The organism is Peribacillus sp. NPDC055009, from assembly GCF_053608705.1.
This window is the reverse complement of the sequence record NZ_JBSGVZ010000016.1, coordinates 58,669-116,339: the sequence shown is the minus strand read 5'-3', so window position 1 is coordinate 116,339 and position 57,671 is coordinate 58,669. Positions and strand designations below refer to the sequence as shown.

General features: G+C 39.4%; 47 protein-coding genes, 1 tRNA gene, 2 pseudogenes and 1 riboswitch (2 of these 51 only partly in view). Of the genes and pseudogenes, 13 read left to right on the top strand and 37 right to left on the bottom strand.

Going from position 1 to position 57,671, the window contains the following annotated elements; all coding sequences use genetic code 11:
• Window positions 1–562, bottom strand: partial view of a glutaminase gene (locus ACWF5P_RS20710; RefSeq protein ID WP_434169725.1) — the 5' portion only. 428 nt of this gene lie to the left of the window's left edge; the window shows 562 of its 990 coding nt (coding positions 1–562); it begins with the start codon at window positions 560–562; its stop codon lies beyond the left edge, outside the window.
• A 426-nt stretch (window positions 563–988) separates the two neighbouring features.
• Here ACWF5P_RS20710 and ACWF5P_RS20705 point away from each other — a divergent pair, with 426 nt between their 5' ends.
• Both ACWF5P_RS20705 and ACWF5P_RS20700 read left to right on the top strand, forming a co-directional pair.
• Window positions 989–2,251, top strand: coding sequence for an ATP-binding protein (locus tag ACWF5P_RS20705; protein ID WP_434169726.1), 1,263 nt, complete (start codon window positions 989–991; stop codon window positions 2,249–2,251).
• Window positions 2,252–2,255: 4 nt separating this feature from the next.
• The gene (locus ACWF5P_RS20700) at window positions 2,256–3,203 is read left to right on the top strand and encodes a response regulator (protein WP_434167830.1); all 948 of its coding nucleotides are present in this window, start codon (window positions 2,256–2,258) and stop codon (window positions 3,201–3,203) included.
• A gap of 83 nt (window positions 3,204–3,286) precedes the next feature.
• Here ACWF5P_RS20700 and ACWF5P_RS20695 read toward each other — a convergent pair whose 3' ends face one another.
• From ACWF5P_RS20695 to queG, 8 genes are all read right to left on the bottom strand, one after another.
• On the bottom strand, window positions 3,287–4,294 hold the full coding sequence (locus ACWF5P_RS20695; RefSeq protein ID WP_434167831.1) for an iron chelate uptake ABC transporter family permease subunit: 1,008 nt from the start codon (window positions 4,292–4,294) through the stop codon (window positions 3,287–3,289).
• Entirely contained in the window at window positions 4,291–5,301 is a 1,011-nt protein-coding gene (locus ACWF5P_RS20690; protein ID WP_101223362.1) for a FecCD family ABC transporter permease, read from the bottom strand. Before ACWF5P_RS20690 ends, ACWF5P_RS20695 begins: the two co-directional genes overlap by 4 nt.
• A 66-nt stretch (window positions 5,302–5,367) precedes the next feature.
• Window positions 5,368–6,288, bottom strand: coding sequence for an iron-hydroxamate ABC transporter substrate-binding protein (locus ACWF5P_RS20685; protein ID WP_101223363.1), 921 nt, complete (start codon window positions 6,286–6,288; stop codon window positions 5,368–5,370).
• On the bottom strand, window positions 6,239–7,087 hold the full coding sequence (locus ACWF5P_RS20680) for an ABC transporter ATP-binding protein (RefSeq protein WP_101223364.1): 849 nt from the start codon (window positions 7,085–7,087) through the stop codon (window positions 6,239–6,241). Before ACWF5P_RS20680 ends, ACWF5P_RS20685 begins: the two co-directional genes overlap by 50 nt.
• A 290-nt stretch (window positions 7,088–7,377) precedes the next feature.
• A complete protein-coding gene (gene nfsA, locus ACWF5P_RS20675) occupies window positions 7,378–8,127 on the bottom strand; it encodes an oxygen-insensitive NADPH nitroreductase (RefSeq protein WP_101223365.1) in 750 nt (249 codons plus the stop codon).
• Window positions 8,128–8,206: 79 nt separating this feature from the next.
• On the bottom strand, window positions 8,207–8,695 hold the full coding sequence (trmL, locus tag ACWF5P_RS20670) for a tRNA (uridine(34)/cytosine(34)/5-carboxymethylaminomethyluridine(34)-2'-O)-methyltransferase TrmL (protein WP_101223366.1): 489 nt from the start codon (window positions 8,693–8,695) through the stop codon (window positions 8,207–8,209).
• Between the two features lie 67 nt (window positions 8,696–8,762).
• The gene (locus ACWF5P_RS20665) at window positions 8,763–9,620 is read right to left on the bottom strand and encodes an amidase domain-containing protein (protein ID WP_101223367.1); all 858 of its coding nucleotides are present in this window, start codon (window positions 9,618–9,620) and stop codon (window positions 8,763–8,765) included.
• Between the two features lie 198 nt (window positions 9,621–9,818).
• The gene (gene queG / locus ACWF5P_RS20660; RefSeq protein WP_230178059.1) at window positions 9,819–10,958 is read right to left on the bottom strand and encodes a tRNA epoxyqueuosine(34) reductase QueG; all 1,140 of its coding nucleotides are present in this window, start codon (window positions 10,956–10,958) and stop codon (window positions 9,819–9,821) included.
• A 106-nt stretch (window positions 10,959–11,064) separates the two neighbouring features.
• On the opposite strand from queG, the gene ACWF5P_RS20655 reads away from it, so the two are divergent.
• On the top strand, window positions 11,065–11,733 hold the full coding sequence (locus tag ACWF5P_RS20655) for a phenylalanine--tRNA ligase beta subunit-related protein (protein WP_434167832.1): 669 nt from the start codon (window positions 11,065–11,067) through the stop codon (window positions 11,731–11,733).
• Between the two features lie 569 nt (window positions 11,734–12,302).
• Here ACWF5P_RS20655 and ACWF5P_RS20650 read toward each other — a convergent pair.
• The 5 genes from ACWF5P_RS20650 to mgtE form a co-directional block, all read right to left on the bottom strand.
• Window positions 12,303–12,376 (bottom strand) — tRNA-Gly (locus ACWF5P_RS20650).
• 190 nt (window positions 12,377–12,566) lie between these two features.
• Window positions 12,567–12,980 carry a YbjN domain-containing protein gene (locus ACWF5P_RS20645; protein WP_063235961.1) on the bottom strand — a complete coding sequence of 138 codons (414 nt, stop codon included), beginning with the start codon at window positions 12,978–12,980 and terminating at the stop codon, window positions 12,567–12,569.
• 159 nt (window positions 12,981–13,139) lie between these two features.
• Window positions 13,140–15,092 carry an FUSC family protein gene (locus ACWF5P_RS20640; RefSeq protein WP_434167833.1) on the bottom strand — a complete coding sequence of 651 codons (1,953 nt, stop codon included), beginning with the start codon at window positions 15,090–15,092 and terminating at the stop codon, window positions 13,140–13,142.
• A gap of 240 nt (window positions 15,093–15,332) precedes the next feature.
• Window positions 15,333–16,361, bottom strand: a complete 1,029-nt coding sequence (locus ACWF5P_RS20635; RefSeq protein WP_434169727.1) for a zinc-binding dehydrogenase — start codon at window positions 16,359–16,361, stop codon at window positions 15,333–15,335.
• A gap of 378 nt (window positions 16,362–16,739) precedes the next feature.
• Window positions 16,740–18,098: a magnesium transporter gene (gene mgtE / locus ACWF5P_RS20630; RefSeq protein ID WP_434167834.1), complete on the bottom strand. Its 1,359-nt coding sequence runs from the start codon at window positions 18,096–18,098 to the stop codon at window positions 16,740–16,742.
• 275 nt (window positions 18,099–18,373) lie between these two features.
• Window positions 18,374–18,539, bottom strand: a riboswitch (M-box (ykoK) riboswitch).
• 429 nt (window positions 18,540–18,968) lie between these two features.
• Between mgtE and ACWF5P_RS20625 the strand changes: the two genes are divergently transcribed.
• Window positions 18,969–20,228 carry a serine aminopeptidase domain-containing protein gene (locus tag ACWF5P_RS20625; protein WP_434167835.1) on the top strand — a complete coding sequence of 420 codons (1,260 nt, stop codon included), beginning with the start codon at window positions 18,969–18,971 and terminating at the stop codon, window positions 20,226–20,228.
• Window positions 20,229–21,320: 1,092 nt separating this feature from the next.
• Complete coding sequence (locus ACWF5P_RS20620; protein ID WP_255256698.1) at window positions 21,321–21,449, top strand: hypothetical protein; 129 nt, start codon at window positions 21,321–21,323, stop codon at window positions 21,447–21,449.
• 306 nt (window positions 21,450–21,755) lie between these two features.
• Here the strand turns inward: ACWF5P_RS20620 and ACWF5P_RS20615 are convergent, their stop codons facing one another.
• The 4 genes from ACWF5P_RS20615 to ACWF5P_RS20600 form a co-directional block, all read right to left on the bottom strand.
• On the bottom strand, window positions 21,756–23,258 hold the full coding sequence (locus tag ACWF5P_RS20615) for a sodium:solute symporter family protein (RefSeq protein ID WP_434167836.1): 1,503 nt from the start codon (window positions 23,256–23,258) through the stop codon (window positions 21,756–21,758).
• On the bottom strand, window positions 23,255–23,455 hold the full coding sequence (locus tag ACWF5P_RS20610; RefSeq protein WP_053344651.1) for a DUF3311 domain-containing protein: 201 nt from the start codon (window positions 23,453–23,455) through the stop codon (window positions 23,255–23,257). The genes ACWF5P_RS20615 and ACWF5P_RS20610 overlap by 4 nt, the downstream gene beginning before the upstream one ends.
• A 12-nt stretch (window positions 23,456–23,467) precedes the next feature.
• A complete protein-coding gene (locus ACWF5P_RS20605) occupies window positions 23,468–24,655 on the bottom strand; it encodes a M20 family metallopeptidase (RefSeq protein WP_434167837.1) in 1,188 nt (395 codons plus the stop codon).
• A gap of 174 nt (window positions 24,656–24,829) precedes the next feature.
• The gene (locus ACWF5P_RS20600) at window positions 24,830–26,128 is read right to left on the bottom strand and encodes a hypothetical protein (protein ID WP_452445220.1); all 1,299 of its coding nucleotides are present in this window, start codon (window positions 26,126–26,128) and stop codon (window positions 24,830–24,832) included.
• 411 nt (window positions 26,129–26,539) lie between these two features.
• On the opposite strand from ACWF5P_RS20600, the pseudogene ACWF5P_RS20595 reads away from it, so the two are divergent.
• Window positions 26,540–27,149: pseudogene (locus tag ACWF5P_RS20595) on the top strand (IS110 family transposase); the annotation flags it as partial.
• Window positions 27,150–27,280: 131 nt separating this feature from the next.
• On the opposite strand, the gene ACWF5P_RS20590 reads toward ACWF5P_RS20595, so the two are convergent.
• The 5 genes from ACWF5P_RS20590 to ACWF5P_RS20570 form a co-directional block, all read right to left on the bottom strand.
• A complete protein-coding gene (locus ACWF5P_RS20590; protein WP_434167838.1) occupies window positions 27,281–28,900 on the bottom strand; it encodes an amidohydrolase family protein in 1,620 nt (539 codons plus the stop codon).
• 91 nt (window positions 28,901–28,991) lie between these two features.
• A complete protein-coding gene (locus tag ACWF5P_RS20585; RefSeq protein ID WP_434167839.1) occupies window positions 28,992–29,273 on the bottom strand; it encodes a cupin domain-containing protein in 282 nt (93 codons plus the stop codon).
• Window positions 29,274–29,318: 45 nt separating this feature from the next.
• On the bottom strand, window positions 29,319–30,737 hold the full coding sequence (locus ACWF5P_RS20580; RefSeq protein ID WP_434167840.1) for an MATE family efflux transporter: 1,419 nt from the start codon (window positions 30,735–30,737) through the stop codon (window positions 29,319–29,321).
• Window positions 30,738–30,782: 45 nt separating this feature from the next.
• Window positions 30,783–32,255 carry an aldehyde dehydrogenase family protein gene (locus ACWF5P_RS20575; RefSeq protein WP_434167841.1) on the bottom strand — a complete coding sequence of 491 codons (1,473 nt, stop codon included), beginning with the start codon at window positions 32,253–32,255 and terminating at the stop codon, window positions 30,783–30,785.
• 13 nt (window positions 32,256–32,268) lie between these two features.
• Window positions 32,269–33,555, bottom strand: a complete 1,287-nt coding sequence (locus ACWF5P_RS20570) for an NAD(P)/FAD-dependent oxidoreductase (protein ID WP_452445216.1) — start codon at window positions 33,553–33,555, stop codon at window positions 32,269–32,271.
• A 185-nt stretch (window positions 33,556–33,740) separates the two neighbouring features.
• On the opposite strand from ACWF5P_RS20570, the gene ACWF5P_RS20565 reads away from it, so the two are divergent.
• Window positions 33,741–34,973 (top strand): MerR family transcriptional regulator, encoded by a 1,233-nt coding sequence (locus ACWF5P_RS20565; protein ID WP_434167842.1) that lies wholly within the window; start codon window positions 33,741–33,743, stop codon window positions 34,971–34,973.
• Window positions 34,974–35,118: 145 nt separating this feature from the next.
• A pseudogene (locus ACWF5P_RS20560) lies at window positions 35,119–35,718 on the top strand (IS6 family transposase).
• 225 nt (window positions 35,719–35,943) lie between these two features.
• On the opposite strand, the gene ACWF5P_RS20555 reads toward ACWF5P_RS20560, so the two are convergent.
• Both ACWF5P_RS20555 and ACWF5P_RS20550 read right to left on the bottom strand, forming a co-directional pair.
• A complete protein-coding gene (locus ACWF5P_RS20555) occupies window positions 35,944–37,104 on the bottom strand; it encodes an MFS transporter (protein WP_434167843.1) in 1,161 nt (386 codons plus the stop codon).
• 358 nt (window positions 37,105–37,462) lie between these two features.
• A complete protein-coding gene (locus ACWF5P_RS20550) occupies window positions 37,463–38,767 on the bottom strand; it encodes a helix-turn-helix domain-containing protein (protein ID WP_377412996.1) in 1,305 nt (434 codons plus the stop codon).
• 481 nt (window positions 38,768–39,248) lie between these two features.
• Between ACWF5P_RS20550 and ACWF5P_RS20545 the strand changes: the two genes are divergently transcribed.
• The 3 genes from ACWF5P_RS20545 (at window position 39,249) to ACWF5P_RS20535 (ending at window position 43,601) form a co-directional block, all read left to right on the top strand.
• A complete protein-coding gene (locus ACWF5P_RS20545; RefSeq protein WP_434169729.1) occupies window positions 39,249–40,778 on the top strand; it encodes an AbgT family transporter in 1,530 nt (509 codons plus the stop codon).
• A gap of 120 nt (window positions 40,779–40,898) precedes the next feature.
• Window positions 40,899–42,158, top strand: coding sequence for an amidohydrolase (locus ACWF5P_RS20540; RefSeq protein ID WP_434167844.1), 1,260 nt, complete (start codon window positions 40,899–40,901; stop codon window positions 42,156–42,158).
• A 36-nt stretch (window positions 42,159–42,194) separates the two neighbouring features.
• The gene (locus tag ACWF5P_RS20535; RefSeq protein WP_377450457.1) at window positions 42,195–43,601 is read left to right on the top strand and encodes a M20 family metallopeptidase; all 1,407 of its coding nucleotides are present in this window, start codon (window positions 42,195–42,197) and stop codon (window positions 43,599–43,601) included.
• A gap of 460 nt (window positions 43,602–44,061) precedes the next feature.
• On the opposite strand, the gene ACWF5P_RS20530 is transcribed toward ACWF5P_RS20535, so the two are convergent.
• From ACWF5P_RS20530 to speB, 9 genes are all read right to left on the bottom strand, one after another.
• Window positions 44,062–44,583 (bottom strand): topology modulation protein, encoded by a 522-nt coding sequence (locus tag ACWF5P_RS20530; protein WP_434167845.1) that lies wholly within the window; start codon window positions 44,581–44,583, stop codon window positions 44,062–44,064.
• Between the two features lie 142 nt (window positions 44,584–44,725).
• A complete protein-coding gene (locus ACWF5P_RS20525) occupies window positions 44,726–45,784 on the bottom strand; it encodes an alkene reductase (protein ID WP_101223382.1) in 1,059 nt (352 codons plus the stop codon).
• Window positions 45,785–45,991: 207 nt separating this feature from the next.
• Window positions 45,992–47,419, bottom strand: a complete 1,428-nt coding sequence (locus ACWF5P_RS20520; RefSeq protein ID WP_101223383.1) for an MDR family MFS transporter — start codon at window positions 47,417–47,419, stop codon at window positions 45,992–45,994.
• A gap of 61 nt (window positions 47,420–47,480) precedes the next feature.
• The gene (locus ACWF5P_RS20515) at window positions 47,481–48,053 is read right to left on the bottom strand and encodes a TetR/AcrR family transcriptional regulator (RefSeq protein ID WP_137019904.1); all 573 of its coding nucleotides are present in this window, start codon (window positions 48,051–48,053) and stop codon (window positions 47,481–47,483) included.
• Window positions 48,054–48,306: 253 nt separating this feature from the next.
• Window positions 48,307–48,399 (bottom strand): putative holin-like toxin, encoded by a 93-nt coding sequence (locus tag ACWF5P_RS20510; RefSeq protein WP_220126990.1) that lies wholly within the window; start codon window positions 48,397–48,399, stop codon window positions 48,307–48,309.
• Window positions 48,400–48,554: 155 nt separating this feature from the next.
• A complete protein-coding gene (locus ACWF5P_RS20505) occupies window positions 48,555–49,544 on the bottom strand; it encodes a D-2-hydroxyacid dehydrogenase (protein WP_434167846.1) in 990 nt (329 codons plus the stop codon).
• A gap of 89 nt (window positions 49,545–49,633) precedes the next feature.
• A complete protein-coding gene (locus tag ACWF5P_RS20500) occupies window positions 49,634–50,413 on the bottom strand; it encodes a class II aldolase/adducin family protein (RefSeq protein WP_260359181.1) in 780 nt (259 codons plus the stop codon).
• A 24-nt stretch (window positions 50,414–50,437) separates the two neighbouring features.
• Window positions 50,438–51,877, bottom strand: coding sequence for a sodium:solute symporter (locus ACWF5P_RS20495; protein WP_434167847.1), 1,440 nt, complete (start codon window positions 51,875–51,877; stop codon window positions 50,438–50,440).
• A 99-nt stretch (window positions 51,878–51,976) separates the two neighbouring features.
• Window positions 51,977–52,975 carry an agmatinase gene (speB, locus tag ACWF5P_RS20490; RefSeq protein ID WP_101223388.1) on the bottom strand — a complete coding sequence of 333 codons (999 nt, stop codon included), beginning with the start codon at window positions 52,973–52,975 and terminating at the stop codon, window positions 51,977–51,979.
• Window positions 52,976–53,278: 303 nt separating this feature from the next.
• Between speB and ACWF5P_RS20485 the strand changes: the two genes are divergently transcribed.
• Window positions 53,279–54,682, top strand: coding sequence for a sigma-54 interaction domain-containing protein (locus ACWF5P_RS20485; protein WP_260359183.1), 1,404 nt, complete (start codon window positions 53,279–53,281; stop codon window positions 54,680–54,682).
• Between the two features lie 709 nt (window positions 54,683–55,391).
• Here ACWF5P_RS20485 and ACWF5P_RS20480 read toward each other — a convergent pair.
• From ACWF5P_RS20480 to ACWF5P_RS20470, 3 genes are all read right to left on the bottom strand, one after another.
• Window positions 55,392–55,712, bottom strand: a complete 321-nt coding sequence (locus ACWF5P_RS20480; protein WP_053533860.1) for an antibiotic biosynthesis monooxygenase family protein — start codon at window positions 55,710–55,712, stop codon at window positions 55,392–55,394.
• Window positions 55,713–55,889: 177 nt separating this feature from the next.
• The gene (locus ACWF5P_RS20475) at window positions 55,890–56,018 is read right to left on the bottom strand and encodes a hypothetical protein (protein ID WP_260359184.1); all 129 of its coding nucleotides are present in this window, start codon (window positions 56,016–56,018) and stop codon (window positions 55,890–55,892) included.
• Between the two features lie 286 nt (window positions 56,019–56,304).
• Window positions 56,305–56,484, bottom strand: a complete 180-nt coding sequence (locus ACWF5P_RS20470) for an IDEAL domain-containing protein (protein ID WP_137019900.1) — start codon at window positions 56,482–56,484, stop codon at window positions 56,305–56,307.
• 431 nt (window positions 56,485–56,915) lie between these two features.
• On the opposite strand from ACWF5P_RS20470, the gene ACWF5P_RS20465 reads away from it, so the two are divergent.
• Window positions 56,916–57,671, top strand: partial view of an MFS transporter gene (locus ACWF5P_RS20465; protein WP_434167849.1) — the 5' portion only. The gene runs 543 nt beyond the window's last position; the window shows 756 of its 1,299 coding nt (coding positions 1–756); it begins with the start codon at window positions 56,916–56,918; the stop codon falls past the right edge of the window.

The following is a 57,671-nucleotide window of genomic DNA, read 5'->3' as shown; positions in this document are numbered from 1 at the left end:
CTTTTAAATAGTGAGCCAAGGCTCTATTTCTATGAGAGGTTTGCCACTCAGATTGATACACTGCCTCATTGATGGCCGGGCGCTTTCCTAACAAATTTTCAAATAATGTATAGAGAAATTCTAATTTCTTTCGTGAAGTATCACCTGGAAGAAGCGAAGCTATGGTAATCGCCCCTGCATTTATCATCGGATTGAATGGCTTTCCCGGCTTATGCATTTCTAAACGAATAATTGAATTGAAAGCATCTCCAGTTGGTTCCACATCGACCCTCTCTAACACATAAGAAATGCCACAACCCAAGCACGCGGCTATAAAGCTAAGCACTTTTGAAATACTTTGCAGCGTGAATGGGACTTCCCAATCCCCTGACTTGATCATTGTTCCACCAGGCTCCAGTATGCAAATGCCTAATTGCGATAAGTGTGCATTCCTCAATGCAGGTATATAATTGGCGGTTTGCCCTTCAGTAGCATAGGGTCTGTAATGTGCCACCCATTCATCTAAGTCGGCTTGCTTTTGACTACTAACGTGAATGTCATACTCTTTTGACAATTCTTCAATCACATTTTTCCACCTCTTCAGTTGTTGTATCATTATTCAAAATGAGCGTTTTACCGAATGCCATCATGCTGCAATAGATTAGATGAAAACATAATGAATATTCTAATAATTGTTAAGCGCTTTCAAAAAATTCTATCTACCGTTAATTTTAAATTGGGAACTACATAATCATACGAAAACCTACAAAATCTAAAAAATAAAAATCACTAAAAAAACGGAATCATCTCACATGTTCCGTTACCATTTTTTGTGGATAGAAAAACAGATTGGTTTTGCGATAATTGGTTTTAAGCCGTTCCATTCAGGAACAAAGTAAGCGTTGTATTGAAGCTGATGAAACTGTATACTGATTTTTTAAACAAATTGGGAGGTGACGACTTGAATCTGAGTACGTTAATGAAAAAAGAGGTCAATATCCTTGCTTTGATGTTGTTAACAGTCCCATTAGCAGGCGAATTGAGTTTTTATCCTTTAAATGAAACGTTTCGGGTAAGTTTTGGTCCACCTGTACTTTTCTTCTTTTTACTATTATTACAGAAAACACCTGCCATTCTTTCGGGCTTCCTGACAGGAACAATGGTTGTGGTATTTCGTATTCTTATAGATTTTTTCATTCATGATAGTTTTTCCTGGGCTTCCGCTTTCCAAGTTCATTATCCAAGTTTTTTCTTTTATTTCACCTACTGCTTTCTTTTTTATTTAGTGAAAATCAATCGCTTTCAAAACCGATCTTTGATTATTGGATTTATTGGTCTCATTATCGAAATATTGTCCGACTCAGTAGAATTAATCTTTCAATATATTGTATTGGAAACAACAATTACGCTAGGTTCACTGAACGAGATGATCATGATCGCATTCGCCCACAGTTTTATCGTTTTAAGTTTTTTTAATATGATGAAGCTTTATGAAGCACAATCAAGGGAACGACAAATCAGAAAACAAAATGAACATATGCTGATGCTCATTTCCAACTTATACGAGGAAACGATTCATTTAAAAAAAACATTAAAAAATGCTGAGAATATTACAAAGAAATCGTATGATTTGTATCGAGATTTAAAAGCTCTGGAAAAACGGGAAAAGCAACCTCATGTTCTTACAGAGCCATATAGTCAAAAAGCATTGCGCATCGCGGGTGAAATGCATGAAGTCAAGAAAGATAATCAACGAATTTTTGCCGGTCTTTCCAAATTGATTTCCAATGAGAGTTTTAAGGATTATATGAATGCTGCTGAACTTTTTCATTTAATTATCCGAATTAATGAAAAATATGCCTTATCTCTAGGAAAGGATGTACAATTCGAATACTCATTGGATCAAAAAAATGATTCACATTATCATGTGTATACCGTGTTATCTCTTTTCAATAATTTAGTCGCAAATGCAGTTGAAGCAATTAAAGATAAGGGAATCGTCCGTTTAAGTTTGTGTGAAATCCATGACAATGTGGAATTTAAAGTTGCTGATACTGGACCTGGAATTCCTCAAAAATATCAGACTGTCATATTCAAACCTGGGTTCACTTCAAAATATGATCATTTCGGGACACCTTCAACGGGGATTGGTCTCTCATATGTTAAAGAGGTCGTAAAAGAACTGGGAGGCGATATCCTGTTTGAGAATAGTTTTAACGGCGCTGTTTTTTCAATAAAATTACCCATTCATAAGTTGATCCAGAAAGGATGATTCCATGCGTTTTTTTATAACAGATGATGATTGTGCCATACGTTCGAACTTAAGCCAAATTATAGAGAACGAAGATTTAGGAGAAGTGGTGGAGGAAGCCGAGGATGGGAGTCTATTAGAAGGCCATATTCTGAATTTAAAACAAATTGATATATTATTCATTGATTTATTAATGCCCATCCGGGATGGCATTGAGACGCTTCGTCATATAAAAAGTACATTTAACGGAAAAATAATAATGATTTCGCAGGTTGAATCAAAGGAGCTGATTGGTGAGGCATACTCACTTGGAATAGATTATTATATTACCAAACCAATCAATCGTATTGAGATATTAACAGTTATCCGAAAAGTTATGGAACGGATTCATTTAGAAAGATCGATCACAAATATCCAAGCTTCTTTGAATAGTGTATTGAATTTTGAACAGCCAAAAGTTGATAAATACAATAGTTTTAATGAAAAAAGTATAAGTGAGGTAGGTGAATTCCTACTATCGGAATTAGGGATCGTTGGAGAAAATGGCGCAAAAGATTTAATGGAAATGCTTCAATATTTATTTATGTATGAAAGGACTTTTACTTTTGGAAAGCATTTCCCTACCCTTAAAGATATCTTTGTAGAAATCACCAAAAAAAAGCTCGGTACATCAGCTTTGCAGGCTGATATCAATCGAGAAATAAAAGCTGCCGAACAGCGAATACGCAGAACGATTAACCATTCCTTAAATCATTTTGCCTCGCTCGGTTTAACGGATTTTTCAAATCCGAAGTTTGAAAATTATGCTTCCAAATTTTTTGATTTCACAGTCGTACGCCAAAAAATGAAAGAATTGCAAAATGATTCAACAATAGTTCTTACACCTACCCGGGTAAATACAAAAAAGTTTATTCAAGTATTTTATTTCGAAGCGAAACGATTGAATCCTGATGAAATAATTAGATATAGATAATCAATGATTAAAACAAAAAACTACGGAAGCACTTAATGGAACATAAAATCCCCTGAAGGATTTCAGGGGATTTTAGCAAGTTCTTATTTTTTCAACAATAAGTACATGAAATAAGGAGCACCAATCAATGCAACCATGATACCTGCAGGAATCCCCTCGGGTTCAATTATATTACGGCCTATCGTATCGGCAAGCAGCAATAGCCATCCACCGATTAAAATGGCGACCGGAATGAATAGTTGATTTCGAGGTCCTACCAAGGATTTCGCTATATGCGGGGACATAAGTCCAATGAATGCAATTCCGCCTGTAACAGAAACGGCAGCCGCTGCCAGTGCTACAGCCGTGATTAGCAGTACGATCCGCTCCTTTTCAATCGATACACCGACCCCAACTGCGACCGGTTCACTTAAACCAAGCAGATTCAAACGATTCGCTTTATATAAAGTGAATGGAATGAGGATGATTAACCATGGAATAATCGCCCAAACGAAAGGCCAATCCGTGCCCCATATATTTCCCGCCAACCATTTTGAGATGAAATCGACCTTTTCTCGTTCCGCTGATGAAATGAGGACAATCATCAGGCCTGAAAGCGCCATTGAAAAACCTACCCCGATCAACACTAACCGAACGGGTTCAAGGCCACTCTTTCTCTTGAATGAGAGAATATATATTAAACAGGCCGTCAGTAACGCTCCGATAAAACCGACAAGCGGAACCATATAAACAAAAGAACCAGCATCAAGCGGGAAAAACAGAAAGAAAGCTGCGATGGCAACACCTGCTCCTGAGTTGATCCCGATGATTCCGGGATCGGCTAAATCATTACGTGTGATCCCTTGCAGAATGGCTCCCGACAGTGCAAGGGCCATGCCTGCTAAAAGGGTGATGATGATTCGCGGTAACCTTACGGAAAATAAAATGAATTCCTCTTTAAACGTCCCTTGCCCGAAAAGCGTGGGAATCAGTCGTCCTAAAGAAAGATTGGAATATCCCGAACACGTCCCAATAATGATCGTAACGATGATGAGTGCAGTTAATGCACCTATTATCCATCGCTGTTTTTTGACTAATGATGACTGGATCATGAAAATGCTTTACCCCCTTTACGCACGATTAGGAGGAAGAAAGGTAAACCGATCATCGCAACAACCGCTACCACAGGTGTTTCATATGGAGAATTGATGGTACGGCCGATCGTATCGGCAAGCAGCATGAAAGTGGCTCCCAAAATCGCAGACATAGGAAGGATGAATCGATAATCCGTACCCACGATAGCCCGAACAATATGGGGGACCATTAAGCCGATGAACACCATATTTCCAACAAGTGCAACGGCAGCACCTGCCAGGAGAATGATGACTACGAAAAGAACCGCCTTTATTTGTGTTGTCTTTTGCCCTAAACCTACCGCCACTTCTTCACTTAAGCTAAGTATGGTGAGCTGCCTGGAAAAGATAAGGGAAATCAGGATGCCTATTAAAATGAACGGGACGATTACCCGAAGCTGCTCCCATGAAGTTCCGATATTCCCGCCAGCTGTCCACATCGATACATCTTTTGATACCTTGAAATAAATGCCTACCCCTTGCGAAACGGCAAATAGGAATGCAGAGACTGCAGCACCAGCCAATACAATCCGCAAAGGTGAAAATCCGCCCTTTTTGATCGCACCAATTCCGAAAACCATGGTTGCCCCGACAGCGGAACCTATAAAACACGCAATCATGATCCCTAAATTATTAGCATTTGGAATAAATGCCAAAGTAATGGCGAGACCTGCATTGGCTCCTGCCGTCAATCCAAGCAACCCCGGATCGGCAAGTGGATTCCTGGTCATTCCCTGCATGATGGCACCAGAAACGGCAAGTGCTGCACCAACAAAGATTGCGCCCACTTCACGAGGGAAACGGATTTCCCGGATGATTGAAAGCTTTTCACCGACAGCATTTGATGTCAGTGCTTGCCAGACATCTTTTACAGTAACATCCGCCGCCCCAAATGCCATTGAAATAATGAACATGCCTATGAATACAGCAATCCCTATGAGCAGTTTATATATAAATGGGATGAAACGTTGATTTTCTTTAGTCATCTGTCTCTCTCATCTCTTTTTTATAGAATAAAAGGAGAGGAATTGGAATCCCTCTCCCTCACTGTATTATTTTCCAAGAAAACTTTTGGAAAAGAAGTCTAATTGGTATTCTAATGTTATTGGATCATTGAAGTAGAATTTTTTTGCATCAGCTTCATATAGTTGATTGTTTTTAACGGCAGGTATGTTTTTAAACGTATCTGTTTGTTGGAATGAATTGTCCTGATCTTTGTTATTGCTCAAAATCACATAATCACCGGCATAGTCTTTCAGGACTTCTAATGATAAGGCAAAGTAACCATCTTTCAATGCCACTTCTTTTACCTTTTCAGGCATGCCCAATTTCATTTCTTGATAAAGGATTTCCGTTCCACGGCCCCAATTATCGCCGTATACATAGAACTGTTTGTCAAACTTTTCGAAAACGGAAACGGTAGCATCTTCTCCAATTTTAGCCTTAATTTCATCACCGGTTGTTTTTGCCCGTTTTTTGAAATCATCCACCCAAGCTTGAGCTTCTTTTTCTTTATTCAAAAGTTTACCAATTTCTACATGCTGTGTTAAATAGTCCACTTTTCCGTATGTATACGTTACAGTCGGAGCAATTTCCTTTAATTTATCGACATTTTTAATCGTTGATAAACCAATGATTAAATCCGGATCCAACTCAATGATTTTTTCCAGGTTTTCGTCCGTGACTTCCTCGACATTTTTTAACTCCTTAAAGTTCGGGTTCATTTTAGACCACGAATCGACACCTACAAGGTTAACATCCAAAGCCATTACGTTACCTGCGAAAGAAGATAGTACTAAAACACGCTGAGGATCTGCCGGAACTTCAACAGGACCATTTTCAGATTGATATGTGATGGTACCTGATTTTTCCTTTTTGGAAGCGGAGCTTTTTTCTTTTTCGGTTGACTCGTTACCACAAGCACTAATAATTAACACTAACAGCAGTATAAACGGGATCATTATCTTTTTCATTTGTTGTCAAATCTCCTTTTAATAAATTGTATGTGCTGCACATTGGTTTGTTTGTTCGTTGATCTCGTCCGATTACCGCATCAATATGGAATACTTCCTTAAGCACTTCATGAGTGATGACTTCTTCACAATCTCCTGCTTTGACTATTTCCCCGTCCTTTAAGGCAATGATATAGTCGGCAAAGCGAGCAGCTTGGTTTAAATCATGAAGAACCATGACAATTGTACGTCCCTGTTCTACATTCAGCTTTTGTAATAATTCTAGAACCTCCAGCTGATGCGCCATATCCAAATAGGTGGTCGGCTCGTCAAGGAAGATGATTTCCGTTTCCTGGGCAAGTGCCATCGCAATCCAAACACGCTGGCGCTGACCTCCTGATAGAGCATCCACCGGACGGAACTTGAAGTCTTTCGTACCGGTCACTTCAAGTGCCCAATCAATCACATCATAGTCTTTTTGGGTCAGGCGCCCAAAACCCTTTTGATAGGGAAAGCGCCCATATGATACGAGCTCCCCAACCGTCAAACCGCTTGCACTCTCGGGTGTCTGCGGAAGTATGGCCATTTTTCTTGCAAGGATCTTAGTGCTTTCTTTTGAAATATTCACCCCATCTAAAACAACCGTACCTGATTGATTAGAAATGATTCTGGTGATCGCTTTCAAAAGTGTCGATTTCCCACACCCATTTGAACCGATGATCGTCGTGATTTTTTTATCTGGAATTTCCACACTGAGATCTTTTACAATTAAACGTTCACCATAACCAATATTCAAATCCTCTGTATATAGGCGAACCATTTTTTAACCTCCATTTACTGAAAAATAGGTAAGTAAAAACTCAAATGAAAATGATTATCATTATCCACTACTTAATTACTATAATTCTATCTAAATATATTGTCAATGGTAATTTCATGGGCATATAAGAAGAAATTCTGACAGGATTTTTTGGGCCTGTCCATATTACCGACTGACAAATGAACACAGTAAAGATCCCGGAAATATTTCCGGGATCTTTACTGCTAGGTCCATACTCAGGACTTTGGAAGATGTCCCTTATGGGAAGGGCAATAAGCCATTACCATCAATCAATGTTTCTTAAATCCTTGCTTCTCAACATAATCTTTCATGTACAACCTGCTTTTCTTTCCAAGCATTCCAGCCATTTGCTCGGTCCAGGTGTCTTTTCGTTTACCTTCAGTCCGACGCTCGTAATAACTGGAAATCGTTTCATTATACTCTTCAAGTTGTCCGATGAACTCTTGCTTATCCTCCTGATATCCATTTTCATGATAAATATTGGACAGCGGCAAACGCGGCTTTTTATCCGAACGGTTTTTCGGATATCCGACCACTAGAGCGAATAATGGTATAACGCGATGCGGTATATTCAATATTGCTGAAACTTCTGGGAGATTATTGCGGATCCCGCCTATATAGCAAATGCCAAGATCCATCGATTCTGCTGCCAATGCCGCATTTTGAGCCGCAAGAGCAGCATCGATACAGGCAACCATGAATTTCTCCGTACTTTCAATTGATTCGGACAGGTCAGTGTTTTCCATTTCGGAAACCATATCATGACGATATAAATCGGCGCAAAAGACGAATAGATGTCCATTCTTCTCTACATATGATTGTGGTCCGGCAAGTTCAGCAAGCTTGGCTTTCTTTTCCGGATCGGTTACCCCTATGATTGAATACGCTTGAATATAACTTGAAGTCGATGCCGCTTGGGCACATTCCACAATCGTATTGATTTGCTCCTCAGACAATAACTTGTCCTCAAAAGAACGTATGGAACGGTGATCTAAAATCTTCTCAATAATGTTATTCAATGCTCCCACCCCTAAAGAATATGTAAAGTATCCATCATCGGGGCTGAAATAATCCCCCCGATGACAGTAATGATGAAACTCAACCTTTTGTTTTCAAATCCAATTCACGGTAATTTTGCTGTCTAAGTGCTTCATAAACCAAGATGGCAGCCGTGTTCGACAGATTAAGTGAACGTACTTTATCCGTCATTGGAATCCGCAGGCACCGATCCATATTTTCTTGGATCAGATCTTTCGGGAGCCCCGTCGTTTCACGGCCAAAAATGAAGAATATCTCACTGTCTTGATCACTGTAATCAAAGCTGGAATGCGGCTGCTCCCCGAATTTCGTCAAGTAATAAAATTCACCGCCGGCATTTTTTTCAAAAAACTCTTCTAACGAATCATAATAATGGATCTTTACATTCTCCCAGTAATCGAGCCCGGCCCGTTTGAGCTGTTTGTCATCCGTCGAGAAACCGAGCGGGCGAATGAGATGTAAAGACGTATCCGTCCCTGCACATGTTCTTGCGATATTTCCTGTATTTGCTGGAATCTGTGGTTGATATAAAACTACATGTATTGACACTTCATTTTCACCTCTAGTTTGAACTTCACCTTAATTATAGCATTAAACAAAAAAGACTAAAAACCAATCACCCTCCATCCAAAATCACAAAGAATTTATAAACGATGTTCGGTGTGTATCTCGTTGAATCCTCATATGTCCAATACCGGTGTCGGCTGTTCATCGTATGTGCATTCACTAGCGGCATCCCGTCCTGATCCTTCGCCGTTACGATCAAGTTATGATCAAACCGTCCGTCCCCTTCGAAATCTATACAAAGGATATCTCCCAAATTCAATTCCTTGGCCGACTCGACCTGCTTTGTCCTGATGGCATTCCCGGCTTTAAGCAGATGATATAAAGAATGGGCCGTCGTCCATGTATAACTCCAGCTTTTCCCTCTTATCCACCAGCCCTTACTTTTATTTGGGGCCCCCCACATCGGTATTCCTCCTGCATGTAAACATTGTGAAATGAAATTCGTACAATCATCAGTGAATTTATGATAAGCGGGATTGAATTCGTTCCACCAACGCTCGGCATATTGGACAGCCTTCATCCGATCATATTTATATGCGAGACGCTCTGCGCCTGGATCACATTTTGGCGGTGCCCCTTCGGTTTCAAAGCTCGGAATCAGCTCACTTTCATCCACTATATAACCATTTCGAAACCGGGCCTCCCTTTCCTCCATTTCTTCTTCTATATAAAATGAATCCTCCTGTTTCAATAAATATTGCAGGTGCACGTGATATGTCAGAACTGTATCATTGTCTTCCTTTCTCTTTGAATGTACCTTGCCTGCCGCATTCACCCGAACAATTTCCGCAGCACGGTTTCTCATCATTTCCTTCTTCAAATGTAACTTCCTTTCACCCCGTTCCAGATCATCGGAAGTATAAAACTCCACTCTTTCTTGTAAAAGGCGTTGCAACTGTTCCCTCAAGTTCATACCCTCCTTCTTACCATCTATGCTAATGTGTATGTATGAGGGCATGGACAAAAACACAATTTCATAAAATGTGGGAGTTTCAACTTTATTTATATAATGATACTTTTAAAAAGGTTTCCTTGAAGGTAACGGAATATTCTAAGCCAAAAAAAGCCGCCCCGTTAATATTTACCGGGCGGCTGCATTTAGATATCATTTTGTTTCCAAGGTAAACTGCAGTCCTTTCTCAATTTCCGCCAATACCTCTTCATCCGTTTCCTTCATTCTTGCATCTTCCAATGCGGAAACAGCCTGCTCCCGGCCAATTTTCCCAACTGCCCAGGCCGCCGTCCCCCTGATGACAGGCCGCGGATCATCCTTCATGACCTGTATCAATTGAGGCAATGCCGTTTCATCTTTGAAATGGGCCAATGCTAAAATGGCATTTCGTTGGATTGGTTTTTTACCGCGCCAAGAGCCAGATACATGGCCGTATGTCTCTTTGAAGTCCCGATTTGAAATCGAAAGCAGCGGTTTTAACAGCGGTTTCGCCAGCTCCGGGTCGGGTTCCATCTCTTCATGAAAATGAAAATCCATTCCTTTATTTTTCGGACAAACGGTCTGGCATGTATCACATCCATACAAACGATTGCCTATTTTCGTCCTGAACTCATCCGGAAGGAAACCTTTTGTCTGCGTCAAGAACGCAATGCAACGCTTGGAATTTAGCTGCCCGCCCTGAACGAGCGCTCCAGTCGGGCAAACATCGACACATTTATTGCATGTCCCGCATTGATCTTCCATCGGTTGATCCGGTTCAAATGGCAGGTTGGTTATCATGTCTCCCAAGTATACATAAGACCCGAATTCCGGTGTGATGATCATACTGTTTTTTGCACTCCAGCCAATACCCGCACGCTCAGCCACTGCCCTATCAGATAACTCGCCCGTATCAACCATGGACTTCATCATTGCTCCTGGCACCTTATCACTAATGAAATCCTCAAGTAACTGCAATTTATTACGAAGAACGGTATGATAATCCGTTCCCCAAGACGCCCGGCAAAAAATCCCCCGGCGCTCACTTTTTGTACTTTGCGGAGCATCCTTCAATTTAGAAGGATAAGCAAGCGCAATCGAAATGATGGATTGCGGTTTATCGAATATCAATTCAGGCCTTACCCTTTTATCAATATCGGCTTCTTCAAACCCTGACTGATAATCCAGCTCCTGTTGACGTATCAACCGACCTTTCAATTCGGTAAAGGCCGTGGCCGATGTAAAGCCGATTTTATCGATGCCGATTTCCTTACTATATATAATCACTTCTTGCTTGAATGTGTTCATATCCATATTAATCACCTACGTTCATTCAGTATTCCCATTGAAAGCTTGAATCTTTTTCAAACCATTGCTATCTATGATAAACTAATTGCAATCATTTTTGGAGGTGAAACCGTTGGAAATTACCGTATCAGCTAATCTTAGCAGTAAAATCCCTCAATTCAAAGTTGGGATCATTACATATGAAAACATCGAAGTAGGTCCCTCCCCGCAAATGGTGAAAGGAAGACTTCAATTATTTCAGGAAGCTCTTTTCTTCGATCTTGAAGAAAAGGAATTGACCGACTTTTCCGGCATTAAAGTGTGGCGGGAGATTTTCAAGGCTACTGGAACAAATCCGTCACGGTACCGCCCCTCCGTGGAAGCCCTTTACCGTCGAGTAAAAAAACAGAATTACTTGACACCCATTCATTCAGCCATCGATTTAAATAACTTCTTCTCGCTGTTATATGAAGTTCCGATTGGCATTTATGATGCGGAAAAATTATCAGGAGACATCTCGATTAAGATCGGAGAGGAGTCAGATGGTTATGAAGGTTTGAACGGCCGCTTGAATTCCATGGAGAATATGATTACATCTGCCGATCATGTGGGCGCATTCGGAAGTCCTTACGTTGATTCAGAACGCTCGAAAGTCACCGAAGAAACGAAAAAAGCTATCCAAATCATTTATTTACAACCCAATACTCCAATCACGGAAGCAGATCAGCTGACGAAATCCCTGATGGACATGTTCCTTGAAATCCATGGTGGTGAAGGGACTTACTCGATTGTAGAAGGATAATTAAAATTTGAACGAAATTAAACCCTTTCCACAATCGGAAGGGGTTTTTATGATTTTTCCAATTAATAAAACCAGTCCTCTAGTATCCTTTTATTCAACCGATCGATCCATACCCTGAAAAAAGCGATAAAATGATTCCTGGATTTTAAGAGCATAAAGGATCACCTAGCTTAAACTTGGTTCGGGATGAGTCTAGCCTACGGACTTTTCTTAAATTACATTCCAGTTGATTCCAGAAATCCGCTCCCTTTCCGCCGACTGTCTGCCAAGCCTCATCAAAGCAAGCGCCTGTCGAGTCCATTAACAGTGTCTAAACAGACCTCAACTACATAACTTGCAAGTTTGGACAAAAAAAAGCACACACTTAGTCAAACTGATTCTACTTACGTAGTTAATCACATTGACTAAGTTAGTGCTGAATCGAAATCCCCACTCTCCAGGATGGAGGATAATATAAAAATAAATGAACAATAAAAAAATCCCACTGTAAACAGTAGAATTCTTGTAATAATATTTAAACGCAAAGCTTCGTTCTCCAGGTAACGAAACCCTACGTTATGAGTATGTATTGGAGCGGGTGAAGGGAATCGAACCCTCATCATCAGCTTGGAAGGCTGAGGTTTTACCACTAAACTACACCCGCATATTCTTGTAGAAGTTTGTCGAATTACCAATCAACAAAATTAATTATATAGTTTAATGTGAAAAAATGCAATAGTTCTTTTTAAAAAAATTAATAATTAACGTATTGTAACGTTAATATATTCATTCACTCTAGTAAAAATGTTAAAAAGTCCTCTGAATCAGAGAACTTTTTCATCCTATATGATGATCTAAGACCAAATGACTTCCATTAACCGCGGATAAACCTGCTGTGCCGTTTCAAGCAGCATGATTAACTTCCTGAACGCCAGATCCGGTACGATGTCCCCCTCAATGGAGTATGAATACCGTATGGAAATGGTCCCATTTTCCTCATACAGCTTAGAATACCTAAAATTAGCATTATATTCATTCAACAGTGTATGTACATCCTGTTTCTTTTCAGGATTCTTCAACTCGGCGACATTAAAGCAAAATAAGTCCGCCACATTTTCATCTTGATTGAAAGCAAATACTAAAAGGACCTTCCAGCCGTCCTTTAACTTTTGCTCAGCCCTAAAAAAGGTGGTGCCATCTTCATTCAACTCATTCATATAGATTTTCTCACTAGTTAAAAAATCACGAAATTTAGCAACGTTTGACATGGTTCATCACCTTTCTCTTTGTAATTACATTTTATAATGAAAACTGGCATTTTTACAGACTTTTCTATAAACCTTCCAATCTCATCCTATTAATAGGGGCGAAGAATCACTCATTTAAAGAAAGGGATTCAAATATGATCTCCCGGATCAATAGATTGATTAGCCAGTTGCTTCTCCGGAAAACTGAAGCGCATCTTGTAGGTCCAAAATTTCCTGACGGATTTTTGAATATCCTTCTATTTCTGGCACTTCTTTATTCGTATGTGATCGACTTTTATCGGCCGCTATCGCCATGTTTTCGAAAACATACAGCAACTGAGCAAGCTCCCGCTCTGAAAGGATTGGCCGTTCAGAGGATTTTAAGCTGGCATTTAGATAATATCCCAACTGTTCTATCGAAAATATAACGGGCCAAAGAGATTCCAATCTAGCCTTGTTTTTGAATATCTCACCAAGGGATGCATTGTACACGGTTAATAGATTCACCATATTTGTTTGCATTTTGTTCCTTTCACTGCTTTCATCAATTGCAAGGTCATTATCTTTTTCAGAGAACGCCATCAATAATAGCTGCCCTTGGCTACGAATCGTTTTGGCTATTAAATGATTGAGAAGACTGGATGCCGAACGACTTCCGAGTAACAGCGACCCAATAAGCCCTATCAAGCTTCCAACGACAATATCGGTTATCCTTACAGTCGCAAAAAAACCGAAATCATAGCTTTGAGATGAATATTCCGCCATGATCAATGCTGAAGGGGTAAAAAACATCGCCGCCAATCCATAATTCCGAACGATGAAAAGCTCTGTAATGAATGTCAAAGATAAAATGATCAGAACGATGATGAATTCGTTATGAACGGCTGCTAGAATTAAACTTGCTATCAGGAGTCCGATTACCGTCCCGAAAGTCCTTTGGACCGCCCGATGGAATGTGGAGATGATGGTCGGACCCGACATAACGGCCGCACAGGATAAGGGAATCCAGTACGAACGGTTAAAATCGGCGGAATAGGCGATGATCGCCGCAATGGTAAGGATTGTTCCATATCGAACGGAAGAGAGGAAAACAATGGAATTCTTATCGAACGCCCCAAGAAAAATGGTCTTTAAAGAAGGCTTGGTGATGGTTGCTGCTTGATCGATTTTCTGTACAGGTTCATTCATGATGGCATCTGCATTGTAAATCATCATGAATAACGCTTCCACCTCATCAGTCATTTGGTCAGGTTGAAGGATCTTTTTTTTATTCTTTTTTCCAGATGCAATGGAACCGGCCAAGGCACGAACGGAATGACCTAATTCTGGCGGCATCACGATCTTTTTGTTCAAGGTAATCTCCAGAGCCTCCAAGAATATGGCATTGGCATGTTCATTCAATAGATATAATCGCTTCAACTCATCTGGACTTCGCCTGTTTGAAACCCCCGCTAACAGTGTATCTTCAGCGTGTTTCATCGCCAATACGGTTCTTTGTCTTGCTTTATTGAATGTCTCGGTGCCCATGGAATCAAAGAATGCCCCCAATTCTCTGTACACCTTTTCTACCGCAAGCGATTCTGGTCCATGAGGGTTGAAAAACCAGCCTAACATACAGATTATCCATGATAGTGCCCCACCCATTAAAACGAGGCCACCACGCAATGGGGCAAGGCTTTGGTCAACGGGCATACCTGTCGCAAGCGCAAAGCTCAAGACGAAGAATACCGCCGAAGGACCGGTTATCTTTAATGCACCAAATACAAAAAAAACACTGGCCCCGATGATACCCATCATTATGGCTGTTCCTAATTGGTATGGAGCCAAAAGCGTCCCTAAAACAACAGATAAAGCAAGACCCACCATCACAAAGAAAATCTTTTTAGCTCTTTGGCGATACGGTTGGTTAAAAACGTATAAATAAGTGAAACCTCCTATCCCTGCAAGTAAACCGTACGATAAATTTCCGAATAATAAGCCAATGAAAACAGGTAGTGCAGCAGCTATACCTGCACTTAGTGCTTTTATCCAAGGAAATGGATTCTTTTTTATTTCAAAAGCCTGTTTAAATGTCGTATGTATCGTATCCAATTTCAGAGATTCCGAAGAGGACCTTTGCTTATTTTCACTCATTTTCAATTTATCCTTTCATTAAAGATTCCAACTCTATAGTGAAGGCTATGTCTGATGAAGTGACTTCTCATAATTAATATCCTTCATATGGATCAAAAGATACTACTTAAGGTAATGAAGGATCATATAACTTGAAAGAAAACGGCCTTTCCCCGATTTAAATCGAAAAAAGGCCGCTTTTGTCATAAGCTGCTTAAAAATCCCAACAAAGGACCTTCCTCAGCTTTATTTCCAGAAAACTTATAGTTGAGCGAATTCAGGCTCCGCAACTTTTACAAGCTGTTTACCGAGGTTCGTTCCTTTAAACAAACCTAAAAATGCATCAGGCGTGTTTTCGAACCCTTCAATAATCGTTTCTTCATACTTCAGCTTTCCTTCTTGAAGCCACTTACCTAAATCCGTAGCACCCTCTTGGAATCTAGAGGCATAATTTCCAACTGTGAAACCTTTCATTAGTGCACTCGTTTTGATCATCGCCGATTGCAGACGCGGTCCTAGATCTTTTCCTTCTGCGTTATACGAGGAAATCGCTCCGCATAATGGTATTCGGGCATTCGCATTCAAAAGTGTGAAAACAGCATCGGACACCTCGCCGCCCACATTATCGAAATAAACATCGACTCCATCGGGAACAGCATTAGCTAAATCTGCCGCAAAACTATCACTTTTATAATTTACGGCTCCATCAAATCCCAGCTCTTTCGTTAAATACTCAAGTTTTTCATCTGAACCAGCGATGCCAACAACCTTCGCACCTTTAATCTTAGCAATTTGTCCGACTACTGAACCAACTGCTCCAGCCGCTCCTGAAACGACTACCGTTTCACCTTCTTGAGGTTTACCAATATCAAGCAAACCAAAGTAAGCAGTTAAACCGGTCATTCCAAGAATCCCTAAATGAGTTGTGACCGGAGCCACCTTGGGATCAATCACGCGGATTTCCTTTTCGGTGACAACTGTGTATTCTGCCCAGTCGATATTCCCAACAACGACATCCCCTTGTTTGAAGGAATTCGATTTGGACTCAACAACTTCAGCAACAACGCCGCCAGTGATGACCTTATTCAATTCAAATGGAGCAATATATGATTTGGTATCTTGCATTCTGCCACGCATATATGGATCGACAGATAAATATAGTGTACGTACTAAAATCTCATTATCCTTTGGTGTGGGAACTTCACTCTCAACAAAGTTGAAATCCCCTTTCGATGGCATACCTTTTGGACGGTTTGCCAGGGTGATTATTTGTTGTTTAGTTTGTGTCATCATTGTTCCTCCTTGGTTTGAATACGTAATTTCGAAAAGAAGCGTATCACTGATGAAGTTCATAGGTCAAAGAATATGATTGGTTTTTGCTTCCATAACACTCTTATGTAGTCTTTCCTATAAACCCCAAACTTGCTACAGCCTATTATGTCCCATGTTTTTCATTTCAATATACGGTTCACTCCCAGAAAAATTTAACGGCCTTTCCCCGATTGGATACCGAGAAAAGGCCGCAGCTTAAAACTCCATTTTTATTGTCTGCTTGGCAGATGATAAACCTCCGCACTATCCCGATTTAAAACATCAGCCTGGACAATTTGTACTGCAATCATTGAGACTATGTTCGCCCATGAAAAAACTACTAGCTTAATGGATAGTCTACATCAATTTTGAAATAAACATCGTGGCAATTCCAAAGTAAATAAGTAACGAGAGGATATCATTTAGTGTTGTAATTAGCGGACCAGAAGCAACTGCAGGATCGATGTTGAATTTATATAATATCAAAGGAATAATGGTCCCAGCTAAAGTCCCGATAATTAGGGTCATCACTAACGAACTTCCAACCACTAATCCCAGAACGGGATTTCCCTGCCAAACATAAGCTATGATGGAAATCAATATTCCACAGGTAACGCCTATTATCAATCCAACTTTCAATTCCCGTATAATAAGTCTGGTCACGACTCCTTTATCCGTATCACTAGTGATTAGGCCCCTTACAACAACAGCTAAAGATTGTGTACCTGTATTTCCAGTCATCCCTGCGATCATCGGCATAAAGAAGGCAAGTGCAACAACTTTGGACAATGTTTCTTCAAAACCGCTTATAATGGTTCCAGACACCAATCCGATAAATAAAAGTAGAATAAGCCAGGGAAGCCGACGATATGCGGCCACGTGCGCCTTCGTATCAAAGTCTATAGCTTTACCGGATGCCGATAATTTTTCAATATCTTCATTCGCTTCCTTAATGACAACATCAATAATATCATCGACGGTTACAATTCCTAATAACTCATTATTTTTTTCAACTACTGGAATTGCTAAAAAATCATATCGCTCAATAACACGAGCTACCTCTTCTTGGTCTTCATAAGCAGTAACCGAGATAACCCGGCTATACATAATATCTTGAATTTTTTCAGATTCATCATTTATTATTAAATCCCGATATGAGACAACACCTACTAATTTTTTATCATTATCTATTACATAAAGATAATTGATCGTTTCCGAAAACTCCGCAAAGATTTTCAGTTTTTCAACTGATTCACGAACTGTATAATGTTGGGGGATCCAGACAAAACGGTTTGTCATTATTCGCCCGGCTGTTTCAGGGGGATAATTCATGATATTTTGAACGATTTTTGATTCTTCTTGTTTCATGCCTGAAAGAAGTTCTTCAATTTTTTCAGGGGATAGGTCCTCTAACAATGAAGCTAGATCATCATTATCCATTAGATCCATTACATGACCGGATTTCTCTATTCCTAATTTACTAAGGATTTTTAATTGATGCACTTTCTCAACTTCTTGAATCAGTTCAGCGATTTGTTCTGAATCAAGTAACAACAAGAAACGTGTATGGTGTTTTTCTGGTAGCCCCTCAAAAATTCGCGCAATGTCATAAGGTTGGAGTTCTTCTAATATTGCTAGAAATTCTTTCTTTTTTCCTTCTTTTAAAACTTTTATGATTTGTAAAGTCATTTGATCTTCCGTCAGGACTTTTATCATTTCGTCACTCACTCCTTTTTAGGGGAGCCAAAAAATATTTCCCTTAAATATTAAGAGTAAAAAAAATATTTATTCCCCTTCCAAAATCTTGTTTTCATTCACGTGTATGTCGTCGTGAATAGTTATCCAAATTCCTCACCCCCACGAAAAAAATAAAAAAACCTCCATTACAAATGAAGGTGTTAAATACGGTATATACGGTATATATGCGTACATTGTCTGGATGACAAATACAAACAGCCTTATAAGACTGAATGACAAATACAAGCATAAATCCAGTTCCTCCATTCGTAGAGCTTTAGCACTGTGTGGCATAGGACAAAGCCAGCTACATTAAAAACCACCTTATGTCGATGGTTTCTGTTGACCCATTGGCGTCTTTCGACATTTTTGGGCAGTAGCGTATCTCCTACACAGGAGCCTCACCTAACGAGGATATTTAATTTACACATCCACTCTAAAAGAGTTTCTTTTAGATGTCAATGTTTGATTCAAATAATTCTAATTTCGACCAAATATCCCGACCTTTAAAAAGGGAACGTGAAAACAGCACCGACTTAGGCGCTCTCGATTAAGACGGTCTGTTCTCTTAATTAAAAAATCCCTCCGCAATTGCCACCTTATTTAAAAAGGTACAACGGAAAAATAAACGCAGCCACAAGGGAAAATATTGGAATTTGATATTAAAACTTACTTATAATGAAGACGGATATGAATGACTGAAACAAAAAAACGTTACATGAAATAGCTTTTATTTCTAATTACTTTAGAAAGGAAATTGCTTGAATGAAAAGACTTTTGACGATTATATGTATTATTGTGAGTGCTTTTGTATTAATGGTAGGTTGCAGAACCAAGGAGGCGGTACAGGTGGAAGAGAATTCAAAGGAAGTGAGCTCATTGAAAGCTATTGAAGGCAGATGGGAGGGAGATATTAAGATTCCAAATCAACCACTTCCAATCATTGTTCATTTTACGAAGAAAGGTGGAACCATAAGTATTCCTGTACAAGGGTTGAACGAATTCCCCTTAACAAGTGTAAAGTTAAGTAAATCAGACTTGTTTTTTGATATGAAGATCCAAAATCAGCAAATAACGTTTGATGGTAAAGTAGATCAGAAAAGGATTTCAGGAACATTTGTTCAAAAAGGGCAAAAGTTCCCCTTTGAATTGGTCAAGAACTCCGATCAGGCAGTTGAAGAAAAAGAATCAGGTGAAATCGTGCAGGCCGACTTAAAGAACGGAACCATTAAAGGCCTTTTAGAAACACCAAAAAATGAAGGGCCTTTCCCTGTGATGATTTTAATTGCGGGTTCTGGTCCGACCGATAAAGATGGTAACACCATTGGAAATCCGGGAAAAAATAATAGTTTGAAAATGTTAGCCGAGGGTCTTGCAGAAAAAGGTATCGCAAGCATTAGATATGATAAGCGCGGAATTGGTGAAAATATACAATTGGCAAGAAGAGAAGCGGACCTGAGATTTGAACAGTATATTGATGATGCAGCTGCCTGGATTCAATTTGCCAAAAAGGATGGCCGTTTTTCCAAAGTCGGCATCATCGGCCATAGCGAAGGCTCTTTAATAGGAATGGAAGCAGCTAAGAAAACAGAAACAGACATATTCATTTCATTGGCAGGTCCAGGCGAACCTATTGACCAGGTACTCATCAAACAGCTTGAAGAGCAACTGACACCGAAGTTATTAACGGAATCGAAAGATATACTGGCAAAGCTTAAACAAGGAAAACAAGTCGAGACTGTCAGTGCAGATTTGCAGAATGTATTCCGCCCTTCTGTTCAACCTTACATGATTTCTTGGATTCAATATAACCCGATAGAATCAGTAAAGGAACTGAATATCCCTGTTCTGATCGTAAACGGCAATAGAGACATTCAAGTGCCGGCAACTAACGCAAAAGCGTTACATACGGAAAAAAGCGATTCTGAATTACTTATACTCGAAAAGATGAATCATGTATTGAAAGAAGCCCCTGCAGATCGAGCGGGAAATTTAGCAACCTATACAAATCCTGAACTACCACTATCCACTGGTTTAATTAATGGAATCATAGAATTTTTAAACAATAATGACTTTACCAGTAATGACGGTCATAAAAATAACAAATGAGAATTGTGTCTCCCCCGGGTTTAGCAAAGATCCAATTAAATGATCCACGTGCCTCCGTTATTAGGGTGAATAATGAATTGAACAATAAATAATTCTATATTGCTAAAAACAAAAGGCAGAATAATTCTGCCTTTTATTTTTTATATTTTCTCCGAGATATTCTGTCCCACTTTTAATTTATAAGCTAATAATCTTTTAGAAAAATAGCAACCAAAAAGCTCCCTCATGTCGAATTAATGGTACAAGTGCTAGTAACTGTGGAGCAAATATTCGACTGACCCTTCATTAAGTACATACCAAAATCAGTTTTTGTCATTCCAAAAATACTCGTAATATATTCCAACGAGGTAATTATTGAAAATATTGTCCACTTAAATTAGCCTTCCATCATTTACATGAGGACTCACCAGTTGTTAATGGTAGATCCTTTTTCAACAAAATCCTACATCCATAAAAACAATGGCAGGTAATCTAACAAAGAGGAAGATTTTGTATAAATTCATTAGTATAATTGATGAAATTACAATAAGAAAGGAAAGATCACTATGAAGATGCTTATACATGCTTTAAAAAAGAATACCACATGTATACTTGAAATCATTTATCTGTATATACTTTTCTTTTTTTCAGAGCTACAAACTACTACTGCTAGCTTATTAAAAATAAAGTAAGAACTATGTAATTTAACCCTCTTGAATGAACTTATGTTAAAAAGATCCTCTAGTTCCCAAACATTCCATAATATTCATTTTATTTCATCTTCATAATTAGAACTTTCAACAGTCATAACAGCCAGTTTGCACACTTTGTCTGTGTAAAATCCCTCAAGGGCGAAATGCAGATCTAGGTCCGACAAGCGTTTTAGGACTTTAACTCAGTCCTCAGTAACTCAATCTAACCAACCTGACTCGATATGCAGCTGAGCCCCTTTTTTCAACAGGTAATGATTATTTTACCTATCCTCCCTACTGAGCTACCTTACTAGCCGTGAATGAAAAATATCACTTGATAAAGATGTTCCTTTCAAGTGAAAAACATAAGTTCACCAAAAAGGGACAAACTGTATTTGAAAAAAGAAAGGAGATGTGAGACATGACAAAAAAATTTAATAAAGGCAGCCGTAATCAAAATTCACCGCAATTACACGGACAAGCTCCTGTTAGTGGGGACAACAGCAAAGGAAATAAAAGAAATAAAGATCAGAGCTCTAAAACAGAGTAACTACTAAATGAAACAAACCGGCCATATCCAGACCGGTTTGTTTCATTTGCAGATAATCTTCTTAGTTATTTGGCAGAAAGAGATCCAAAAGGACAATTCTCAAAGTTACGCCTTCCCCCTTTAATGCAAAAATGGGGACTCGCTGAATTATTCTGTTTCCACAGGACACCTTTGATTCCAAAAATTCCAATTCATTATTAGCGTTATCCGAACTGTAAATGCAGTCCTACAAAACGCACCCAGAAAAGTTTAATTGGAGGGCATTCGCTTTTCATATACATAGTGAGTTAGCTATTTGATTTCTTTTTACATTAGGATCTTGTCTACTGTTGATGTCTCCAAATCATCAGTATCTTGATGAGTATAAGTAAAGTTTTTTGTCATCAGACTGACCACCACTAAAACAACAATGTTAACAAATAGGGCGATAATACCCACATTCAGATCTTTAATTGCTTGAGGAAGATAAGGAAATAGTTGACTGATTTTTATGTTCCCTAGTTCCATAATGGAGACTAGTACTCCTCCTGTTATTATCCCTGCAAATGCTCCATGCTTGGTTACAAAATTCTTTCTCATCAAACTTGCGAAAAAGGCAGGAGCAAGTTGTGTAATAAAATTATAGGCGATTAAAGCGAGACTAAAGAGGGTGTTTCCACCTTTAAAGGTCAAGTAAATCCCTACTAGAGAAATAAGCGGAACCAAATATTTTACCAGTTTTGCAATTTGATTTTCCGTTGCAGATGGAGTGAATACGTTGTATACATTTTTCGCAAGCAATGTTGATATAGACATCAACAGCATGGAACTTGGGACTAGAGCGGCTAACACGCCAGTACCACCGATTAAGCCTACAAACCATGGATCAAATTCTTGTTTAGAAAGCTGCAGCAAGATAAGGTCGGCGTCGCCGCCTTTTAATCCAGGCATCTGTAAGATCGCTGCAAACCCGACAAAAAAGGCAAACAATAAAATCAATTGGTACATTGGCATTAGGATTGCATTTTTTCGCAGTGCTTTCTCGCTAGAGGCAGCATAAATAGGAGAAAACCCGTGCGGCCACATATAAAATCCAATAGAGCTTAATACAACGGTCGATATATACCATGAAACGCTCATTCCCTGATTTGGAAGTATGGTATAGTTCGGCTTTGCCTGTTCAACGGCCTCATACATAGGTTGAAGACCGCCATAATAATGAAGTGGGAAATAAACTCCTAAAAATACAACAACGCCAAGAATCAGAATATCCTTCAAAATAGCTGTCCTGGCAGAACCGTGAATACCGGAAACCATTACAAAAATGGTAACACCAATTGCTCCAACCCAAATGGCAGCTGTAGAAGAAATGACCCCATAGGATGTTGCAGAAACGATATATCCTAAACCCTTCAATTGCAGGACTAAGTAGCAAGTACAAGCTATAACACCTATTACAGCAACAAGCACACCAAGATATGGACTTTGATATTTTTTCACAAAAAAATCAGATTGGGAAACTAATTGGTGTTTCTTTGCATACCTCCAGATTGCCGGAAATGTCCAATAGGAGATGACTGTAGCCAGACAGCCATATGTCACGATACTAAAGATGGAGCCACCTTCCCCATAAGCCGAACCACTTGCACCCAAAAAGGTAAAGGTAGTATACATTTCACCTGCGGATAAGAGGAAAATCAATAGGGCTCCCATTCCGCGACCTCCAACTGACCATTGTTCTAAGTTCATTTCTTTCCCTTTTTTAGCCTGGATACCAATCAAAACGGAAATGACGAAAAAAAACAGGATGAAAAAAACGGCAATGTTCATCTTGAATCTCCCTTCTGATTAGCAGGATCGAGTAGATAAATAATCCCCATTATACCTGTGGTCAGCACAGACCAAAGTACAATCCAAAAATGAAAAAATGGCATACCCAGAACATAGGGAGTTACTTTATTTGTAAACAAAGCGCCCACAATAAAGCCAAGAAACGGGATAATTCCGAGCCAATATATTTTTTTCAAACTCTTAACCCCCTAGTAAGTTAGATTTAACATTTTTAAAGTCCCATGAACAAATAACTTCACCCCATTTTGTAGAGCCTGTTCATCCACTGTAAATTTGGGATGATGGTGAGGATATATAATCCCTTTTTCTTCATTACGAGCTCCTATTCCAATATAAGATCCCGGAACTACTTTTTGAAAAGCAGAGAAGTCTTCACTTCCCATAATTGGCTTTGAAATTTCTCGACTTTCTTCACCAAATATTTCACAGACCGTTTCGTCCATCAATCGGGTAACTTCTTCATCATTAATGGTAGGAGCATAACCAAACTGATAATCGAATTCATAAGTAGCTCCATGCGCTTCAGTAATCCCATTTACTATCCGTTCGATAAAATTCGGGATTTCTTCCCGCAGTTCCGGATTGAAGCTGCGAACTGATCCACCAATGCTTACCTTACTTGGAATAACATTAATCGCACTTCCCGCATGGAACTGAGTCACTGAAATCACCAGGGCTTCCTGGGCATCTCGATACCTCGAAACAATGTGCTGGAGATTTGATACAACCTGAGTTCCAATTGCTATGGGATCGACGGTAAGTTCAGGCTGTGATGCGTGCCCCCCTTTACCCACCACAGTAATGTTAAAAGTATCAGCTCCAGCCATCACTGGACCGTAACCCAAACTAATTTTCCCTAAAGGAAGAGTCGACAAGAGATGGGATCCAATGATCATATCCGCCCCATCCAGCACACCGGCTCTCACCATTTCTTGAGCTCCACCGGGCGGCAGTTCCTCAGCATGTTGAAATAAAAAGCGCACCTCCCCTTTAATTTGATCCTTTAACTGTGTAAGAATTTTTGCTGTGCCAAGCAGCATCGCCGTATGCCCATCATGTCCGCAAGCATGCATAACTCCTGAATTCTGTGACACAAAGTCAAAATCATTCTCTTCTACAATTGGAAGCGCATCCATATCTGCCCGCAGTGCAATAACCTTCCCAGGCTGCTGACCAATCAAACGAGCCATAATACTCGTTTTTGTCGGACGTGAAATTTCCAATTCACCAAAAGTTTGCAGCGTTTCATAAACAAATTGTGCTGTTTTTTCCTCCTGAAAAGAAAGCTCCGGATACTTATGTAAATATCTTCTCCAAGCAATCACTTCATCTTTAACAGCCTCGATCAAATCATGAATCATTATAGTTTGAGACATCCACTACAACTCCTTTTTCATTAAATTTACATAACATTTCTTAATTTAGGATAGTTTAAGGAAAAAATTCCTTAAATAGAGTATAATCTCACACGGTCTTTATTACAATATTTTTTGAAAATTCCAAACTATTTTTCCGCACTAAAAAAGCACCCAAATTTTGGGTGCCTGTAATTATAATAATTGATAAATTTTACTCGGTCTTCCACGGGTGGCGTTAGCCTCTTCACCAACGCATTGTGCCAACTCAACTTCGCACATATCCGCAACAATACGCCGTACATTGCGCTCTGTCATTTCAAGATGTGTCGCTAAGTCCTTTGTAGTAAAATCACTCCAGCCCATTCTTTGAACGAGAGCCGAGATTTTCTTATACGTTTTAACACTGATATTTCCGTTTTTCAACTTTTCTATAAGGGGTTTATTGTGGGTACGGGTATCATATTGCAGTTCTTTCTTTTTGCCTGGTGATTCGATAATTTTGCCATCATCTTGAATAATCACAATTTCTCGCTTCTTCATCTCTTTTGAATGTTGAATAGCACGAAAAGCATTGATTTCCGCCGAATAGGCAGTCTCACCGAAGCCAATTCCAACGGCAACGGTTGTATCTGCTTCAAACGCCAATTTTTGGATAGTATCTTCGAGGGTAATGATTTCTCGTTCAATTGCGCCGCGAGAACTAAAAATCATGTACCTCCCATTCCCTTTATCTGAAAAGGAACCATTTATTTTTTCTCCAAGTTGAATCAACATTTCTTTTAGCCGAAGTTCCAAGTACTGTAAATGATACGGAGTTTTCATTTCCTCTGCCACTTTGTTAAAATATTCGACTTCAATGATTTCAACTCCGATCTGTGTACCCTTAAAGTAGGATGTCTTTACTTTTTCAGAAAGTATTCGAAGCGTTTGCCGGATTTCCATCTTACTCATCGACATACGGTAGGCTGGAATGCCATATTCCCTTAAAGCTTCACACACGGACGGAAAACAAGAAAAAGCACCTTCTGTCTTTCCCGTATTCCATAAATTCAAGTGAAAATGTACCAATTCATCCGTATCAACCTCTGTCTCAAACACTTTCGTATAAATCTTTTTGGTTTTTATATTCAACTGTGACAAAGCTTCTTCGCTAATATTATTTGAGGACATAGTATCGATACTAAGATGCTCAATGATTTTCCCTTGTTCGTAGATCATCTCTAAAAAGGATTTATAAAAACCTGATTCCGTAGCAGGAACATGAACCATTATTTTATCTGTACTTAGTGTTTTTTTGGCAATTTCATAGGGAAGTGGACCTGAAAAGAGCCATGCATGTACGTGAGGATTATGTTCTTTTACAATATTCTCCACTTCTTCGATCTTTACATAGGGCAATGAGATGAATTCCAACACGTGTTTATATTCTTCTGCTAAGACTAAAATTTGTTCTATAGAAGTTTTTAGACCGACTAGTCCGATTTTATACATCCAGTAATCGACTTCCTTTATCATCTTTAATATATTCATGGTTCTTTGTAGAATATCCTGGTTTAACGTAAGTCATATTATCGTAAATTTTAATTCTTTTGCTGTCTAACTTTTGCTCAATTTGTATTGAGTCCTGTTGATTAGTTTTGTATGTTACTCTTGATCCTAACAGCAGCAAAAAGAAAAGAATGATAGAAATGAAATATAAAGCTGTATACACATCAACGTCAACTTTTCCCTTCAGTACCATTTTATCATGCGGCATGAAGGAAAAACACGTTGTATACGTTATTCAAATGATACATAACCACTTTTCCATCTCATTCGATTTTTAGCACAAATAATCCATTTTTATTATAAAACGATACTGATTGAAAATTATTTGGTGAAACACTTATTTTTTGGAAAACTCGTGCTGTAAACTATCGGGGGGATTGTGTTCGGGAAACCTTTGTCTTTTGAAAGAGGGTTTTTTTAGATTACTAAACTGGTTCAAGGAACTAAAACACATGAAAAACCTTGACACAACGATAGTCGGAATGGAACCCTCCGGTCATTATTGGGTGAACCTTTCAAAGTGGCTATTCAAACAAAAGATTGATGTAGTCACGGTCAATCCTCACCATGTCAAAAGAAACAAAGAAATTCGTGATAATACGAAATCCAAAAGTGATAAAAAAAGATGCCCTTGTCATCGCTGATGTAGTGAAGAATGGCTACTATGCCTTCGTTCGTTCCATTTCATAATCATTAGAAAAAACTTCGTGTCCTTATGGTCTAACCGAGATGTGATCGTTAAGCGTCTTGTAAGCTCCATCAACCAAATTAATCGCTGGGTGGATGTTGTTTTCCCGAGCTCCGTCAAGTGTTTAAAGACGTATCATGTAAAGTGGCAATCACAATCCTACCACACTTTCCTACCCCAGCTGAATTATGTTCCTTACAGCCTCAAGATATCGTAACCGGGTGGAAATTATGTATGAAGCGACATTCCAGGCATAAAAGAGCCCGTTCCCTGCTTGCATGCAGGATTGCATCTCGCTGAGGCAAGCTCTGGCACCAGAACCTTCCTTTTAACTAATTTTGGGTACCTATTTCGATAAAAAACCACGTAACATTACAAAGATTACGTGGTTTGCAAACTATGATATATTAAATTTTCACTGATTGTTCTTCTTGATAGATAATTTCACCATCAATAATAGTTGTTTCTACTTTTAAATCTTTAATTTGGTTTGGGCTGACACTTAAAATGCTGTCATTTAATATAACTAAATCCGCCAACTTTCCGACCTCTATGCTTCCTTTTATCTCTTCTTCAAAACTCGCATAAGCGCCATTCCAGGTGTATAGTTTAATAGCTTCCATTACGTTTATAGATTGATTAGCACCAAACTCCATTCCAGACTGGCTTTTTCTATTGACAGCAACATGAATTCCTAATAAAGGATTATAGTCAGTAACTGGCGCGTCCGATCCACCTGCTGCCATGATGCCACGATCAATAAAATCACGAACAGCATACATGTAATTAACACGATCACCATAGTGTTGGACATATATCTCTCCGAATTCATATGGAAATGGAGGATTTGGAATAGGAACCATCTCGAGTTTTTTCATTCTCTCTTGTAAATCTGGTGAAGAAATTCCCGCGTGCTCAATCCGATGACGATGGTTTTTTCTAGGTGATTCCTCCAAAGCCTTTTCCACACAATTCAAATAGATTTCAATGGCTTTATCACCTTGTGCATGTACAGTGATTTGATAGCCTTTTTTATGTGCTTCACCTAAAACCCGATAGATTTCTTCCTCACTATAATAAAGAATGCCATAATTGTTAGAGTCACTGGAGTACGACTCACGAGTTGCAATTGTAGGCCCGGTGCTACTTCCATCTGTAAACAATTTAACTGGTCCAACTTTGAATCTCTCATCTCCGGTACCAGTTACCACACCAGCTTCGACCATTTTATTAACAAATTCATGGGAGTTATTCACCTGACATATCATTGCATATATTCGGACACGAATATCCTTACTCTTCACAGCTTGTTGCAGTAAACGGTAACTCTCAGGACCATTTCCACCTGCCTCATGTATACTTGTTATGCCCGCTGCAACGAAATGATCTGATGCAATTTTCACAGCCTTCATCAGTTCACTTTCTGTATAACTTGCAAACTCGTTCATACTCATATTTACTGCTTCAATTAATTTTCCTGTAAGCCTTCCTGCCTTATTCTTTTCAATAACTCCCCCATTAGGATCCGGGGTGTTCTCGTTAATTTGCGCAATTTCTAATGCTTTGCTGTTCACCACGCTTATATGGCTGCAGGTACGTGATACAATAATGGGGTGTTCATCTGAAATTTCATCTAGCTCAGCGATTGTTGGATAACGCTTTTCTTTCACAGCGGTTTCATTAAAGCCCCAAGCACGTATCCATTCACCTTTAGGAGTTACTAAGGCTTTCTTTTTCAGGTCATCTAACAAAGCCTCGATAGAATCGATATGTTCAGCTTTACAACTTACCGCCAACTGATTCACCCCATAAAAAATGAGGTGAATATGAGAATCAATGAATCCAGGAAGAAGCGTTTTTCCTTTCAAGTCAATTACATCCGTTTTTTCTCCTATATAACTCTTAACCTCCTGATTTGAACCAACAACTGCGATACGATTATCTTTTATTGCTACAGCTTCGACTACTGTATTCTTTTGGTCTACTGTAATAACTTCTCCATTTATCAATACAACATCAGCCTTCATAAACACATCCCTTTCGAAATTACTCTTTTAGAGTGATCAATTCAGTATTTAGCATTCATCTGCTTAAAATTTGCCCACTTCTCATTTCACATTATTTCAGATTGATCTCATGGTTCATTTTATAATTCTTTTTCAAAGATACTGTACACTCCCATTCACAGACAAGGTCCTTAGCCAAGGAAACGACCCAGCCCTTTGTAATATGATACTTTTCTCCATCAACAGTAATAAACACTTCACCGTCTGTCACATAGAAAACTTCCTGTTCTTCTAGATGCCACGTTCCTTTATTCGGTTCTCCTACCCATGGTTCCCACGTGTCAACACCTAGTCCTTGTGCTTCTTCTGCTGTAAGTTTTTTCGCAAAAAACATGATTATCCTCTCTCTTTCTTATAGGTAATTTTGAAGGAATAGGTTTTATAAACGTACTGTCTTAACATTTGTATCTTTTAAACGTTTGAACTCTTTTTTCATAAAGTATATGGCAATGAGAAGGCCTGGAATTTCTGCAGCAGGACCTGCGTACCATATACCTTCTACACCCCAGAATTTCGGGAAAATAAATAAAAACGGGAACATGAACAACAGCATTTTGCTTACACTAATAAACGTTGCGGACCAGTTTCTCTCTTGTGCTTCGAAATAACCGGAGATAAGCAAGCTGACTGCATTAAGCGTAAACAAAGAATTGAATACAACTGTCGTCCAAATGCCCAGTTTCTGCAATTCAGGATTACCAACGGAAAAAAATGACACAATTGGATCTGCAAAAATGATTAGTATGGCTGTCACAATCCCAAAGAAGGCAACCGTAAAAATGAGTCCCATCTTAATTGCTTGTTTAACACGATCAAGGTTGCCCGCACCGTAATTATAACTAATGATCGGTTGAAGTCCTGTCATCCCACCGAGCGCTGCTAAGGCGAGCATATTTGTAATGTAACCGTTTTGAATCGTGAAAGCGGCAACGTGCAGCCCACCACCGTAGCTTTGCAGCATGTTGTTGAAGAAAATAATGGCAATAAACATCATGAACAGACTCGAGAAAGATGCAAAGCCCGTCCAAGTCACTTCACCGATCGTCTTGAGATTAATCATCATATCTTTCATTTTTGGCTTAAGTTTTGTTTTACCAAACCAGAAATAAAAGATCAGGAAAACAGGGATCGATTGAGAAATCGTATTGGCCCATGAGGAACCCATCATCCCCATGTCATACTTCGTTACCATTATCCATTCTGTAATCCCACCAACAACTGCTGCGACTAACCAACTGTTCATTGATAAAACAGGTTTTTCATCGATATTTGTTAAAACACTTAATACAACGGCCAATATCGTTAATGGTAATGAAATCCATAGCAGTCGGCTATATTGCACCGCATATGGAAGCGCTTCATCACTTGCTCCGAATAAGGTCATAATTTGCTTTTCAAAGACCACTCCAATTACAGCTAGCAAAATGGAGAAGAAAAGAGTAAACCATAAGGTTTGTCCCATAATACCTCTAGCTTCTTCGATTTTCCCTTTTCCAAGTCGAAGTGAAATGACCGCTCCGGCTCCCACACCCAAAAGAACTCCAAGCATACGGGTAATAACCATGACCGTAAATCCAATTCCAATCCCTTCGACTTCCACCTCCTGAAAGCCACTGACGAAATAGCCATCGACAACCGCTGCAACCCCTAGAATCGCGTTAGCCATAATTCCTGCCAAAGCAAATCGTAAATATAGTAACGGAATACTTTTAGTTCCCAGCAATGAATCATACGCTGGCTTATTCATTACTTCTACTTGCTCTATCTTCGATGACGGACGGTTGTCTGCTATTTTCATGAGCATGTCCCCCTATAAATAATAGATGTAGTAAGTTAAGCTCAATTAATTCGCATACCAACCTACAGGCTTGGCATGCTGGTGGATATTGATTTGCTTCGTTTCCATAAAGTGTTCCAGCCCAACAGCACCTAACACTCTTCCGATTCCACTTTGCTTATATCCTCCCCAAGGACCTTCAACATAAGCGAGATGATAACTATTAATCCAAGTAATTCCCGCACGCAATTTACTAATGACACATTTTGCTCGATCCATATCTTCAGTAAATACACCACCAGCTAATCCATAAATGGAATCATTCGCTTTTTGGATGGCATCTTCCTCATCTTTAAATTTCTGTACAACAAGGACTGGACCAAAAATCTCTTCCTTTACAATACACATATTCGCATTTACATCAGCAAAGATCGTTGGCGCAATAAAAAATCCTCGATCAAGCCCATTTTCTGTTAAGCGCTTACCACCACAAACTAATTTTGCACCTTCTTCGATTCCGCTCTTGATGTAATGTAAAACTTCATTCATATGAGGCTCGTTTGTGAGGGCTCCCATTTCAATGTTTTCGCTTTCCCCGTTGCCAACTACAATTTTGCTTGCACGCTCGGCTAATCTTTCAACAAACTTATCGTAAATGGTCTCTTGTACAAGCAAACGAGATGCAGCTGAACAAACTTGCCCAGCATTGTGGAAAATACCAAACATCGCATTCTCGACTGCAGCTTCAAAATCCACATCGTCAAACACAATAAGTGGAGATTTACCACCCAGTTCAAGTGTGATTTTTTTCATATTGCCCGCAGCTGCGCGCATAATGCTTTGGCCTGTTTTTGTTCCACCGGTAAAGGCAATCTTGTCAACATCATGGCTCTCGGCAAGCTCATTCCCAACTGTTGATCCAGGTCCCAATAGCAAGTTTGCCACTCCGGCAGGAAGTCCAACCTCTTCGATAATTTCAAATAATTTGAAAACGCTTACAGGAGTGACCTCAGCAGGCTTAAGTACAATTGTATTTCCTGCGGCGAGTGCAGGAGCAATTTGCCAAACAGCTAACATAAGTGGGAAGTTCCAAGGTACAATAAGTCCACAAACACCAATCGGTTCATGAATAATAATTGTTTCTGAAGAATCAGCACGAGTGTAAGATTCCTTTTTCATGCCTTTGATCAAGTCAGCATAATAGCGGAAGCATTGAATCGATACCGGAATATCCACATAGGTGGTTGCACGAATAACCTTACCGTTATTTGCAGTTTCCAAACGTGCAATTTCAGCTGCCTTCTCTTCAAGACGGTCTGCTATCTTATAGAGATAATCAGCTCTTTCATCAGCTGATAAATCCGACCAGATCCCGCTGACAAACGCTTTACGGGCCGCCTTGATTGCTATCTTCGCATCGTCTGCTGATCCATCAGCAGACGTTGCGATCACCTCTCCGGTTGCAGGATTGATAATGTTTCGTCTATCAGCGGATAATGCTTCTACCCATTTCCCGTCAATGAACATGTTTATTTTCATAAACAACTCTCCTTTAAGCAATAATATCTACCAGTTTAAAACCAATATGTGCTAGATTTACCAGCATGGTTTTCTGATTATAGAATGGGAATGATTTGAGGCGTTCCTTTTCAAATCGATATCCACCTGCACTTCCCGTAACGATCCATTGTGCCAATAACTTGCCAAACAATGTCGAGAGAGAAGCGCCGTGGCCCGTATAACCCGTTGCGAAATATGCGCCTTCTTTGGATTTGCCGATAACAGGGAACGTATCAATTGTAACCCCGATAAATCCACCCCAACTGAAATCAATCTTGCTTCCTGCTAGTTTTGGCATTATTTTAACCATGGCATCGTAAACACTTTGATAAACGGCATCGCCTAAGTTTGGACGAATATCGCCACCGCCGAATACGATCCGATTATCTGGTGTACGTCGGAAATAGTAAAGGAAATTGCTTGTATCAAAAACCATGCGATCTTTAGGAATGACGGTATTCACCAGTGATTCTGGAAGCTGTTCAGTAGCAATAATACGTGCCGAAATTGGCAGTACGCCTTTGTTCAGTTCATTCATGATTTTTCCGGAGTAACCATCTGTAGCGACAATAATGTCTTTCGCAATAACAGCTCCTTTTTCTGTTACAACTTTCACTCTGTTTTGACCGTACTCAATAGATAGTGCTTTCGAATGCTCAAAGATTTTTGCACCGATCGATCTAGCTGCTTCTCCCAAACCAATTGCATAATTCAGTGGCTGGAACGAGTAACTCGAATTGTCGACTAAGCAGCCATAATAAAGTGGGGAATCGATCTCTTGATGCAACTGACTTCGATCAAGCACGCTTGAATCGTACCCAAAATTTTTGTTTAAGAATTCGCTTTCATGTTTCAATTCTTCAAAATGCTTGGCTTTGTAAGCCGCCACAATGTGACCTGTCTTTCTAAAGTCACAGTTGATTTGATGCTCGCCAATGATTTTTTTAACCAGTTCAACGCTAAACAAGGAGAGATCGTTAAGCTGTCTTGCCTCGTCGGCACCATACTTTTTGGCAAGCTCCTTCATCGTGGGCTTATAGCCTGGCAATACCATCCCGCCGTTACGACCGCTGGCACCATATCCGATCGTTTCTTGCTCAAGGACAATGACACTATTCCCTAATTTTTGCAAATGATACGCAGAAGAAAGACCTGTGAAACCTGCTCCAATAATGACAACATCCGCCTCTTCATTTCCTTCAAGAAACTTTCCTTTTTCATAGCTGTTTGCAGTCACTGCCCACAGTGATAGAGTATCCATTCGATCCATCTTATCCATGCTTGTTATTCTCCTTATGTGACATGTATGCTATAATACAGTCAAATTTTATTCACAATATTCACACTTATTGAGTCCATCATATGACTTGGAGCTTCCTCCAAGTCAATAGCCATTTAAGAGTTTTTTGAATTCATTTTCGTAAAAAAGTGGAGTAACTCCACTTTCTTCAATGGGGGGCATCTATGAAAATTGGTACATTTGCAAAGCTTTTTCATGTTACCACCGATACCGTTCGTTATTACATTGAACTTGGATTATTAATACCAGACAAAAAAAACACCCAGTATCAAATGAACCAATTGTGTCTCGACGACATGGCTTTTATTACTGAGCTGAAAAAATTTCATTTTTCACTGCTAGAAATTCAACAAATTTTATCGTATCAGCGTGTCACAAACTTCTCGGACCATGAGGATATCGACTACTACAACAACTTTCTCATTGATAAAAAGAACCAGCTGACCAAGAAAAAAGAAGACATATCAAAAGCTATCCAATTGATTGAAAAAGCGGTTCAAACCAACTCGCCTTCATCCAAAGAAGAGAATTTTACAGGGGTCCCACTTTCCTTTGTAAATTTGCTCTATTGTCCGAAGTGCCACATTCCACTTGAAATGAAAGATGTGACGATTAAAAAAGTCTACATTCAAACTGGGAGTTTAACTTGTACCTGTGGATACGAGGCAGCTATCGAGGAAGGTATTATCATTACCGGGAACTTGTACGAGACGTCTCCTTATCCATCTTATTTTTACGATAAAGAAACGATTAAAGAGATCAATCCCAATATGATTAACTTATTTGAAAAAAGTAATTTTTGGTTTCAAAAAGTTCTACAAAATATAGATTTGAAAAACAAGTTAATCGTGGAAACAAACGTTGACGCTTTTGTGTCACTACCCAAATATATCGATGTTCTTGAAACGAGCGCATCCTATGTATTCAGTGGCTATTCGCTTGCGATGCTCAAGAAGGTTAGAAAAAGAATTGAGCGTATGAATCCGAAGCCAAATGTCCTTTATATTTTGAATTCTGATTTAAATCTGCCATTGAAACCGCTTAGCATCGATGTTTTTGTGGATAGTTTTACAGCAAATGATTTTTCACTGCTCAATCCGCAGTTCCCAATTCATGTTCTAAAAAACTATTTACATAGCAGTTCAACAATTGTCGGCGGGTACTCCTATTATGATAGCTCGGCCAAATCCTTGAAAAATATTTCAGCCTTATATCCAAATTCCCACGTGCATATTTTATATCCAAAATACATAGAAGAAAATATATCAGTCAACGGATTTCAAATTACGCAAATTGAAAATATCGGTTACTGTACAGATCCAGGGCCTTTTTTTGATTATCATGTAATAGACGAAAAATTCCATATGCTAATGTATTTGGCTAGTATGAAAAAATAGCACACAAAGAGGCTGGCCGAAAAGTAGGCTAGTTGACGGATGAGACAGCTCCCTTGTAGCAAAAAAAGGTCTGGTGCGAAAACCTCGAGATAATTACAAGTAATCTCTAAATTTTGGACATACTGATACTATTACTCTAATAAAGGTGCTTCAGAATGAAAAGCGAAATTTATTCAAGTGGAAACATTATCATCATGATATTTTTTTGCAAACAGTAAGATGGAAACTTTAGCTTTCGTGATTAGGTAGAAATGATGAAAGAACGGGACTTATCAGTTGCTCATACAACGATTATGCGTTGGGTTCATCAGTATGGTCTTGAATTAAACAAACGAATCCGTCGTCATCTCAAGCAAACCAATGACTCTTGGAGAGTCGATGAAACATAAATCAAAGTGTACCGGTACGATTCGAATGGAAATACCATCGATTTTCACCTAAGCAAAACAAGAAACCAAGACTGCAAAGCAATTCTTTGCAGTCTTTTCATATTTTCTGATTCTAGTGTCGTGACTGTCGATAAAAATCTAGCTTATCCTATTGTAGTTGAAGAATTGAGAAAAAAAAGATGCCATTAGGCATCCAAATAAGGCAAGTGAAATATCTCATTAAAAAGCAGGTTCGTTCGATGTTAGGATTGAAACCCTTTCGCACAGCTACATCCATTATTTCTGGAATACAAGCTATACATATGACAAAAAATGCGAATTATTCACTGGACAAGCCTGTCCAAAATCATGTGTAGTTCATCCATCTATTTGGAATTGTTCCTCTAGGAAACTTTTCGCCGCTTTATATCTTTCCTAAGTATTTGTACCGGAACCCATAGGATTATATAAACAAAATTGGATATACTTCGCCTCTGGTTGCACGGACGCTGGTATTACCCGGGTGCCGCCAGCAAAAAGGAAAGAAACACGCTAAGACAATTTTAATGGAAATAAGCTTTTTCTCCTATGCTAAAGGGAAATCAGCTTTTTTTGAACTCTTGATGACCATAACTCATGACAGAAAGAGCAGCTGTACCTAAGGATATCAAGACGAGCACACCACCAACTGTAGGGTTGAACTCGACAGAGGTTTGCTCAATGACAATTCCACCAATAAATGAACCAAAAGCAATACCGACATGGACCGCCGAATTATTTAAGGTTTGCTGGATATCCGAGGTTTCTGGTGACAACTCAATCAGATAACTTTGCATCGCTGGTGTGATCGCCCAACTTAGCATACTCCATATTACCATCAAGATTAGGAAAAGCGGTAAAGAGAAGGTTGTATAAGGGATTGATAACATAGAAACCGCAAAAAAGATAATGACAGAAATTATAGTACGCTTTGAGCCGAAACGGTCAGCCAGAAAGCCTCCAATTCCCCCGCCAACTACAGCTGCAATTCCAAAAATTAAATAGACAATACTAACCCATGTTCCATCAAGGCCTAGTTTCATTTTTAAAAATGGAGTTAGGTATCCATATAGTGTTAAATGACCTGTCAACATGACAAAGGAAGTTGCCTGGGCAAATAGAATTTTTCGATTTTTCAATGTACGTAATTGTCTTCTAATTGGAATAGAGGGTTTTGGTGCCATCCTTTCCAGAAAGAAAAACACCCCCGCCATCGAAACTAAAGTTAGGATGGAGATCATGATAAAGGGGGCCCGCCAGCCAAAAGCATTTCCAAGCATCAATCCAATTGGTACCCCTAGTACAAGAGAGGCACTGACTCCCATAAAAACAATTCCGATCGCCCTTGCACGGTATTGTTCAGTTACAATATTTGGCACCATCGTTAAACATAAAGCAATAAGCAATGAACCACTAGAAGCTGCAATGATACGCCCAAAAAGTAAAATACTATAATAGGGGCTTAAAATCGCAATGACATTTCCTAATAAAAAAATAACCAAAGTAATTAAAGTTAGCCGTTTTCGTTCCACTCTTTGTGTTACTGATAACAATATGGGCGCTGCTAACGCGAATGCAAGGGAAAAAACAGTCATAAGGAAACCCGCTTGCCCAAGACTCACATCTAAATCATTCGCGACAATATCTAGTAAACCGCCAATGATTAATTCAACCATCCCGACAACAAACGAGACAATCGCCAATAAATACACGCGTTTATCCAAATTTAACTCCTCTCTAAAAAGCAAGATAAATACCCGATAAAAAATAGCCCGCCATGTTTAGCTAGGTCTTTTCTCATTCACTCCCATACTCCTTCTAATTTTTCTCTAAAGAGTTGGCAGAACGACAAAAAAATAATTCGTGGACAGGAATCGATAATGAATCCCGCTTAGAATTTTCAATTACCTCCGGATTGGTACCCATCTTTTTTATGTACATAAATGAATTTTTCAATACTCCTTAGATTATGTTTTCTGTTATAAATATAATAGCACGATTGCTTACAAGGTCTTAACCAGTTCATTTCAACCGATTCTAGTCATTACCATATTTTTTTTGCGTACCAAGAACGTCGAGGTGTTACTTCTTTAACATATAAATTTTACGAGGTCTTCCCCGAGGTGATTGAAGTTCTTCTCCTTTGTACTCCACTAAACCACTTTCACTCAAACTACTCATAATTCTCTGGGCATTTCGAACGGTCATGGATAAATGAGAAGCTAAGTCTGAGGAAGTGAAGCCGTCCCAGCCCATACGATCAACCAATGCTTCTATCTTTTTATACGTTTTTACACTAATGTTTGCCTGATTCAATTTATCTAGCAGTTCTTTATCATTAGAACGGAAGGTATAGGCCAATTGTTCTTCTTGACCTACGGATTCAATCATTACACCATCTTCTTGGATAACGACAATTCCGGAACTGTCTTGCTTCTTCGAATGACGGATCGCCTTGCGGGCATTGATTTCTGCCGATGCAGCCGTTTCACCAAAACCAATACCAACTGCAACCGGGACATCCATTTCAAGGGCCAGTTGTTGAACAGTACTTTGCAAGCTGCCAATTTCCCGTTCAATTGCCTTTCGTGAACTAAATATTTGATAGCGGCCGTTTCCATTTTCAATGAGGGAGCCATCTAATTTTTCGCAAAATGTAAGTAATGTTTGTTTAATCTTAAGCTCCACATGCTGCAGATGATAACGAATATTAACCTCGTCCACAAATTGATCAAACTGATCAATTTCAATGATCTCTACACCTATCTGACTATCTTTAAAATAGGTGCTTTTTGCTTTTTCAATCAAAATCTTGACCGCTTGCCGAATTTCCATCTTTGTCATATTTATTTTGTAGACAGCAACATTTTCTTTCTTCAATGCCTCATATACAGATTGTAAAACGGTTAGGACAGCATGTATCTCCCCTTCCCTCCACAACTGAAGATGAAATTGAACAATTTCTTGATAATCATATTGTTCATCAAATGTTTTTACATAAATATGTTCGGTGGAAATCCCTAGCTCTTGCAGCGACTCATGCAAAAAAAAGTCTTCCAATCGAATCATATCGATGGATAACTTATCGAAAAAATGTTTTTGATCTGCAGACATTTGTAATAAACATCTATATAAACTAGATCCTACAGGAGGACAATATGTAAAATTGGCCTCTGAATCCAACATTCCTTTTGCTATTCTATAAGGAACTGGTCCAGAGAAAAACCAACCATTTACTGTACTTTGGTGATTTTTTATAATGTCCGTTACCTCACGTGCATCTTCATATGGAAAATCAATAAAATCTATTTCATGTTCAAATTCATTAGTAACATCCCGAATTTTCTTTATAGATGAAAGTGGACCTACAACACCAATTTTATACAAGTTTATTTCACCCCTACATCATACTATTAGTTTTATTATATCAAAATAACCAACCCTAACAGGGAATAAAAAATGAGCTCAAAATATAAAAGCATGTAAAGCACCGTTTGATATAAATAAACGGTGCTACTTAATATGGTTTCTTATCTATCGTGAGTACAAGAGTGACAGGACTTATTGATTTAAAGGTTTCGAATCCCAATGTTTATTTAACAATAATTACCAGAAAATATTTTCCCTTTTTTCTGAAAATTTTATTGAAATAGATTATTCTTAATTATATAATACATTTAACGAAAATAGCGTTAAATATTCGTTAAATAAAAATCAATATTGGAAGGAATTAATGAAGTTCACAAAGGATGAAAGACGGTAATTTGAGTTTATGTTTAGAGAAAAAGTTTATAAATGGAATGGTGCAAAACGCACAAACTACAAATGGAAGAAGGTTTAGGAGGAGAATGTAATGGAACAAAAAGTAATGAAAGATACAACTAATCTTCAAAATCATAAAACGGGTGGTTTTTTCAATCGAGTAGAGCGAATAGGAAACAAGATCCCCCACCCCTTTATCTTATTTATTTATATGATTGCCTTTTTATTTGTTGTAACCTCTCTCTTATCAGTCTTCCATGTTTCGGCATCGGACCCCATAAGTGGAGAGAAAGTGGAAGTTCAAAACCTCTTAAGCCGTGAAGGCATCCAATGGATTTTGCCGAATATGATTAAAAACTTTTCCGGCTTTTTACCACTGGGATCTATTTTAGCTCTTATGCTAGGAGTAGGATTAGCGGAAAAAGTTGGATTGTTAGAGGTTTTGATTCGGAAAATGTCGTTAAAAGTCTCAGGGAAATACGCTAGTTATTTAGTTGTATTTGTTGCCTTTTTTAGTCATGTTTCTTCTGATGCTGCGCTTGTTATTATGCCTCCACTTGGTGCTTTAATTTTCCTTGCTGTAGGACGTCACCCTGTTGCCGGGTTGCTTGCTGCCATCGCTGGGGTTGGTTCAGGTTTCACTGCCAACTTATTAATCGTCACAACAGATGTCTTGCTTTCAGGAATTAGTTCGGAAGTAGCGAAAGGCATGAATGCAAATTTGACCGTTAATGTTACTGATAACTGGTTCTTCATGGCGACTTCCGTTCTCGTACTCACGGTAGTTATATCCTTGATTACAGATAAATTTGTCGAGCCGCGCTTAGGAAAGTATGAAGGTAGCGGTCAGCATAAAAAATTGGAGCAATTAACGAAGCAACAAAACAAAGCACTCCTGGCTACAGGTATTTCAGCATTGATTTTTATAGCTGTTATGGTCGTTCTAGTCGTTCCAGAAGGAGCCCTATTACGAAATCCAGAAACTGGAGCCATTCTCCCCTCTCCATTCATGTCTGGAATTGTCGCAATCATCTTACTCTTCTTTTTTACAGTTTCCATTACTTATGGAGTTAAGGTGGGAGCAATCAAGAAACAAAATGACATTCCGGAATTATTGGTGGACCCAATTAAAGGAATGGCCGGATTTATTATTATGGTTTTCCCGCTTTCCCAGTTTGTCGCTTGCTTTAACTGGAGTAATATGGGTAAATTTTTGGCTTTATCCATCACAGATCTCTTGGAACAGCTAAACATAGAAGGTGCACCTGTCCTAATTGGGCTAATGTTCTTATCTGGACTTCTTTCCATGTTCATTGCTAGCGGATCTGCAATATGGTCTATATTGGCACCCGTTTTTGTCCCAATGTTCATGGTATTAGGCTATCATCCTGCCTTCGCCCAAATGTTGTTCAGGGTAGCAGATTCATCTGTACTGCCATTGGCACCTGTATCTCCATTTGTCCCACTATTCTTAAGTTTCTTACAAGAGTATCGAAAAGATGCAAAACTAGGAACTTATTATTCTCTTATTTTGCCTTATCCGATTATCATCTTCATCATTTGGACGCTATTGGTAGTCGTTTGGTATTTCCTTGGCCTCCCAATTGGTCCCGGAGTATATCCGAAATTACCGTAATTTGAAAAAGTCTCAAGCGCCCCGCATGCCCCTTATCCGACTTGAGGGGCTGGGCTGCTTGGTCTGGACACCAAATCGTATTATATGAATTATCATCTAATAAATTAGGAGTGAAACGAATTGGATATTATTTCTTTAAGACGTGATCTTCATCAACATCCAGAAGTTGGCTTTACGGAATTTCGAACTGCTTCAAAGGTAGTAGAAGCACTAACTTCTCTGAAATATAACGTGATATTTGGAAAAGATGCTTTAGATGGTGATTCTCGCCGCGGAGTCCCCCCTATAGAAGTATTAGAGGAAACATTTAATAGAGCATTACAAGATGGCGCCAACCCTAAAATCCTCCAAGAAATGAAGGGTGGATATACTGCCGTCATTGGTTTATTAAAAGGAAAAACTGATGGCCCAACCGTAGCTTTCCGCTTTGATATGGATGCATTGCCTGTTACGGAAAGTACTGATTCTGACCACTTCCCGCAAATGAACGGTTTTCGTTCCAAATATGAAGGGAATATGCATGCCTGTGCACACGATGGCCATACAGCAATTGGCTTAGGACTTGCTGAAAAATTAGCGGATGGGAATTTTGCAGGAACGGTAAAGCTTATTTTTCAACCTGCTGAAGAGGGAGTACGCGGTGCCTATTCAGTTGTACAAAAAGGGATTTTGGATGATGTGGATTATTTATATTGTCTGCACCTTGGCACAGATGTCCCCCTAGGAGAATTTCATGGTGGTTCTTCCGGCTTTTTAGCAAGTACGAAAATGGCTGCCCATTTTCATGGGGTATCTTCTCACGCAGGTGCTTCTCCGGAAAAAGGGAAAAATGCATTGTTAGGAGCAGCCACCGCATTATTAAATATACATGCTATTCCAAGATTCAGTTCAGGTTCTACCCGCATAAATGTAGGTATTCTTAACGGAGGAACAGCCGCTAACATTATTCCTGCGTATGCAAAAATGGTCATTGAGACCCGGTCTGTATCTGAAGAAACAAATGCTGAAGTGGAGCAACGTGTTCGAAATATCGTGGCTCATAGTGCAGGTATGCATGAGCTTGAACATGAAATTGAAATCATAGGTCAAGCAATTACGATTCGTTGTGATCAAGAACTTGTCGAACTGGCCATGGAAGAAGCCAGGAATGTAGATGGTTTTTCAACAATCAAAGCATGCAGGGAATCCGGTTCTGCTGGTAGCGAAGATGCAAGTTTTATGATTCGAAGAGTACAGGATAATGGCGGGAAAGGGACATATATGATTATTGGGACTGATATTCCTGCACCACATCACCACCCTAAATTCGATATTCAAGAAGAAGTTTTACCAAGGAGTGCAGAACTTTTGAATTTAATTGCAAGACGCCTATTAAAATAATTCTTCAGAATATATATAGGAAGGAAAGAGTGTAAAATGACACATGTAAATAGATTATCGGAAATCATTGAACAAAAAAAAGAAAAATTCATTGAAGTCAGTGACTGTATATGGAATTTTGCGGAAACACGCTTTGAAGAATATCAATCTGCTGAATTGCTATGCAGCACGTTAGAAAACGAAGGATTTTCTGTTGAAAAAGGTGTTGGAAACATAGAAACGGCATTTATCGGTAGCTTTGGAACCGGTAAACCTATTGTGGCAATCATGGGAGAATTTGATGCGCTGTCAGGTATGAGTCAAAAAAAAGCTACAGCTAAACAAGAGCCAATAGTACAAGGTGAAAATGGCCATGGATGTGGTCACAATTTACTTGGTACGGGATCTTTAGCTGCAGCTGTTGCAGTGAAGGATTATATGGAAGAGAATCATATAAATGGGACAGTTCGTTATTATGGATGTCCAGGAGAAGAAGGCGGATCAGGTAAAACCTTCATGGTCAGAGAAGGTTTGTTCGATGACGTTGATTTTGCATTTTGTTGGCACCCACTAGATGTTAACGGCGTTATGTCGATGGATTCGCTTTCCAATTTCCAAGTGTATTATAAGTTTAAAGGCAAAAGCTCTCATGCAGCAGCATCACCACATTTGGGACGGAGTGCTTTAGATGCCGTAGAACTTATGAATGTTGGCGTGAACTATTTAAGAGAGCATATTATTCAAGAAGCAAGAGTCCATTATGCAATAACGAATTCAGGTGGATTATCGCCTAATGTTGTCCAACAAGATGCAGAAGTTCTTTATTTATTACGAGCTCCGGAAGTTTCACAAGTTCAAGATATTTACTTGAGAGTTTGTAATATTGCTAAAGGAGCTGCCCTTATGACAGGAACTGAATTAGAAATCGTTTTCGATAAAGCCTGTTCCAATGTTATCCAAAACAATGTGCTAGAATCCGTCATGTACAAGAATTTTCAAGAATTAGGTATTCCACAACACGATGATAAGGAAAAACAGCTTGCCAAAGAAGTCCGCGCTACCTTAACCGAACAAGAAAGGAACAGTACAATCAATCCTTTTAAAGATAATCAAGATGATGCATTGGCAAATTGGTTAGAACCCATTGAGGGCTTCCAAGCGCCATTAACAGGTTCCTCGGATGTGGGAGATGTTAGTTGGATCGTTCCTACTGCCCAATGCACAACAGCTTGTTTTGTTCTTGGGTCACCTTTGCATAGCTGGCAGTGGGTTACACTGGGATCAACATCCATTGCCCATAATGGAATGCTTCATGCTGGCAAGGTTATTGCGGCAACTGCAGTGGAAGTACTTCAAAATCCGGAATTAATTGAAAAGGCAAAAACGGAGCTAAAAGAACGATTAAAAGGGAAAAGCTATGTCTCCCCTATTCCGCAAGATGTAAAGCCTTTAGTTAAAAGATAGACTAGATTGGTGAGTTGCAGTAATCTTCAATTGTCCGTAGATATATGGTAATTTAGTTCATGGAAACTTATTATGTATAAAAAGGGGTTCGGAAAACATATCTTTCATCAAAAGATGTTCCCAAACCAACACCTTCAACTCCTCAAGTATGGGTTTTATCTATATGTTAGAACAAAGTTGATTGGAGAGAAAGGTGCGAGACTCCTGCGGGAAAAGTGCGTCTAGGGAGACCCCGCAGGCGCAAGCCGAGGAGGCTCGCGGACCGCCCGCGGAAAGCGAGTGCCTGGATCGGAAATCTACGTCCAAATTGTACAAGCCATAAAAAAACTGTGGTAAACTCGATTTCTTCGAATTTGTCTACAGTCTCAGGGATCTTCGATTGGAAGGTCCCTTTTCCATTTTGGCTTTATATTAACTCCCGGAAACCTCTAAGTGTCATAAAAATTTATGGTAAAAAAGCTTATCCCATCACATTCAACAGATATCCTTCAATTTCTTGCTTTCTTTTTAAAATAACTATTACCTTTTCAGGGTCACTCTTTTGAAGATCCGCAAATCTGGCTTTCATTTCTTTCTTGCGAGGAAAGTAGGTGGTCATGATAAATTTAATAAACTGCCAGTCTAATTTTTCATTGCAGCCTTTGCCCATATCCGGCCTTGTTTTACCTATATTAGACAACCAACGTTTTATAACCCGGTAAAGGCAAACACGGAGAGGAAGTTCTAAATAAATAATCGTATCGGCAAGCTCCGAACGTAAATTAAAAGAATTACTATAGTTGCCCTCCATTATCCACTTGTCATGACTCAATACCTTCTTCTGGGCAGAAATAAAAGCCTCTAAAGGAGCCTCCACCCAGCCAGGCCTCCAGTAGAATGTATCCAAATGATATACTTCGATATTCAAATGATCTCCAAGCCTTGTTGCAAAAGTAGATTTTCCGACACCCGCGGACACTCCGATAACCATGATACGTTCCATTGATATACCATCCACTCTCCCCTTTTATGTTCATAAGAAAAGGCGACCCTTCTTGAAGAAGAATCGCATCAGTTTTAGAAAATGAAGTATGGTTGCTGCGGTGTCCTGTCAAAGAACAAGCCAGCCTTACATTTTATCTCTATTAAATCAGATGCCCTAAATGTTTCTTTACCTCGTAATCAACAAGTTTTTCATCTTTCTTAATTCGTGCCAGATAATCCGGGTTGGCTATAAGCGGACGGCCAATCGCCGCAACGTCAATGATGCCTTTTTCCAGTGCTGCTTCTGCTGTTTCAGGATCAAGCCCGCCCACACCGACTATGATTCCATCCCAGTGGCTGCGTACCAATTCATGCATGGTCAATCCTCTTGCAATCGGTTTGGTAAATTCCATCGTGGATGGGTGAATCATTTTGACTCCTGTTTCATTGAACGCTTCAATAAATGTTTGGATCGCTTTTTCAGGGTCTTCCCACATGTAAGACGGCTGGTCAATTTTCAAAGCCGAGAAACGAATAAGGGTACGTTCCACTCCAACCGCATCAATAACTGCTTTTAGCACTTCCTTCATAAATGTCAGACGCTGTTTTAAATCACCACCGTACCGATCGGTCCTTTCATTGGAGGTGTCAGAATTGAACTGGTCTATTAAGTAGCCATGTGCACCATGAATTTCAACGCCGTCAAAACCAGCAACCATTGCATTCTTTGCAGCTTGTTTATATTGGTTCACAACTTCTGCAATATCCGTCTCTGTCATTTCTTCAGGAGTGTCAAAAGGTTTGCCGAATCGTGAAACCTTACCTTCTGCAGCGATAGGTGACGGAGCCTGCGGAGGAAGTCCTCCTGCAATTTCATGGTGACTTGCACGGCCCACATGCCAGATTTGCGCAATAATCGTTCCGCCTTCAGCGTGTACTGCTTCCGTTACTTTTTTCCAGCCGTTGATTTGCTCTTGAGTATATATACCGGGAACTCCAGGATTGCCCTTTGCTCTTGGTGAAATCACTACACCTTCAGTAATGATAAGTCCGATTCCATCTTGAGCCCGTTTTCGGTAATATTCTACGGTCAGGTCATTCACAACACCAGTTTCGTTATCGGCAAACGAACGTGTCATAGGAGCCATAGCCGTTCTTGTTTTTAAGTTCCATGCACCTATTGTTACAGGTTCAAACATTTTGGTTTTTATTGTTTTCATATAAGTTCCTCCCGTTAACCGCTTTACCTGAGCTAAATTTTAGTAACTTTCATTGTGTAAGATTATCCGATAAGTGGTTAATTTTCAAATAATTCACTCTGATTTTAGCGCTTTTGATAAAATATGGTAATAAAGACCAATGAAAAAGCCAGACAGAGAAAATTACTTTCCCTGCTGGCTAATTTATTTTTCTTCATTAATATCTTATTAGTCTCGTGCTCTTCTGATAAAAAAAGACACGATCAAACCAATGATTGCAAGGACAAGACCGAAAATAAAGGCATCTTGAACGCCTGCAGTCAATGAACCGCTAATGGCAGATGGATCGAACGGATCTTCTGCATTTGCCATATAATTTTTTTGGGATGCTGACATGATTGTAATGGCAACGGTTGTACCGATAGCCCCTGATACTTGTTGCAATGTATTCATTAGAGCAGTTCCATCCGGATAAAGATTTTTCGGCAGTTGATTCAGCCCATTTGTCTGGGCCGGCATCATGACCATCGAAACACCAATCATAAGGAGGGAATGCATGACGACTACCATAATGATCGTCGTTTCAGTCGTTACATTCGTCAAGGTCCATAACATGACAATCATGATAATGAAGCCAGGGATCACTAACCCTCTTGGCCCGAACTTATCAAAAATGCGCCCCGTAACCGGAGACATGATACCATTAAGCACTCCACCCGGTAATAGTACCAGCCCAGCAGAAAATGCAGCTAATGCAAGTCCGGTTTGCAGGTATAGCGGTAAGAGAATCATTGATGACATGATGATCATGAAGGTGATGAAGACGGTTATTAAACCAAATGTGAACATCGGGTATTTAAAAACGCGCAAGTCAATCATCGGTTTATCCATGTTGAATTGTCTTACAGCAAACAGGAAGAGCGCTATAAGTCCGACAATGATAGAGGAAAGAACTATCGCATTGCTCCATCCTTGTTCTCCGACAATACTAAAGCCATAAACAATTCCGCCAAAACCAATGGTTGATAAAATAATGGATGGTACGTCAATTTTAGGTTTGGTGATTATTGAAACGTTTTGCATATACTTGAGACCGAATAGTAAAGCGATCACAAAGAACGGCAAAGACACCCAGAAAATGTAATTCCACTTCAGGTTTTCAATAATCAAACCTGAAACTGTCGGCCCGATTGCTGGGGCAAACATGATCACCAGCCCCATCAATCCCATCGTCGCTCCCCTTTTATGGATAGGGAAAATCAATAAAATGGTATTGAACATGAGAGGCAATAAAAGACCCGTTCCGATTGCCTGGATGACACGGGCTAGCATCAAGATGCCGAACCCAGGTGCAATTGCTGCAATTAGCGTCCCAATGATGGAGAATACCATTGAGGCAATGAATAATTGACGAGTATTGAACCACTGAATCAAGAGTCCCGAAACGGGAACCAATATCCCCAATGTTAATAGGTAACCCGTTGTCAGCCATTGCACGGTGGAAGGACTGACATTGAACTCTTGTATTAGATCACCCAGAGCCATGTTTAATGCCGTCTCACTGAATAACCCAATGAACCCTGCAATTAAAAATGCAATTAAAATGGGAGTCGTTCTAATGACTGGTTTTTGTTGCTGTGTTGCATCTGTAGACATAAAATATTTCCTCCAATTACTAACTGTTCGACCTAAGCTTAAGATAATTTTTTCGTATGACTTATTTATTTATCAGCAATAATGGTATCTGTTCGGCAATGGCTTGGAGAGGTTCCCCGCTTTTCGCCGTTAAGGATAAAAGGATACCGCCTTCAATCAAAGCATTAATTACGATACTCAATTCTTTTGCCCGTTTCTCACTGAATTCCGCCTCGAGTAATTTCTTCACATATATGGATTGCCAATCTTCTATCGCTTCTTGGCAGGCCGTTCTTATCTGCTCACTCGTCGTATATGTTTCCGCTGCAATCGTTCCGATTGGCAGTCCTAATAGATTTTCACTATCCCCAAATACCTCGGATAATTGAAAAATATGAGCCTGAATGGCTTTGATGGGGTCATCGATTTCATCAAAGCCTCGTTGAATTTCATCTATCACGAATTCTTTAGTATGAATTATCGCCTCTATCGCCAATTCTTCTTTGCCTTTCGGAAAATAATGATACAGAGAACCTTTTGGGATTCCACTTTCCTCAATAATGTCTTTAAGCCCTACACCATAATATCCACGTATTCGAAAAAGTCGGGAAGCAGCTTCAATAAGAATGTCTTTAGAGTTTCGTTTCTCTGCCATAGCTGGATCACTCCTTGAATTATATCAACCGGTCTATTAGAGACTATACTTGTATATCATTGTTTTGTCAAAGATGATACTTATGTATGCATTGAATATGCGATTGAAACTCATTGGAAACAAAAAAGAACACCTCCTAATGGTGTTCTCTGCAAGTTTAAAAAATCGTGAAAATCAATACCTTCTTAAACAACCCGGCATTTTTTAAAACGCTTCCATTATTAATCAAACACATCGTCCTGCCTCAATATCTTCAAGGATTCTTGTCATGATTTTTGAAATCAAGAATAGCAATTACAAACATGCCAAAGCTTAGCATCAGGGAAATAACTTCGAAAGTACCCATTCATACATCGCCTCCTTATATCCAGCTTTTCCTGATCAGAGATTGTCCTATACAAAAAAAAGATGAAGCAGTGGCTTTTAAACAAAAAATAAGCAAACCCAATAGGGTCTGCCCTTGTACTCCATTCGAATTTCTTTTCAAAAGACCGATTACTGTTAATAACCAAGTTTTTTTTCTACAACGTTCATTAAGGGTTTACCGTCAGAATAAAGCTTTAAATTTTTCAGGAATAATTCCATAACACGATCTAGGTGTTTGGAAGAGTTGTAAGCATTATGTGGGGAAACCATGACATTTTCCAGCTGCCAGAAAGGATGGTCCTTAGGTAAAGGTTCTACTTCAAACACATCTAGAGCCGCTCCTGCTATGTGCCCATTGCTCAAGGAATTAATTAAATCTTCATCAACAATCGTATTACCTCGGCCGACATTAATTACATAGCTGCCCTTTTTCATTTTATTTAAGCGTTCTTTATTAAAAAAGTATGATGTATCTTTTGTAAACGGAAGGGCCAAGACGACAAAGTCGGAACTGGAAAGGACCTCATCCACTTGATCCATTCCCATTATCAAATCAGCAGGTTCATATTCCGTGTTCCTCTTGGAGGGATTCCGGCGGCACCCAATAACGGTCATACCAAGTGCTTTACATCTCTTTGCTATCTCATAGCCAATATCCCCATACCCAATTATCCCCACTGTCGCATTCTCGAGATCTTTCACAGGAATTTCAACCCAAGTTTTGTTTATTTGATTTCTGATCATTGTCGGTACACCTCTTGCTAATGAAGACAGCATCGCAATTGTATGCTCCGCTATTGGGACAGATGTGCAGCCTTTGACATTGGTGATGATGACATCGCTGTTTTGTATATCTTCATTCAGCATGGCCTCCACTCCAGCAGTGTCTGAATGGACCCATTTAATATTTGGAGCTTTTTTTATAATGTTAAGATTATCATGAAGCCCCAGCGTATAAATGACATCAAACTTCGATAGATCATCTGTTGGTTGTGGTTCAGGTTCACCGAACTCCCATGGCTCGACAACAACTTCTGAACAAATCTCCTTAAACTGATTGATGTATTTTTCCGGTATATCGACCCTGATATAGAGTGAAGGTGCTGTTTTCTTAGAATCGGACATTATAAAACCTCCTCAAGAACCTACGATACCCTTTTCCCTCTTTTATGGGAAAACAATCCGTTGCAGATTAGACCATGCCTGCTTTATGGTCACCTCAAGAAATCTGGCTGCTCTTTTCTGATTCTGTCCCAAAGAGGCTGAAAACTCAGCCATCCCTCATATTCCGTTCCCGTTTGTTCTGCCGTTAACTTTGCATACTCTTCTTCTATAAAAATAGGCTTACCTACAGACTCAGCCATTATCTGTGCTTGACATGAACGTTCCATCGTTATGAACCACCACGCAGCTGAATCTACAGACTGGCCTACAGTTAACAATCCATGGTTACGGAGGATGACAGCTTTGCATTGACCTAAAGCCTTAGCAATGCGTTTCCCTTCTTCGGATGCGTAAACCACACCCGTAAAATCATCAAATAATGCATGATCTCTGTAAAATTGGCAGGCATCTTGCGTAATCGGATCTAACAATCTCCCTAAGGAAGACCATGTCTTTCCATAGACTGAATGAGCATGTGCCGCTGCAATGGCATCCGGTCGCGCTTTATGAATTTCAGAATGAATGGCAAAGGCAGCACCATTCACAGAATGTTCACCCTCTACAATATCACCTTTATGATTGACCAATATTAGATCCGAAACGGAAATTTGACTAAAATGCATCCCAAACGGATTAACCCAGAAATGGTCTGTATATTTAGGATCACGGACCGTAATATGGCCGGCTATCCCTTCATCGAAACCAAACTTTGAAAAAAGACGGAAAGAAGCTGCCAACCGTTCCTTCCTGTGAATGCGCTCTTCTTCCAATGTATTGAATGTTGCGGGTTGCAGGGAAATTGTCTTTGTCATTTTTACTTTCCTCCTCAATTTTTCCGTTTTTTTGCCGGACCATCAATTAGCCATTGTGTCCATGTCTGCTTTGCCCTTTATATCTTGCTTCACTTCACTTTTGTTTCTTTGATCATTATTCGGACTTAGGAGAGTGATCGTAGTAATGACGACAAAACTAGTAGCGAGCCCGTACAGGATTGGTTGAGTGGAGGAAGGTCCATTAATCACCAATCCGACAATAATAACGATCATGCTGGCCAGAATCGAGTAAAATGCCGCTGTAGCCGTGACCCTTTTCCAAAAGAAGCCAAGGATGATCGGAAAGAACACAGCACCGGATAAAATTGCGTAAGCTACATCCAATGCAACTAAAATATCTTGAATCCATATCGAAACGATTATGGTCAATACACCAATCGTTAAAGTTGTAATTCGGGATGTTTTTAAAAATTGACGTTCATTCATTCCCGGACCGATATATTTTTTAATGATGTCATTAACAACTAAAGTTGACGAAGCGAGCAAAGTTCCTGAAGCTGTGGACATTAGGGCCGAAACCACACTTGCAATGACAACCCCCAATAGGCCAGCAGGTAAAGTTTCCATCGCTATACTGGTAAATGCATTTTGGGGATCGCCTAAATCAGGAAGGATAATAAAAGCGCACATTCCAATGATACTGATTGCAATCGCATAAAAAACACTATATATTCCCGCTCCAACCGTTCCGCCACGAGAAACAGCTTTGGTTCGTGCGGTAAAAAGACGCTGCCAAATATCTTGGCCAACAACTACCCCTAGAGTAAATAGTAGGAAATATTGAAAAATTGTTTCTCCGCCAATGTTGCCTAATTCGAAATGTGAGGCAGGGAGATTTTCTTTAAGCGAGCCCCACCCTCCTGCCTTAGAGATGCTCATCGGAAGCATGACAAAGAAAATGCCGATCGTCATGATGACGAATTGCACGACATCAGTCATGGTGACTGACCACATACCTCCTAATATTGTATAAAATAATACGATCCCACCCCCGACTATCATGGAAACCGTTAAATTCCAGCCAGCCAAAACATGTAAAATCGTCCCCATCCCAATCACTTGCGTTACAGTCAGCATGAATGTATAGATAACAGAGACAAGTGCACTGATCAATCTTGTCTGAGAGTTGTAGCGCTTCTCAAGCATTTCACTGATCGTCAATACTTTTAAATTAAATATCTTATTTGTTAAAAACAACCCGATAGCGATTATGCCGAGCCCGATCATCACCACTAGCCAAATACCGGATATCCCAAACTGATAACCTAACTTTGCTGTCCCTAGAGTAGAAGCCCCCCCTAATATCACAGCAGCTAAACAGGATAAATACATAAAATGACCAAGATTACGTCCTGCCACAATGAAATCATCTGCTGTTTTTGCCCGTTTGGATCCGATTACTCCCACAATGATTAAAACAGAAAAATATAGAATCATGATCGATATATCCAAAATATGCATTTACACATCTCCTTTTGGGCTTGTATTGTTCTTTCGCTTTGTAAAGAGGGAAGAAAGGACTTCAGCGATTCCTTCCTTCTTTACAGTTAAATGAAGGAACTAATTGTTAAGCTGGGTTTCCAAATCTCCGACTCTCTCTTTTTTCTCCAGTTTCCCTTTTTTTGCGAGGGCGATGAGTGTGATGAATTCATAGACAATATTAGCGGCTGCGGCAGCCGTGATTTGTCCGTGATCGTATGATGGTAAAACCTCAACAAGATCGAATCCAACAAAATCTATATTCGTCAAGCCTCTCACCAAAGCCAAGGCATCATCAATGCTGGCACCGGACACTTCAGGGGTCCCCGTTCCCGGAGCATAGACCGGATCTAAAAAATCAATGTCAAAAGATAAAAACACCGGACCATTCGCAACACGCTCATGAATGACCCCCAGCATCTTTTCAACCCCGAGACGTTTATAATCGTTTGTCGTATAAACGCCCAAACCTAAATCCCGGGCATCTTGAAGATCTTCCGGTCCGTACAGTCCGCCCCTCATACCAATTTGAAGAGATCGCGATACATCGATGAGCCCCTCTTCTATTGCACGGCGAAAAACGGTTCCGTGATTATACTTTTGATCAAAATAACTATCCCAAGTATCAGAGTGAGCATCGAATTGAAGCAGGGCAACAGGTCCATGTTTTTTTACGATCGCACGTAACTCCCCTAGTGTAATGGAATGATCGCCTCCCAATGAAATGGGAATGATCCCTTTTTCAATGACGGGGGTAAGCTCTGCTTCGATTTTTTTATATGTTTCAGAAATATACCCCGGAATGATCGGGATATCCCCATAATCTATTCCTGATATATAGTCAAAAATATTAATATCTTGTTCTGGATTATAAGGACGTAAAAGGATTGAAAAATCGCGAATGGCCTCCGGTCCGAATCTCGCACCCGTTCTAAATGATTGCCCGGAATCAAAAGGAATCCCCGTAATGACAAAATCCATATGTTCATCTACCCGTTCAACAAACGGGAGCCGCATAAACGTACGCACTCCACAAAAACGGGGTGATTTGAATGAGTCTTTCGGTTGATACTTCATCATGTAACATCCTCCTAAATTCTAATTCTGCCATAATTTTTTTCACACCACTGCAATTGCAGCTGCCCTACAAACTTTCATCTTTTCTAATAGAATGGCTATGGAATTTCTATTTCTATCTATTACATAAGCAAGATTCAGGCCAACTATTTTGCTGTGGTATATGGGGCTTTTCGTCATTTTGTTTCATTCAACTGATTAAAAACTTAATCATTTTCTTGTTTTTTGATTTATTTTTTGATTATTTGGACTTTTTGATTTATATTTTAATTAAACAGCATCCCAAAACCCAAAGGAGCGGAACTTATGTACGATGATATGCTGGAGGAAGAACTAAATAAGATTATTGAAACATCGAATAATAACATTCTCATTACCGATCAAGATGGGATCATTTTATATTCCAACCCAAAACTTTGGGAGATTTATGGTATGAAAAGTGACTCTTATATCGGTACCTCCGTCTATCAATTAGAAAGTGAAGGCCTTCTCACGCCTTCCATCAATGCGATCGTTTTAAAAGAAAAGAAAGCGAAGCGCATAATGCAAGAAACGAAAACGGGTCATGTTGTCATGTCGACAGGCTATCCCATTTTTAATAAGGAAGGACTTCTCGTTAGGGTAATCAGCTATGGTCAGGATCAAACCGAGATTTTGCAATTGCAGGATCAATTTGAGCAATTACAACGAAAAATAAAAGGCTATCAAACGGAAGTCGAGGATTTAAGAGAGAAGGAACTGGATTACCATTATTTGATTGCCAGAAGTAATGAAACGAAGCATATTTTAAAAACGATCCATAATGTTTCAAAAACCGATGCCACGATTCTCTTATTAGGACCTTCCGGTGTAGGGAAAAGCACTTTTGCCCGTGCTGTTCATGACCAAAGCAACCGAAAGAAAGAGCCTTTTATCGAAGTGAATTGCAGCACGATACCTGAAAGTTTGTTTGAATCAGAAATATTCGGCTATGAGCCGGGATCATTTACAGGGGCAAATAAACAAGGGAGGCAAGGCCTGATTGAGCAGGCTGACAGCGGGACGCTTTTCTTAGATGAAATCGGGGAACTCCCACTTGCCATGCAAGCTAAATTACTGAAAGTATTACAGGAAAAAAAGATAAAGCGCATCGGCGGAAAAAAAGAAAACCATATTAACTTCCGCCTGGTTGCAGCAACTAATCAAGATTTGAAGGAGATGGTAAGTCAAGGTAAGTTCAGATTGGACTTATTTTATCGTTTGAATGTGATTCCCATCCAAATACCGGCATTACATGAACGTAAAGAAGATATCCCTCTCTTAATTCAGCATTACTTACAGAAAACCAATGATAAATACCAGAAATTCAAAAAAATCCATCCATCGACTTATGAAATTTTGACTCATTATCATTGGCCCGGAAATATACGGGAATTAGAAAACTTAATTGAACGGCTAATCCTGACCATCGAAGAGCCCATTATATTTCCCGAACACCTTCCCCAATCCATCACAGGGCAAATAGAACAGCCTGAAGATTCCACCTTCCTGGCAATCGAACAGGAAGGTGAAGAGAATTTCGATTTAAAGAAGACACTGGAAAAGGTTGAAATGCAACTGATTGCAAAAGCATGGAAACAATGTAAAACCACATACGAAATGGCAGAACATTTAGGCATCAGCCAGCCAACAGTCATCTATAAATTAAAGAAATACAAAGAGTATTTGTAAATGCATCTGACTAAAATCCCTGTAAACCATGAATGGCCCTTAGCTAATTAAAGCTAAGGGCGCATTTTGAAGCCTTATATGACAGCAATTCGAAGTGAAACTATGAAGATTATCGACAATAATACCAATAAAAAGTCCCTCAAAAAAAATCCACATTCAAGTTGAATGGGATTCAAAATATCACGTTTCCAAATTATTAAAGTTACATCTCACATTAATTCAAACGGATGATCGTCAGTGAAGCCCCTCACCAACTGTTAGCGACCAGTCACAACGGTAAACACAGTGTTGGTTCCATTCACTGTGAATGACCTGAATTTTGGTTACTTGGAAGCGTAAACCGATTGCCCCCACTTCTCCTGTTGTACCGGTTGATCCAGTAGCTCATTATTCCCTTTGTACGGTTGCACCTGTTACTTCCTGCTCCCTTTTCTTCACATTTCCATGATTGTCTCCATTTTAATGAAAATAAAAGATATTTTACTATATCAACAGAATTGGAATTACATATATCCTATTTTGAGTTGAATAAAAAAGAGGCACCCATAATGGGAGCCTGAATTTTTAGTGAAGGTAAGCCATTATATGTAAACGGTAACCATTCCGCATCCTTATGCTAACACGATGATTGAGAAATGGGATATTCCACCCAGTAACTTAGGAATATCTTTTCTATTGTACCGAATTTAACAGGCTAGCTTATAGTCGGTTATTTCACGGCCTTTTTTATAGCTTTCACTTCATATAATGATCCTTCCGAACTGACGATATATTCAGGCTTTGGTTTCCCAAGGTTCGCTTTATGGCCTGCGATATGGGCTTCACTCTTTTCCCACTGCTTCCAATGCGCCTCCGACTCCCAATTGATCATAATGATGACCTCTTCATCCCCGCGACGCACTTTTTTCACCATCACACTTAAATCGATGAACCCTTCCTGCTTTTCTATGATCCCTTCCCCACTGAACCGTTTTACTACTTGTTCTGCATTACCTTCTTTTACCACCATTTTTCTCATCTGGACGAACAATCTGAACAACTCCAATCGATATACTTATAATGAATCATTTTATTCGATAACGATTCTCATTGTCAATTATTGAGACTTCGACTTAAGTGCACTACTTAAAACTCCAAATCCAAAAACAAAATAAAAAATGGATCAGGAAGTTATGGCATATCTTCCTGACCCACTTTTTATTGTCATTCACCTTTTATCTTTAAGACTTTTAGGAACATAGTCATTCAGTTTATTAAATAAAGAAGTAATGTAGGAGCTGAGTTCGAAACGATCCTCCTGAACAAATTCAACTAACGACACTCCATTCTTTTTCATAACTTTTCCCCCTTTAGTTTTTATCCCGGTGCATAAACCTTTTCAGGGCACTAATACCAGTGAATTCTGCCATTTGCCGAAATCCATAACTTCTCTCCATTGTTTTCTTTATTTGATTATACAAGAAAGCGCTTACAATGTAAAATATTATAATACTAAAGATTGCTATTTAATTAGAATGTTCCAGTTATATAAAGCTACATATTTATATTTTTAAACTATGCTGGCCTTTTAGGTGCACTTTCTTAATCAATTACTACTTGTCTTGTTCACAGTGTATAAAATTTCATGAAATGCCCTTCAATATTTCAGTTAATCGCAGGAACTCTTCCTTATCACGATTTCTTAATGAGTGATCGATTTCTTTTTCGATTTGTGCTTTCCGGTAATCACTAAGGGCCTTTTTCAAAACCATTTCAGCCATCTCTTCAGGTTCAAGCGATGTTCCTGGCAATTGCTTCTCCATACGAAACCAACTCCTTAACCTTTTTTCTATTATACTAAATAACTTGGAGATTATTATTATTTATTAACTTCTCCTTTCCTCTTTTTTATTTCCTTATCCACATGATTTCCACTTTGCCACTCTTCCATACATAAAAAATACTAAATGATTTGAATTTAAAACTTTTCATTTTATCCGGGAATATCGAATCGTTTATTTCCATTACTTTAGAATTAATTATATTCCATTACAGGTGATTGGAGCTAAGTTATTCGCTTCATTTTTTTCAGAAAAGTCAGAAATATGTTGACCGGTATGGATAAGCCCTCTAAAATAATCTAAATAATCCAGTTTTTTACTTATATTCATTAACCATCATTTTTGTTCTTTTCGGCTTTATTATTGTTGAAAACAATTTTGATGAAAAACTTAGCATTAAAGGAGCATTTATCATGAAAAAAAGTCGAGTTCTTTTCGCAAGTTTAGCCGGTTCCGTTATTGAGTGGTATGATTTCTATTTATACGGGACAGCTACTGGCCTGGTTTTTACAACTCTATTCTTCCCCAATCATGATCCTGCCATTTCACTTCTTCTCGCCTTTGTCACTTTCGGGGCTGGTTACGCAGCCCGACCAATCGGGAGTATCCTATTCGGTCATATGGGTGATCGCATCGGACGGAAGGCAGCACTCATGTTCACCCTTATTGGTATGGGAGGGAGTTCAATGCTTATCGGTGTTCTGCCCACTTATGCCCAGGTTGGGTTGGCAGCCCCCGCCATCTTGGTGGTGCTGAGGTTAATTCAAGGGATTTCCTTGGGAGGTGAATGGGGCGGAGCCATCCTATTGGCAACGGAATCTGCTCCAAAGGGTGTCCGTGGGTTATATGGATCAATTCCCCAACTAGGGGTCCCCATCGGTTTGGTTGCCGGTTCGTTCAGCCTGACCCTTATCAGTTCCTTGACAACCGATGCCCAATTTTTATCTTGGGGTTGGCGGATTCCATTCCTTTTAAGCGGTGTACTGATTGCATTGGCAATCTGGGTAAGGAGTGGCATTGAAGAAACGCCGGAATTCCAACAGCAGAAAGATAGCGGCGATCTTGCGAAAGTTCCCATTATTGAAACGTTGAAACACGATTGGAGAAGTGTGCTGCAAGTGATCGGACTAAAAATTGGGGATGGGTTCTTCAATGTATTCATCATGTCC

What these genes read in the sequence shown, in the direction of transcription:
- ACWF5P_RS20705 (WP_434169726.1), top strand. Translation starts at nt 989, where the DNA reads ATGTTGTTAACAGTCCCATTAGCAGGCGAATTGAGTTTTTATCCTTTA.
- ACWF5P_RS20700 (WP_434167830.1), top strand. Translation starts at nt 2,256, where the DNA reads ATGCGTTTTTTTATAACAGATGATGATTGTGCCATACGTTCGAACTTA.
- ACWF5P_RS20695 (WP_434167831.1), bottom strand. Translation starts at nt 4,294, where the DNA reads ATGATCCAGTCATCATTAGTCAAAAAACAGCGATGGATAATAGGTGCA.
- ACWF5P_RS20690 (WP_101223362.1), bottom strand. Translation starts at nt 5,301, where the DNA reads ATGACTAAAGAAAATCAACGTTTCATCCCATTTATATATAAACTGCTC.
- ACWF5P_RS20685 (WP_101223363.1), bottom strand. Translation starts at nt 6,288, where the DNA reads ATGAAAAAGATAATGATCCCGTTTATACTGCTGTTAGTGTTAATTATT.
- ACWF5P_RS20680 (WP_101223364.1), bottom strand. Translation starts at nt 7,087, where the DNA reads ATGGTTCGCCTATATACAGAGGATTTGAATATTGGTTATGGTGAACGT.
- queG (WP_230178059.1), bottom strand. Translation starts at nt 10,958, where the DNA reads ATGGATATGAACACATTCAAGCAAGAAGTGATTATATATAGTAAGGAA.
- ACWF5P_RS20645 (WP_063235961.1), bottom strand. Translation starts at nt 12,980, where the DNA reads ATGTCAAACGTTGCTAAATTTCGTGATTTTTTAACTAGTGAGAAAATC.
- ACWF5P_RS20640 (WP_434167833.1), bottom strand. Translation starts at nt 15,092, where the DNA reads ATGAGTGAAAATAAGCAAAGGTCCTCTTCGGAATCTCTGAAATTGGAT.
- ACWF5P_RS20635 (WP_434169727.1), bottom strand. Translation starts at nt 16,361, where the DNA reads ATGACACAAACTAAACAACAAATAATCACCCTGGCAAACCGTCCAAAA.
- mgtE (WP_434167834.1), bottom strand. Translation starts at nt 18,098, where the DNA reads ATGATAAAAGTCCTGACGGAAGATCAAATGACTTTACAAATCATAAAA.
- ACWF5P_RS20620 (WP_255256698.1), top strand. Translation starts at nt 21,321, where the DNA reads ATGACAAAAAAATTTAATAAAGGCAGCCGTAATCAAAATTCACCGCAA.
- ACWF5P_RS20615 (WP_434167836.1), bottom strand. Translation starts at nt 23,258, where the DNA reads ATGAACATTGCCGTTTTTTTCATCCTGTTTTTTTTCGTCATTTCCGTT.
- ACWF5P_RS20605 (WP_434167837.1), bottom strand. Translation starts at nt 24,655, where the DNA reads ATGTCTCAAACTATAATGATTCATGATTTGATCGAGGCTGTTAAAGAT.
- ACWF5P_RS20600 (WP_452445220.1), bottom strand. Translation starts at nt 26,128, where the DNA reads ATGTATAAAATCGGACTAGTCGGTCTAAAAACTTCTATAGAACAAATT.
- ACWF5P_RS20590 (WP_434167838.1), bottom strand. Translation starts at nt 28,900, where the DNA reads ATGAAGGCTGATGTTGTATTGATAAATGGAGAAGTTATTACAGTAGAC.
- ACWF5P_RS20585 (WP_434167839.1), bottom strand. Translation starts at nt 29,273, where the DNA reads ATGTTTTTTGCGAAAAAACTTACAGCAGAAGAAGCACAAGGACTAGGT.
- ACWF5P_RS20580 (WP_434167840.1), bottom strand. Translation starts at nt 30,737, where the DNA reads ATGAAAATAGCAGACAACCGTCCGTCATCGAAGATAGAGCAAGTAGAA.
- ACWF5P_RS20575 (WP_434167841.1), bottom strand. Translation starts at nt 32,255, where the DNA reads ATGAAAATAAACATGTTCATTGACGGGAAATGGGTAGAAGCATTATCC.
- ACWF5P_RS20570 (WP_452445216.1), bottom strand. Translation starts at nt 33,555, where the DNA reads ATGGATAAGATGGATCGAATGGATACTCTATCACTGTGGGCAGTGACT.
- ACWF5P_RS20565 (WP_434167842.1), top strand. Translation starts at nt 33,741, where the DNA reads ATGAAAATTGGTACATTTGCAAAGCTTTTTCATGTTACCACCGATACC.
- ACWF5P_RS20545 (WP_434169729.1), top strand. Translation starts at nt 39,249, where the DNA reads ATGAAAGATACAACTAATCTTCAAAATCATAAAACGGGTGGTTTTTTC.
- ACWF5P_RS20535 (WP_377450457.1), top strand. Translation starts at nt 42,195, where the DNA reads ATGACACATGTAAATAGATTATCGGAAATCATTGAACAAAAAAAAGAA.
- ACWF5P_RS20530 (WP_434167845.1), bottom strand. Translation starts at nt 44,583, where the DNA reads ATGGAACGTATCATGGTTATCGGAGTGTCCGCGGGTGTCGGAAAATCT.
- ACWF5P_RS20525 (WP_101223382.1), bottom strand. Translation starts at nt 45,784, where the DNA reads ATGAAAACAATAAAAACCAAAATGTTTGAACCTGTAACAATAGGTGCA.
- ACWF5P_RS20520 (WP_101223383.1), bottom strand. Translation starts at nt 47,419, where the DNA reads ATGTCTACAGATGCAACACAGCAACAAAAACCAGTCATTAGAACGACT.
- ACWF5P_RS20515 (WP_137019904.1), bottom strand. Translation starts at nt 48,053, where the DNA reads ATGGCAGAGAAACGAAACTCTAAAGACATTCTTATTGAAGCTGCTTCC.
- ACWF5P_RS20510 (WP_220126990.1), bottom strand. Translation starts at nt 48,399, where the DNA reads ATGGGTACTTTCGAAGTTATTTCCCTGATGCTAAGCTTTGGCATGTTT.
- ACWF5P_RS20505 (WP_434167846.1), bottom strand. Translation starts at nt 49,544, where the DNA reads ATGTCCGATTCTAAGAAAACAGCACCTTCACTCTATATCAGGGTCGAT.
- ACWF5P_RS20495 (WP_434167847.1), bottom strand. Translation starts at nt 51,877, where the DNA reads ATGCATATTTTGGATATATCGATCATGATTCTATATTTTTCTGTTTTA.
- speB (WP_101223388.1), bottom strand. Translation starts at nt 52,975, where the DNA reads ATGATGAAGTATCAACCGAAAGACTCATTCAAATCACCCCGTTTTTGT.
- ACWF5P_RS20485 (WP_260359183.1), top strand. Translation starts at nt 53,279, where the DNA reads ATGTACGATGATATGCTGGAGGAAGAACTAAATAAGATTATTGAAACA.
- ACWF5P_RS20475 (WP_260359184.1), bottom strand. Translation starts at nt 56,018, where the DNA reads ATGAAAAAGAATGGAGTGTCGTTAGTTGAATTTGTTCAGGAGGATCGT.
- ACWF5P_RS20470 (WP_137019900.1), bottom strand. Translation starts at nt 56,484, where the DNA reads ATGGAGAAGCAATTGCCAGGAACATCGCTTGAACCTGAAGAGATGGCT.